The organism is Gordonia lacunae (genome assembly GCF_002149015.1).
Lineage (GTDB): Bacteria > Actinomycetota > Actinomycetes > Mycobacteriales > Mycobacteriaceae > Gordonia > Gordonia lacunae.
In genome coordinates this window covers 57,672-115,342 of record NZ_NGFO01000017.1, presented here as the reverse complement: position 1 = coordinate 115,342, position 57,671 = coordinate 57,672, and the positions used below count along the sequence as shown (strand labels likewise).

Here is a 57,671-nt window from a genome sequence, read left to right as displayed (position 1 = left end):
CGTCGCGCTTCTTGCTCGACACGCGCAGCTCGTCGCCCTGGATCTGTGCCTTGACGCCCTTGGGGCCCTCGTCACGGATCTTCTTGGAGATCTTCTTGGCGTGGTCGGAGTCGATGCCCTGCACGAGCGTGCCGGTGATCTTGAAGGTCTTGCCCGAGCCGACGACCTCGCCGGCGTCGAACGCCTTGAGGGAGATGTCGCGGCGGATCAGCTTCTCCTTGAACACCTCGAGGCCCGCCTGCGCGCGCTCCTCGGCGTCGGAGGTGATCACGATGTTCTCCTCGCCGGACCACTCGATGCCGGTGTTGGTGCCGCGGAAGTCGTACCGCTGCGACAACTCCTTGGCAGCCTGGTTGAGGGCGTTGTCGACCTCCTGGCGGTCGATCTTGCTCACCACGTCGAACGATGAATCAGCCATGTCCGACAGGGTATGTCATGGCCATGGGAGTCCGGTTGACCAGCCGGTTTGCGCGTGGACGTGGTGTTCGTTGTATTCTTCACGGCGTTGTTCGAACGGCTGTCGCGACGGCCTGGGAGAGCGGCACGGCAGGTTGCCCGAGCGGCCAAAGGGAGCGGATTGTAAATCCGTCGCGCAAGCTACATAGGTTCGAATCCTATACCTGCCACAGCGTGGTCCATCTTCGCGAAACTGCACGTCAGACGGTCTCCGACCAGCGATTTGTCTAGTGCAGACGCGAGTGTGTAACCTCGTTAAGGCTCTCGGGCTCAACAGCCCGGGGCACGCCCCCTTAGCTCAGTCGGCAGAGCGTTTCCATGGTAAGGAAAAGGTCGACGGTTCGATTCCGTCAGGGGGCTCGCTGGACGAGAAGTCCGCGGGGCGGTGTAGCTCAGCTGGTTAGAGCGCACGACTCATAATCGTGAGGTCGAGGGATCGAGTCCCTCCACCGCTACACATCGGGTCCGACCGGAACCGAGCGCAAGGGTCGCAAGCCCTGAGGGAACTTCCGAACCCGACCACGTACCACCCGAAAGAAGGCAATCAAGTGGCCTCCTCAACAGATGTTCGCCCCAAGATCACCTTGGCCTGCGAGGTGTGCAAGCACCGTAACTACATCACGAAGAAGAACCGCCGCAACGATCCCGATCGCCTCGAGATCAAGAAGTTCTGCCCGAACTGCGGCAAGCATCAGGCGCACAAGGAATCGCGCTGACGCTGTCGTCGGCCATTCCGAAGTACATCCAGCAGCGGGCTGCCTCTCTTCGAGGCGGCCCGTCTTGCTGTGGTGGGCCCGAAGGGAGTAGTGCTCAATGTCACAGGTAAGCGGAGCCGAGATCCGGGATCGTGCGGACGAGGCATCGAACGGTGGTGCGAAGCCGACCCCCGAGCAGATCGCCGCCCACACCCAGAGCCTCGTCGGCTTCCACTACACCGTCGACGACTACTACGAGATCGGCCGCGAGGAGATCCGTAAGCACGCGATGGCCGTGCAGGACGCGCACCCCACGCACTGGAGCGAGGAGGGCGCGCGGGCCTTCGGCCACGACCGCCTGATCGCCGCGCCCACCTACGTGTCCGTGCTCGGGATCATCGCCCAGCGCAAGCTCTTCGAAGACGTGATCACCGGCTACGACATGTGGCAGATCATGCAGACCGATCAGCGCCTGGTGTACCACCAGCCGATGAAGGTCGGCGACCGCTTGATCTGCGACGTCTCCCTCGAGTCGTTCCGTCACGTCAGCAGCCCCGAGATGATCGACCTGATGGTCACCAAGAATGTCATCTGGAACCAGCACGACGAGCCCGTCATGACCACCTGGACGTCGCTGGCCGCGCGTCCCGGCATGGATGTCGACCCGGAGCTCGAGGCCTCCCTCGATCACGTGATGATCAAGGTCGACGCCCTCGGCGAATCGGGACACACCGTCGAGCCGAAGGCGGGTCGCTATGCCCTGCCCGACCCGACGCAGTCGCCCGGTGCCTTCGGTGCCATCGACTTCGACACCCTCACCGTGGGTCAGGAACTGACGCCCAAGCGCTACCTGCTGACGCGCGGGAACCTCGCGAACTATGCGGGCGTCGCCGGCGACCCCAACCCGATCCACTTCTCCGACCATGTGGTGAACGCGGCCGGGATGGACGACGTGGTCGCCCATGGCATGCAGACGATGGGGCTCGGCGCGAGCTTCGTCTCCGAGTTCATCGGTGACCCGGCCGCCTTCTGCGAGTACAACGTGCGCTTCACCAGCCCGGTGTACGTTCCCGCCGACGACAGCGCGGCCGTCGACTTCACCGGCAAGGTGAAGTCGCTCGATCCCGCGACCCGCCGCGGCACCATCGCGATCACCGCCAAGCAGGGCGATCGCCGCATCTTCGGTCGCGCCCAGGCCGTCATCCAGTTCAATTGATCGGCTGCGATCGCGGTCGCCCGGTAGATGTCGCACAACGTTGCGCCCGGCGCTACGACGCACTACGTCTGGGAACCGACGGCGGTCGCGATGGGGGGCGAGCCGACGGACGACGTGTACGGTCGTCGGGGGAGCGGAGGCAAGCCCGTTTTGGGTCCACCGCCCCGGTGATCTACACTGAAGTGTCTGATTGATTCAGACTTGCGCGCTACCCATAGGGTGGCGCGTTGGTTTTGTCGGCGACGAATCGCCGGTGGGTCGCGAGACCGGATCGAGAAGGACGGCAACGCCGACCACCCCGGTGGGGGCGTCGCAAAGGGGCGTAGCTCAATTGGCAGAGCAGCGGTCTCCAAAACCGCAGGTTGCAGGTTCAAGTCCTGTCGCCCCTGCCCTGGTGAAGGGCACACGCTGACGAGAGGACCGCGAAGTTGAGCAAGCGAGACCGGGCCGCCCGCGCCAAAGACGCCGCAGAAGGTTCTGCGGCCGATTCGGCCGCGGCTGAGCTCGACGGTCGCGACGAGGCCACCGACGCGGGAACGGACGACACGACGTCGACCGGGAACGCCAAGGAGCTGCGTCCGTCCGGTAAACGCTCTGCTCGCGGGCGTCGCTCGTCGGCGGGTGCAACCGACGGTGACACCGACTCCGGATCGGGGTCGGTCGCCGTCAAGGAACGCAAGACCAAGAAGAAGGCGTCTGCCGGGGAGAGCCGGAATCCGATCGTCAAGATCTGGCTCTTCCTCACGCAGGTCGTCGCCGAGCTGAAGAAGGTCATCTGGCCTACGCGGCGCGAGATGATCGTCTACACGATCGTCGTGCTCGTGTTCGTCATCGTGATGACCGCATTCATCTCCGGCCTCGATCTCGCCTTCGCCAAGGGAGTCCTCTGGTTGTTCGGCTGACCCACGCGGTGGGCTCGGCCGGCGACGAGGAGTACGACCGCCAGATGAACCATAAGGAGCGTGGGCTGCTGTGAGCACCCCGGAGAACGAACTCGCCTCGACCGATTCCGTCGACGTGGCCGATGCCGCTGTCGACGCAGCCGATGTCGACGCGGACGTGACCGACGCGGTGGACACCGAGGGTGACGCGGCTGCCGACGACGCGATCGTCGAGGGTGACGAGGCCGCGGCCGAGGACACGGTCTCCGAGGACGCCGCCGACGCCGGTGAGGCGGCGGACGCCACCGAGGCCCCGGCCGAAGAGGTCGATCCGGTCGAGGAACTGCGCAAGCAGCTCCGGCGCGCACCCGGCGACTGGTACGTGATCCACAGCTACGCCGGTTACGAGAACAAGGTGAAGGCCAACCTCGAGACCCGCGTGCAGAACCTCGACGTCGGCGACTACATCTTCCAGGTCGAGGTGCCGACCGAAGAGGTCACCGAGATCAAGAACGGTCAGCCCAAGAAGGTCAACCGCAAGGTGCTGCCGGGCTACATCCTGGTCCGCATGGAACTCAACGACGAGTCGTGGGGAGCCGTGCGCAACACGCCGGGTGTCACCGGTTTCGTCGGGATGACCAGCAAGCCGTCGCCGCTCTCGCTCAACGAGGTGCTGCAGTTCCTGATGCCGCGCACCGAGGCCAAGAAGCCCGCCGCATCGCGCGGGTCCGCGGCCGACGGGGTCGAGGCCGCAGCGGCAGCAGCCTCGAACGTCATCGAGGTCGACTTCGAGGTCGGCGAGTCGGTCACCGTCATGGACGGCCCGTTCGCCACGCTTCCGGCGTCGATCAGCGAGGTCAACGCCGAGCAGCGCAAGGTCAAGGTGCTCGTGTCGATCTTCGGTCGCGAGACGCCGGTCGAGCTCGGGTTCAACCAGGTCGAGAAGATCTAGGTCGCTACTCCGAGGAGGAGCAGGCGACACACACACAGACTTTCACGTCTCCAGCGGGCGTGAATTCGCAAGGAAACAAGCAAGGAACAGAAGATGCCTCCCAAGAAGAAGAAGCTCGCCGGGATCATCAAGCTCCAGATCTCGGCAGGCCAGGCCAACCCGGCCCCGCCCGTGGGTCCGGCGCTCGGTCAGCACGGCGTGAACATCATGGAGTTCTGCAAGGCGTACAACGCGGCGACCGAGTCGCAGCGCGGCAACGTCATCCCGGTCGAGATCTTCGTGTACGAAGATCGCTCCTTCGACTTCAAGTTGAAGACCCCGCCGGCTGCGAAGCTCCTGCTCAAGGCCGCCGGCCTGCAGAAGGGCTCCGGCGAGCCCCACACCAACAAGGTCGGCAAGGTGAGCATGGACCAGGTCCGTGAGATCGCCAAGACCAAGGCCGAAGACCTCAATGCCAATGACATCGACCAGGCCGCGAAGATCATCGCCGGTACTGCTCGGTCCATGGGTATCACCGTCGAGGGCTGACCTCCACCAACGAACATCCCGTGGGAGGGCCGGCTCGGCCCGCACCACACACCCCGCTGACTGACGGCGGAGAAGGAACAGAGCAATGAGCAAGAAGAGCAAGGCCTACGCGGCCGCGGCCGAGAAGGTCGACAAGAGCAAGCTCTACAGCCCGCTGGAGGCTGTCGAGCTGGCCAAGGACACGTCGTCGAAGAACACCGACGCCACCGTCGAGGTCGCGATCCGCTTGGGCGTCGACCCCCGTAAGGCAGACCAGATGGTTCGAGGCACCGTCAATCTGCCGCACGGCACGGGTAAGACTGCCCGCGTGATCGTGTTCGCCGTCGGCGACAAGGCCGCCGAGGCCGTCGCCGCCGGTGCCGACGAGGTCGGCGCCGAGGATCTGATCGAGCGCATCCAGGGCGGTTGGCTGGACTTCGACGCCGCGATCGCCACCCCGGACCAGATGGCCAAGGTCGGCCGTATCGCGCGTGTCCTCGGACCCCGCGGCCTGATGCCGAACCCGAAGACGGGCACCGTGACCGCTGACGTCACCAAGGCCGTCAACGACATCAAGGGCGGCAAGATCAACTTCCGCGTCGACAAGGCTGCGAACCTGCACTTCGTCATCGGCAAGGCGTCGTTCGACCCGGCCAAGCTGGCCGAGAACTACGGCGCCGCGTTCGACGAGATCATGCGCGCCAAGCCGTCGGCTGCCAAGGGCCGCTACATCAAGAAGGTCACCGTCTCGACCACCACGGGCCCGGGCATCCCGGTCGACCCGGCGGTCACCCGCAACTTCGCGGAGGCACCGCAGGCCTGATCTCGCATCAGGCGCACTGACACCCACGAGGGGCCCGGCATTTCGATGCCGGGCCCCTCGTTTTGTGTGCAATCACATGTGGTCGGTGAGTATGCGTGCGAGTGCTGCCTCGACTGGGGTCAGGGATTGAATGGTGAAGTGCTCCGGCGGTGATAGCGGATGGACGAGTTCCCGGTAGGCGAGTTCGAGACGCCGGCCGCGGTCGCCGTAGCCGACGGCGTCTGGGCGTGACTGGTCGCCGGGCCCCTTGCTCCCTGAGGAGCGCCCGGAGCTTGCGGAGGGCGCGTCACGAAGGGTCCGGCGACCGAGCCTGCGAAACCCTCGGGTGGTCGGTCCGTGGATCTCGTCGCGCACGGTGTTCAGGTGTTGTGCGAGTCGCCGGGGTATGTCGGGTCGGCGGTTGAGGTGTTCGGGGTTGGGCGGTGCGCCGGGTTCGGCGTTCAATCGCCAGGCGCAGCGGCCTTCGTCGGGCCCGGAGCGTTCGATCCGGGTGCTGTACTGGCCGGGTTGGTCGCCGACCATCCGGTTGTGACGAGGGCAGGCAGGCGCGAGGTCGTCGATGTCGGTGAGTCCGCCCTGGGCCCAATCCTTGTGGGCGTGGTGGAGTTCGACGTGGGTGGCGGGCTGGTCGCAGCCGGGTGCCGAGCACACTTCGCCGTCGGGGCGCGCGAAGGAGACGAGACGTTGTTCGCGGGTCGCGAGCCGTTTGCCGCGCCCGAAATACAGCGGTACGGCGGTCGAGTCTTTGAAGATCGCCAGCCACGGCTGGATCTCGCCGGCCATCCCGATGAGGTCGGGGATGGGCAGCAGGGTTCCGGTCGCGGTGGTGGCGAGCCCGGCTTCACGGATCAGGTCACCGAGGTCGGCTTTGATGATCAGTTGCACGGGCAGCCCGCGGTGCGATGTCCCGAGAGTCCCGTCGGCGAAACCCGCGGCCAGTGCGGCGTCGAGCGCGTCGTGAGTGGTCTGGGCGGGGGTGCGTTGGTCGCGGTCGGCTGCGGCGGCCAGGGCGTCGGGGTCGGCGGTGCCGGCCGGACCCTGGGGTGAGGCGGGGTCGTCGGGGTTGTTGAGTCCGGGTTTGCCCCAGACGGCGGACATCATCGTGAGCCGGGCGACGAGTGCTGGAGTGAGGGTGCCGGAGATCTTGGCGGTGCCGTCGGCTCGTTGGCGTCCGATCCACAGGCCGCGGCGTCGTTTCCGGTCCGTGTCGTCGGACAGTGTGCCGTCGGGGTCGAGGTGGGCGAGCAGACGCGCACCCAGCTGGGTGATGTCGGCAGGCGTGTGGTCGACCGCGATTTCGGCCATCTGTCGTTCGGCGGCGACCTTGACATCGTGGTCGATGGTGCCGGGGATGCGGTCGAGGACATCCAAGGCGGCCTGGACGTGCGCGGTACCGACCGAGCCTTGCGCGAAAGCCTCGGCGAGGCAGGGGTGTTCGGGCGAGAGCACTTCGCCGCCGAGGCTGGTGCGGTGGGCGGTGGCGTCCATCTGCTTACGGCGACGCATCGGGTTCGACACCCGCAGCCGATGGGTCATGAATTGCGTGAGGGTTCGGCAGCCGGCCTTGCGGGGCAGGTCGCGGGCCTCGACCTGGTCGATCTGCCGGTCACCGGCGACGGTCAACCGTGCGATGGCACGTTCGGTATCGGCTGCCACGTCAGTCAACTCGGCGTCGGTACATGGCGACAGGTCCGCGGTCTGCAACTCGTCGACGATCGCGTGCAACTCGGCCATCAACTCGACGGCACGCGGTTGCGGCATGGCTTGTTCGTCAGACATGGCGACCCCCCCGGAGAACCGTTGCTGCGAATGTACGTTCGAGTGTACACCAACTCGGGCGCAGTGCAAGCGAAAACTGTTGTTGTGCAGAGCTATTCGACGTCGAAAACTTGTCGGTGCCTCGTGGTAGGGGTGTATTGAACTCTCCGTGGGGCGGCGGCACGGCAATCGCCGCCGCCCTACGTGCCCTACGGGACGTCCTGCGGCATCAGTCCAGCCAGTTGTTCCCGCCCAGATCCAGTTGCGCGACGTCGAGCGACGGGACGATTCCGGATTCCGGTGCCAGGCCGTGGTTCTCGAGGACGTTGCGCATGATCTCGGCGGCGTCGATGTTCAGCGGGCTCGACACCCACATCGCGTACGGCAGGTTCACGAACCGGTTCTCGCGCACCGCGGTGAGGTTGCGGCCGGCCGGGTTCGACCGCAGGGCGTCGATCTTCTCCTCGACCGACTGGCCGGGATAGTCCACGAAGACGATGACATCGGGGTCCGCGGTGGTGAGGCGTTCCCAGCTGACGGCGGTCCAGGTGTCCTCGATGTCCTCGGTCGCATTGCGGGCACCTGCGGCGTCGATGATGCCCTGCGGTCCGCCGTAGGACCCGGAGGAGAAGATGGTGTCGGAGACGCTGTCGAAGACGAACACCGTGGGCTTGTCGGTGGGTTGCGGAGCGGCACGGAGCTTCTCGAGGCGATCGGCCACCTCGTCGGCCGCGGCGGCGCCCTGGTCCGGGTTGCCGGTGATGGTGCCGATGTTGCGCAGGTCGGTGTCGAGCGCGACCCACGGATCCATGGTGCCGCGCTGCGCCTCACCCTCGACCTGCCGGCATGCCTCGGACAGCTGGTAGACGTCGATGCCGTGGGAGGCGAGGATCTCGGGTGTGATCCCGCGGGACTCGCTCATCCCGTAGTTGTATCCGGCATAGAGCACCTGGGGTTTCGCGGCGACGATGTTCTCGAGTGTGGGGCGCTCGGAGGCGACCTCGTTCAGCGAGTCCACCTGGGGTCCGTACTCGAGCCGGAGGACGTCCTTGTCCCGTGCGAGTGCACTGACCGCCACCATGGTGTCCCGGGCGCCCGCCGCCAGGGCGATCGCGATCATTCCGCCGTCGTTGACGAACAACCGGTCGAGGGGTTGGGGGAAGGAGACCTCGGCCCCGCAATTGGTCACGGTCACAGTGTTCTCCGACGCCCGGGTGCTGTCGGTTCCGCAGGCGGTGGCTGCGCCCAGCGTCATTGCGGCGACGATGATCGCGGCGCTCGGATGGACTCGGGAGGTGTGCGTACTCAAGGGATTTCCTCTCATGGGGTGTCTGTTGTCACAGCTCTGGGGGCAGCTGAGGTCGGGGTGTCGAGCAGCAGGTGTGGCCGGCCCGTCGCCGGGTGGGTGACAACGGTTCCGGACACCTCGAAGACGGTCGCCAGCAGATCCGGTGTCAGCACCTCGACGGGTCGGCCCTGGGCGACCACGCCGCCGTCGGACACCACTGCGACGCAATCGAAGTGACGCAGGACGAGGTCGAGGTCGTGCATCGCCGCCAGCACGGTGGCGTCGAGTTCGTCGAGGATCTCCATCAGCCGCAGGCGCCAGGCGGCGTCCAGATGATTGGTGGGCTCGTCGAGCACCAGGATCGGGGTCTGCTGTGCGAGTGCACGGGCGAGGACGACGCGGTGCCGCTCGCCACCGGACAGTTGGGTGCACGAGCGGGCACCCCAGCCGTCGAGGCCGACCTGCGCCAGCACCGCGCCGACCACCGTCGAGTCGTCGGAGCTCCCGGTGGACCAGGCCGACCGGTACGGGGTCCGGCCCAGGCCGACCGCCTCGGCGACGGTCAGTTCCGCCGAGGGCTGTTCCTCCTGGCCCACCATCGCTATCGAGCGGGCCCGCTGCCGCGACGGGAGTCGGTGCAGATCGTCACCGCCCACGTGGATCGTGCCGGCGGTCGGACGTTCGAGACCGCAGAGCGTGCGCAACAGGGTGGTCTTGCCGGAGCCGTTGGGGCCGACGATGGCCAGTCGGGTACCCGCCGGGACCTCGAGATCGACGTCGCGCACGATGACGCGGCCGCCTCGCCGGCACGCGAGTGCGTTCGCGCGCAACGCCATCGAGCGGGTTCGTGCGGGGTTCGTCATGAGCCGCCGCCGAACACATACTGGCGACGGCCCATGAGGAACAGGAAGATCGGCGCGCCGATCAACCCGGTCACGATGCCGAGCGGCATCTCGCGGGGCGCGGCGGCCACCCGCGAGATGACATCGACCCACACCAGGAACAGGGCGCCACCGCAGACCGCCACCGGCAGCATCGCACGGTGGGTGGCACCGACGAGGAGTCTGGCGGCGTGCGGGACGATCAGACCGACGAAGCCGATTCCGCCCGCCACCGCGACGAGGACGCCCACCAGGACGCCCTGGATTCCGAACAGCGCGTTGCGCATCGCGCGAACCGGCACGCCCAGCGATGTCGCGGTGTCCGTGCCGGCCGCGTAGGCGTCGAGCCAGGAGTGGATGGCGAGCATCGCCGCGACCGTGACCAGCACGACCACCCCGGCGATCTGCACCTTCGCCCAGGTGGCCCCGGCGACGCTGCCGAGCATCCAGAACATCACGTTGTCGGCGGCGTGGGGATCCGCGGCGGTGAACACGAGCAGCGACGACAACGCCATGAACGCCGACGACAACACGACCCCGGACAGGATGAGTCGCAGCGCGGTCAACCCGCCCTGGGCGCGAGCGACCAGGTACACCGTGACGGTCGCCGCGAGCGCGCCGAGGAGCGCTCCGCCGGAGAGTGCCCACACCCCGAGGCCGGCCAGTACGCCGAGCGTCATGACGGCGGTGGCCCCGACCGCCGCGCCGGCGGACACGCCCAGCAGGTACGGCTCGGCGAGGGGATTGCGGACCAGTGCCTGCATGAGTGCGCCGGCCAGGGCGAGCCCGGCGCCGACGAGGGCGGCCAGGACCGACCGCGGCAACCGGAGGTCCCAGATGATCACCGCGTGCGCGGAATCGGTCTCGGCGCCGGTCAGGCGGCCGGCGACGGTGTGCCAGACGTCGCCGACGGGGATGGTCTCGGCGCCGAAGGCGGTGGCCAGGGCGATGCTGAGGAGGGTGAGGACGAACAGGACAGCGGCTAGCGGCGTCGACGGGAGTCGCCGGACCGGCGGAGCGGTGGCGATCTCGGTCGTGCCGTCGGTACGACGGGACACGGACTGTACTGCCTTACGGTCTGGGTATCTGTGCGCGAGATACACGGTGGACTCGAGCGAGAGCGGCCGGTATTCGGACTCGGGTTCGTCCGGAGCCGGCGCCTTCCCGGGTCGCCCCAGTGGCTGTGTGCCGGTTCCGTCCCCCATACCGCTGCGCGCCAGTCCCGGATTCGCACCGGGTTCCCTGACACCCACGTGTGCGGGTGTGACCGTTCTCGCCGCTGAGGCTATCAACACGGTTCCCCGGATCGATGGGCGGTCGGCCGGCGGTGCCCGGACAGCGAACCGGAGAACACCTAGGCTGGGTGCCGACGATCGATGAACCCGACGCGGAAACGGTGAACCGATGGACGTACGAGACACGAAGCTGGCCATCATCGGGGCGGGTGCGGTGGGCACCGCGATCGCCTACTCATCACTCATCCGGGGCGTCGCGCGGACCATCGCGCTCCTCGACATCGACGCCGCCAAGGTGACCGCCGAGGTGCTCGACATGTCCCACGGGCTCGAGTTCGTCCCGCGTGCCGACATCACCGGGTCCGACGACGTGTCGGTGTGCGCGGATGCCGACGTCGTCGTCTTCACCGCCGGTGCCAAGCAGAAGCCCGGTCAGTCGCGACTCGAATTGGCAGAGGCCACAATCGGTCTGACACGCGCCATTCTCCCGGGGGTCCTGGAGGTCGCCCCGAATGCGATCTACCTGATGGTCACCAATCCGGTCGACATCGTCACCTACGCCGCCCAGCAGATCAGCGGACTGTCGCCCAGCCGGGTCTTCGGCTCGGGCACGGTGCTCGACTCGTCCCGGCTTCGGTTCCTGATCGCGCACCATTGCGGCGTCGCGGTGCAGAGCGTGCACTCCTACATCGCCGGCGAGCACGGCGACACCGAGATCCCGCTGTGGAGTTCGGCGACGATCGGTGGGGTGCCGCTGACCTCGTGGACACCGCTGCCCGGCCGGCCGGCGCTGGATGCCGTTGCGCGCGAACGTATCCATCACGAGGTCGTGCATGCCGCCTACACCATCATCGAGGGCAAGGGGGCCACGAACTATGCGATCGGTCTGGCGTCGACGCGCATCGTCGAGGCGATCCTGACCAACGAGCACCGGGTGTTGCCGGTGTCGACGCGGGCCGACGGCATCGAGGGCCTCGACGGAGTGTGTCTCTCACTGCCGACCGTCGTCGACCGCGGCGGCGCGCAGACCCGACTCGACGTCCCGCTGTCGGACTCGGAGCGAGCGGGCCTGGTCGCGTCGGCGACGACCCTGCGGGGGATGCAGGCGCGGTTCGGGCTGTGACTCGGTCGCGAGGCTATGCGGGGACGGTTGCGCGTAAGAAGTCGAGCTGATCGGCGACCACCCGCTCGAAGTCGGCGCCGACGTAGATGTCGAAATGCCCGGCGGGATACCGGATCACCCGTGCCGCCGGTGCCCGGCGGGCATGGCGGGCGGTCGGTCCGGCCGGTGCCACCGAGTCCTCGTCGCAGATGCACACGAGTGTCGGACTGGCCAGTTTTCGCAACGCCCGTCCCGGAGTGTGCAACGGGATGGCGAGACCGACCCGGGCGGCGACCTCGTTGACGAACTCCAGGTCATCGGGCACCAGCGGCAGGTATCCCGACACCGCGTCGGACGCCGTCATCAGGGCGGCCGAGCCGGGCGCGCCGGCGAGGCCGACCGTGACCGGCGGACGGCCCAGTGCCGATCCCGCCAGATCCGCGAGGGCCCGAGCCGTCACCTTCGCGCCGGACACCACCCCCAGGGCGGCGGTGGACGCGATTCCGCTGGTGAACGGGCACTGCGAGATCACTGCGGCCACCCGGCCGTCGCGTTCGCCCGCGACGAGGACGTGTCCGCCGCCGAAGGAGGTGCCCCACAGCACTATTCGTGCGGTGTCGACGCCGCGTAGGGTTCGCGCGAAGGCGATCGCCGCGGCCCAGTCGTCGAGCTGGCGGCGGATGGACAGCAGCTGTCGCGGTTCGCCGTCGCTGTCACCGAAGTGGCGGTAGTCGAACACCAGGCACGAGTATCCCGCGGCGGTGAAGCGCTCGGCGAACGCGTCCAGACGCATCCGCCGGACCGCTCCGAGACCGTGCGCCATGACGATGACCGGGGCCGGTGTGGTTCCCTCGGGCCGGTACCACCACGCCCGGCACGTCGTGCCGGACGAATCGAACTCGACGTCGCTCCTGATCATCGTTCCCCCGCTGGTCGATGTGTGGCCTGGGCGGACTGTACCAACACCCGTTGTCGGATGACAGGGTTGCGCGGCCACGCGGTGCACTCACGTCCGGTGGCCGGCCGTGTCCGTCGGCCGGACCAATCTTCGCGATGCGGGCACTGTTCGACGACCCGACCCCGTACTGTCAGCTCGTCACGATGAGGTGTCGGGGGACACACAGAAGAAGGTCAAGCACCATGCGTTGCTCGCGAAAGATGGTCCTCGGGTTCCTGGCCGCGGCGTCCCTGACGGTCGCCCCGCTGATGGTGTCGGCGCCCGCCTCGGCGGCCACCGACTACGCCAACTGCTCGGAACTCAACGCCGATTATCCGCATGGTGTCGGCCGGACGGGCGCCGTCGACTCGACGTCGGGTACCCCGGTCACCACGTTCACCGTCGACGACGACCTGTACAACGCGAACTCCGAATCCGATCGCGACAAGGACGGCATCGCCTGCGAGAAGCGCTGAGCGCGACCAGCGGCTGACGACGTCACAGTCGTCGTGCGCAGGCCAGGGGGCAGTCAGGCGTTAGATTCGTGCCCATGGCGGCCCGACTCGACAGGTATCTGAGCAGCACACACCCGGACATCGCGATCGCGGCCGCGCTGCTGTTCGTGGCCGGACTGATCGACGCCATCGCGTTCTTCGTGCTCAAGGGCAGCTTCGTCGCCTTCATGTCGGGCAACTCCACCATCATGGGTGCCTCGGTGGCGGCGGGCCGGTGGTCGACGATCGCGCTCGTCGCCGGACTCGTCGTCGCGTTCTTCGGGGGTGCCGTGAGCGGAGCGGCGATCAGTCGCTGGGGCGGCACGCGCTCGCCGGTCTGGATTCTGGTCGCGGTGACCGTCGCGCTTCTCGCCGGCACCGTCGTCGCTCTCACCGCGTCGCCCACCGCCGGGATGATCGTCGTCGCGGTGGCCACCGGTGCGATCAACTCGGCGCTGTCGCACACGTCGACGGTGCAGGGCGGACTGACCTATGTCACCGGGACGCTGGTGCGATCCGCGCACGAACTGGTCGCGTCGCTGGGCACCGAGCGGCCGTGGGCGTGGGTCGCGGTGTTCTGGATGTGGCCGGTGTTCGTACTCGGCGCGGTGTGCGGTGGATTCGCCGAACAGCACTGGGGCGTCGCCGGGTTGTGGGTCGGCGTCCTGCTCGCCGCCTGCGCCCTGCTCCTGCGCCTCGCCGAGACGTCGTCTCGAGGCAATTCGCGCTCGAATGGAACCGAACGGGCCGCTGGATAGTCTGAGACATATGCGCGACGACAAGCTGCTCACCCGGATCTCGGCCCTTCTGCGTCAAGCGGAGAACACCGACAACGAGCACGAGGCCGAGACCTTCATGCAGGCCGCCCAGCGGCTCGCGACGGCATCGTCGATCGACCTGGCCGTGGCCCGCGCCCATGATCCCGCTGCGCGCAAGAAGGTCACCCCGATCAGCCGGCAGATCGCGATCGGCGAACCCGGCAAGCGTGGCCTGCGCACCTACGTGCAACTCTTCGTCGCCATCACCGCTGCCAACGACGTGACCGTCGACGTGGCGAGCAACTCGACCTTCGTCCTCGCCTACGGCTACGAAGCCGACATCGACGCCTGCGAAGCCCTCTACACGTCGCTGATCGTGCAGATGGTCGCGGCCAGCGACGCCTATCTGCGGTCCGGGGCCTACAAGGGCGAGACCTTCGCGCGGGTCGTCACCCGGGGGAGCGGGTGGCGTGCCCGGCGGGTGATCGAGGAGAAACCGCTGTCACCGATCACCGCGCGGCTCAACTTCCAGTCGGCGTTCGCCGAACGCATCGGCACACGTCTCACCGAGGCCCGCGATGCGGCGCGCGAGGAGGCCATCGCCGCCGAACGGGACTCCGGTGAGTCGACCCGTTCGACGGCGGTCGCGTTGCGCAACAAGGAGATCGAGGTGACCGATTTCTACCGGACGGAGTCGAGCGCCCGCGGTACCTGGCGTCCGTCGAGCGCGTCCGCCGGGTACTCGGAGGCCGCCCGCCGGGCCGGCGACCACGCGGGACGCCGGGCGAAGATCGGTGCCGACCGCGAATTCGGCGGCGCCCGAGGCGCTCTGGAAGGTTAGGGCTCGATGCGTGCGGGCGGGTCCTCGGCCGGCCCCCCGGCGGGCCGGTCGTACCAGGCCGCGGACGCGTGCGGGACGAACGGCGTCGGCGTGCCCGCCCACCGGCGCACCCAGCGTCCGACGCGGCCCTCGTCTGTCGCCACGGCGTGCACGACGATGGCGGTGACCACCAGGATCAGCGCGAAGACGAACAGCCAGCTGATGGCGACGAAGACGATGCCGAGGGTTCCGTAGCTGCGGATCGTGCCCGCGGCGAGTGTCGGCAGGGCGATCCGGCTCCCGGCGAGCAGCACGGTGATGAGAAGGCCGGTGCCGACGCCGTTGAGGACGAGCAGCTTCATCGGAACCTGCGACGAGACGAGGAGTCGCGGGATCGCGGTGAACGTGGCCGACCAGATCAGCAGGGTCACGGCGACGATGAGCCCCACCCCCAGGACGCCCCGGTCGCCGATGTGCATGCCGAACAGCGAGGTGGCCTCCACTCCGGTCGACAGGCCCTGCAGGGTGACCGCGGCGGGGATCAGGAAGACGACGACGACCCATCGCCAGTACTTGCGCCACGGCAGTTTGGCGACGTCCCAGATCGACACATACATTCGGCCGAGGGCACGTGACAGGGAGGTGGCGCCGGCGATGGTCATCAGCGCACCGACGATGCCGAAGGTCGTGGCCGATGTCGGGTCGTCGATCGTGGGCGCGTCGAGACTGCTGACCGGGATGCCGAGTTCGGTGAGCGCGTCGTCGACGACGTCGGTGCCCGGCAGGGTGAGCACGAGGATCACGACCGGGAGGATCGAGGTGAAGGCCTGCGCGGCCAGGGTCATCGACCGGTCGGTGAGGTTCCCGCGTGCGATGTCGATGACGATGCGGAGAACCAGGGAGGCGCCGGGCAGCCGCATCACGCGCTCGCGAGCTGCATCGAGATCAGGACGGCGCATGAACTCTCCCATCGGCACCGGGTTGAGCTTCGGCCCGCTCGCTTCGCTCCCGGCGCCGGGTCTCTCATCATCGGCGATGCCGTGAGTGAACGAGACACCGGGCGCGCAAGATTCTACGAGGCCGAACACCTCGTACACCGCCTCTTCGACAATGTGTCCTCGTCGCGGACCGTGCAGCTCGCCGGTACCGAGGTGACCCTGCCCGCCGAGGTGAGGTTCGCCTCGATCGATGCCGTCGACGACTACGTGCGCAGGGTGCTCGCGTTACCCGGGGTGCGGTCGAGCTTCGAACGTGCGCAGCAACCGGTCTCGGTTCGCGAGCGGCGCGGTCAGCGGTCCGCGCACTACGCGGCCCGGGTGCGCAGATCCGACGGTGTGCCGGTCGCTGCCGAGATCGCCATCCCGTCCGCGGCCGAGGGGCGCTGGGCGCTGCGCGAACTGGTGGTACTGCACGAACTCGCCCATCACCTGGACGGCACGACGGGTCCGGCGCACGGACGCGGATTCGTGCTGACGCTGATCGAACTCGTCGGACTGGTGCTGGGTCCCGAAGCCGCGTTCGTCTATCGCGTCGTCCTGTCGGATTCCGGGGTGGGGTGAGACCATCGGCGCCGTCGACGACACCTCCTCGGCATCCGGCACCGCAGACCCACCACGCATGGACGAATCCACCCCCAGCTTGTGGTGGATTCGTCCAACGGTGGTGGGTTTGCGGAACTAGCGCCCGGCAGCCTCCTTGTCGGCGGCTCGCTGGAACTCGAGGTCGTCGGATGCGCAGGCCAGACAGATAGGCGCATGGCCTGCGGACGGGTCGCGGTCCATCTCATAGGCGATGTAGCTGTCTTCGCAGCGATGGCATCGGATGCGTGCCTCCCACATGTCGTCGACCTCGTCGCGGGGGTCGTGGGGGCGCACCATGGTGAACCAGCCCTCGCGGCGGAACGCCAGGGCCACCGCGTAGATCAGACCGGCCACGACGAAGGCGATGGGTGACGCCCACACGGTGCCGAAAGTGCCGCCGAAGAGGACGAGTGCGATGCCGATCACGGACGCGACCGCCCACGCGCCCACTCCTGCCGGGTTCACCGCCGGGACGCGACCCGGACGGAACTCCAGCGAATCGGCCGGGATCCTGCGCAGCCGCATCCAGCCGATGTGTGTCAGCGCGATGGCGACCCACCCCACGATGAGGACACCCTGGTACTGCAGCGAGGTGGTGATCCAGGACAGCACGTTGGTCAGCATCATCAGGTAGACGATCACGGCGACGACGCCGACCCAGAAGGTCCGGGGCATCGAGAACTTGACGGTCCGGGCGAAGAAGTTCTGGAAATTGGTGGACGCCAGGTAGAAATTGCCGCTGTTGACCCGTGTCTGGCTGACGACCACCCACAGCAGACCCCAGATCCCCATCATGCCGACGATCCCGAGGATCGCCGACTCCTCCGAGAGCGGTCCGGCGATGGTGATGGTCTGTGCGAGGAACATCCCGACAGCCGCATTGACCAGGAGCGTGACGACATAGAACGGGGTGCCGAAGGACACGCGGGCGTTGAAGGTGGCATCCTGCGGGCGGCCGAATCGGGCGTAGTCCCACGCCATCATGGTGACGACCCAGACGCCCATGTAGATCACGAAAGCATACCACCAGCCGGGCACCCCGAGATCGGCCGCGGCCGCCGGCTCATAGGTGAGCCAGTCGTTGCTGTAACCGTATTCGGCGATCGCCCACACCACCGAGCCGACCAGTCCGACGACGTAGAGCGGCAGCAGAACCCCGTTGAGCCGGTCGAGCCAGGTGGCGACACCGCGCCACGCCAGCGGCGCCTGGTAGGCGACCACCACGAACGCCCAGAACGCGATCGGGAGACCGCCGAAGTAGGCATGCAGGGCCGATGCGACGATCGCACCCTCGGCCACCACGTAGTACGCGATGGTGATCCCGAACAGGGCTGCGGCGAAGGCGGATCCGGCGCGGCCGAACACGACCCGGGAGAACAGCGAGACGCTGGTCCCGGTCTGGTTGGCGAACTTGGCGGCGACCGAGTTGATGGCGCCATAGGCCACCACCGAGAGCCCGATGCCGATGAGGGCGTCGGTGGCGCCCACCGAGAGGGAGACGGTGGCGCCGACGACGACGAAGAACATCGCGCTCATCAGTCCGAACCAGGCCATCGACACCGACGAACGCGACGTCCGCCACGAGTTGGGCACGATGTGCATGGAGTAGTCCTCGGCGGCGGCGCGTGCCAGGACCTGGGGATCGTCGGTGTAGGTGACGTCCAGGGGCGGAACTCCGCCCGCCCTGGAGGACGAGATGTCGAGAGTCATTGGTTTCCTTGAATTTTCGAGAGTGGTCAGATGCGAAGCAGCGGCGGGTGGATGGCGTCGATGCCATCACCCGCCGCTGGGTGTCGTACGAAAGATCGGTTCCCCGGATGGCGGGGAGTCTCAGACGGTCGCCGGCTCCGACACCGTCAGCGTGCCCGGGACGAAATCGATGGTCGGGTCGTCGGTCCAGTGGATGACGGTGCGTCGCTGCAACATCTGCCGGAACTGGAGCGTCGTGTTGGTCAGCACCGCACCGCTGCCCCAGTCGAGGATCACGCCGTACTGACGGACACAGTCCATCTCGTTGATCAGCCCGGACCGGTACTCCTCGGACACCGCTTCCGGGTCGCGCTCCATCCACGCGTGCCGATTGCTCCGGATGTATTCGCGCGCACCGATGGTGGCTTCGAGGTCGACCTCGTAGGCGAAGATCTCGGGGTCGATCTCCTTGATGACGACGCCGTAGTCCTTCTCCGCGCGGGCGATCGAGACGTAACCGTCGATGACGTCCTCCAGCACGGCGTCGACGTCGCGCTGAAGCGGGTCGCCGAGGCCGCCACCACCGGCCGACGGCCGGGTGAACTCGTCTCCCGACTTGACGGGGACCGCCGCGAAGATCGAGCCGAGGTACTCCTCGTTCTCGGTGCCCTTGTTGAGCCAGACGCCGTGGGGGATCGACGGGAGACCGCCCCACAGTCCCCAGGTGACCGACCGTTCCCGATCGCAGCAGTAGGACATGACGGTGTTGTCACTGGCCCAGAGCTTTCCGCCCTTCTCCGCCCCCAAGCCGCCCCGGAACTTGCCGGGTCCACCGGAGTCGGGTACCAGGTCGTGGCAGGACGTGAGAACCGGCGCCAGGCGCTCCTGCCCCTCGAAAGGCTGTGTGCCGTACTGGACTCCGAAAACGGCGGCGGACGCGTTGTAACCGTCGGCACCGTTGCGGGCGCCCCAGCCGCCCATCATCCAGTCGTACCACATGAAGTTCGGATTGCCTTCTCCGCGTTGATCGCGGCCACCGACCAGGAGGTACTCCAGGTTGAACGTGCACGCCATCGCGCGCTCGGGCTGGATGTCCGACCAGATCTCGAAGACCGAGCTCATGATCTTCTCGAACGGGCCGGAGCAGAAGCCGGCGCACGGTGACGGCCAGTCGGCGTTGACCACCGAACCGAGCGGCCCGAGGTCAGCTGTCACGACCCGGTAGAACCCGGAATTCAGTGGGATGTCGGGGAATTGCATCTTCGTGCCGGCGACGATGCCGGCGAACGAACCACCGAATCCGGCGTTGAGCATCGACGAGATCGATGCATGCGACTCGCTGAGATCGTAGTGGACGGTGTCTCCGGAGATGGTCATCCGCGTCTTGATCGGGATGAGTCCCTCACCGCGGGCCGGGTCTTGATCGATGTAATCCTCGGTGTACCAGACACCGTCGGGGAGTTCGGCGATCTTGGCGCGCGTGAGATCCTCGACGTAGTCCTGCACCTCGGCCATCGCCGTCTTGATCGTCTCGACTCCGTACTTGTCGCAGAGACGCTGGATCTCGCGCTCGGCGACCCGGGTCGCCTCGGCCTGTGCCTGCATGTCGCCGATGATGTCGCGCGGGTTGCGGGTGTTCTTCGCGATGAGATAGGCGACGTCCTCGAGGAACTGGTCCTTGCTCCACAGGCGCGTCGGCGGGATTCGCAATCCCTCACCCATGTGATCGAGTGCTTTGACGTTGAACGAGCCGGGTGTGGCACCGCCGACGTCGGCCCAGTGTCCGTTGGCCTGTGCGTAACCCAGGAGTTCGCCCTGGTAGTAGATGGGTCGGATGATGCGGGTGTCGTTGAAATGGCTTCCGCCCTCGTAGACGTCGTTGATCACGAAGACGTCGCCGGGATGGATGTCGCCCTCGAACTGCCGGATGACCGCCTTGGCGGTGTAGTGCAGGGTTCCGACGTGGGCGGCGATGTCGCCGGTGCCCTGCATGACGGTGTTGCCCTCGGTGTCGCAGAGGGCCGAGGAGAAGTCCCGCGAGTAGATGACGAACGAGTAGCAGGTGCGCAGGATCTGTTCGGCCATCTGGTCGACGGTGTTGATGAAGGCGTTCTTCAGCACCTCGAAGGTGACCGGATCGAGTGTTGTTGCCATGGTGTGGTTTTCCTGTTCTGTCAGAGTCGATGGGGGATCACTCGGCGGCGGTGAGCAGGAGGTTGCCCCACTCGTCGACCCGCGCGGAGGTCCGTGGCGGGACGACGGTCGTCGAATCGAGCTGGTCGACGATGCACGGTCCGGTCAGCACGGCTCCGGGCGGCAGTCCGGCGCGGTCGTAGACCGGCGTGGCCAGCCGGGCGACTTCGTCGGGGAACAGCACGTCCCGCACCTCGAGGGGTTCCGGTGCGAAGGTCGCCGGATCGATCAGGTCGGCGGGGGCCGCGTCCATCCGCGGCGTGAGCCCGATGGCGCGCAACGAGATCCGGTAGATCTCGACACCGGTGTCCTCCGCGGCGAAGTTGTGCTCCTTGAGATGCGTCGCGTGGAAGGTCGCGACGACCTCGTCCAGGCTCGTCAGCGGCATCGAGACCGGCACCGCGATCGCCCGCCACTGTCCCTCGTAGCGCATGTCGAGGTAGTACTCGAAGAGCATGTCGTCGGGGTCCACGTGCTCGGCCGTCAGACGCGCCCGTCCCTCCTCCTGCAACTCGGCGAAGGTGGCGGTCAGATGGTCGAGGTCGGCGCCCGCGGCGTCGGCGAGATACATCCGGGTGATGTCGTGCTGGATGTCGACCAGCATGCAGCCCATCGCCGAGGTGACCCCCGGGTGCGGCGGGATGATGACGGTCGGGATGCCCAGATCCTTGGCGAGATAGGCGGCGTGCAGCGGTCCGGCTCCACCGAAACCGACCAGCGCGAAGTCCCGCGGGTCGTGGCCCTTGCGGATGGAGATCAGACGGATCGCGTCGGCCATGTTGGCGTTGGCGACCTTGATGATCGACTGGGCCGCCGTCTCGACGTCGAGACCCAGTGGTGCCGCGACCTTCTCCAGGGCGACCCGTGCCATCGACTCGTCGAGCTCCTTCACGCCGCCGGCCAGCTTCTTGCCGACGGTGCCCAGGATCAGGTTGGCGTCGGTGTTGGTGGCGAGATCCCCGGACGCGCCGTAGCAGGCCGGTCCGGGGTCGGACCCCGCGGATTGCGGACCGTTGCGAAGCGAACCGGCATCGTCCAGCCAGGCGATCGAACCGCCGCCCGCGCCGATGGTCAGCACTTCGATGCTGGGGAAGCAGATCGGATGGCCGAATGCGACGCTCCACATGTTCGTCGTCGCCAGCACGCCGTTGTCGGTGAGCGAGACGTCGGTGGAGGTCCCGCCCATGTCGAACCCGATCGAGTTCTCGAACCCGCACGTGCGGGCGATGTGCCGGCTCGCGATGGCCCCTGCCGCGATGCCGGAGGCGGCCAGGCGGGCGCCGTACTTCTCGGCCATGGTCGGCGTCATGACCCCGCCGCCCGAATGGAGCAGCAGGACGTCGTTGTCGTAACCGGCATCGGCGAGTCGGCCCTCGAGCGTCCGGGCGTAGGGGCCGATGATCGGGACCAGGGCGGCGTTGGCGACCGTCGTCGAGAACCGCTCGTATTCGAAGATCTCCGGGAGGACATCGCTCGAGGTGGTGATCGACACACCCGGGAGTTCCTCGGCGAGGATCTCGGCCATCCGGTTCTCGTGTGCGGGGTTGGTGAACGAGTTCACGAAACACACTGCCACCGTCTCGATCTCGCGTCGGCGCAGGACCCGGGCGACCTCGCGTGCGGAGGCCTCGTCGAGCGGCTCCAGGACGGTGCCGTCGTAACCGATCCGTTCGGGAACGGTCAGGCGGTGACGGCGCGGGACCACCGGCGGGGCCACCTCCTGGTACGGGTCCCAGGACTCACGGTCGCCGCGCCGGATCTCGATCACGTCCCGGAACCCCTCGGTCGTCACCAGCGCGACCTTCGGGAACTTCCTCGTGATGAGCGCGTTGGTCGCGATTGTCGTTCCGTGCGAGAAGAATTCGACATTCTCCCACGCGACGCCGGCCTGCTCCATACCGGCCAGCACGCCCTCGATGGGATTGCTCTGGGTCGGATACTTGGCCGTGACGATCGTGCCGTCGGACTGCTGGATGAAGACGTCGGTGAACGTCCCACCGATGTCGACGGCGGTGCGGACCTTGTCGGTCCGGCTGATGGCTTTCGTCATGGGTACTTCCTCGTGGCTCAGCGGTCTCGGGACGCTCATCACGAAACCCGGCGCGGCGCCGTCGAACAATTGGCTCAGCAGCCAGTGGTGCGGTGCGCAGGGCTGGACGTTCGCACGCGGCGAGCCGGCCGGGAGCGTCCGACCTGCACAAACCGTTGATCCCGCCGCGTAACGCGGATGTGTCCGACATGGACCGGAAACGCGATGTCACACAACGGAAACAACAACGATGGTGCCCGGTCGGGTGGTGAGAACGACTGCGAGCACCGATAATCGACGAGTACCGGTGACGGCGAGGAGGCGATGGGATGGCGACCGTGGGCGACGTCGTCATCGGCGTGGGGCTGCTGTCGGTCACCCCGGGGGCCGCCGGGCGGACGCGACACATGGAGGTGTCCGGCACCTGCGAGGTCGGCCGGATCGAACCCGCGGACGTCGGCGCGGGCGACATCGTGCACATGGGGTCCACGGGATGGCCGGCGGCGGGAGCGCCGGAGGTGTTCGCGGCGGCCCTGCGGCAGTGCGCTGCGGCCGCCGTGGTGGTGGACACGGACGACGACAATCTGTCCGCCGAGTTCGTGTCGGCGTGCGTGAGCCACGGTGTGCCGATCTACATGCTCCCCAGGACGAAGACGTTCCGCGACGTCGAGATGATCGTCGCGCCGCATGCCGTCGTCGACGACACCGTCGGCGAATCCGGCCCGGTAGCCTCGATTCTTGCGTCCCTCGGAGCGTTCCATCGCACCTCGGGCATCAGCGGGGCGGTACTCCTCGACGGCGCGGTCCTCACGGCATCGTCGGCGGCCGTCGACGCCGATCTCCTGCGGAAGGCCACCGCGTTGACGCCCGCCGTCCTGCATGCGATCGGCGGAACCGCGGCGGCCCTGCACATCACCCTGCCGAGGTCCGGTGCGGCGCTGGTGCTCTCGAACCCGCGCCGTCGCCCTCTCGAATCGACCCGGGTCCGCAAACTCGCGAACGATGCCGACGCCGACGCTCACCTGTTGCGGGTGAACCGCACGATGCGCAGGCCGTTGGAGGGAGCCCTCGTCCGCGAGCTGATCGAGGCGCGGATCCCGTCGTCGGCGATGGACTCGTGGGTGGGGTCCTTCGGTTACGGGCCAGGCGATCGCGTCCACTCGGTGGCGGTGATCATCGGTCCGCACAGCGACACCTCGTCGGCGCGGGTCGTCGACGCCCTCCACGACCTGGGTGCCTGCGCCGGGCTGGCAGCCGTTGCGGCAGCACACGACTCGGTGGCCTACGCGCTGATCAAGACCGGCACGGAGAAGGACTCGGTGCCACCGGCGGGACGCGACTTCGACGCACACCTGCAGGTGTTCACCGACGTCTTCGTCGCCCGGCATGCCGAGCTCGCCGTCGGCGGCAGCTCGTACGTCATCCGGAGCAGCGACGACCTGACCAGGGGGCTCATCAACGCGCGGCAGATGGCCGAGCGCAACTCCCGTGCCGACGACGAGTCGCCGGCCGCGATCGCTCTTCCGGTGCCGCTCGCCGCGACGTTGCTGGCCGGTGATCCGGAACGGTCGGCGGAGCTGCGCCGTTCGTTGCTCGACCCCGTCCTCGCCTATGACCGGGAGAAGGACACGAGCTACGTGTCGACCCTCAGCACGTTCTTCGCGCTCGACTGCCATTCCGGCGCGACGGCCAACGAACTGGGCATCCACATCAACACGCTGCGATATCGCCTGTCGCGCATCGAGAAGCTGACCGGACGCGGATTGCAGTCGATGGTCGATCGCACCGACTACTACCTGGCCCTATGCGTCGGCGAGACGTCCCGCGGACGGGGGGACCGGAGCCGGCGGCCGACTCCCTGACCACCACGGATCGGGCTGGCGTGCGGCGAAGTCGGCGATCACCTCGTACCTGCCACCCGCGGCGCGACCGACATAGGACGGATGCGAGCTGTAGTGGTTGGCGCGGAAGTAGAACGGCGCGCCCTCGGGATTGTCCTCGAAGCGGATGCCGATCAGGGCGCGGGACAGGGCGTCGACGTCGAGGGACCGGGCCTGCTCGGCGGCCAGCGCGAGCGCGTGCACCGCATTGAACGCCCCGACCTGGGCGGCGTGACTCCAGCGCTGGCCCCGCACGTCGGCCAGCTCACGCCGGAACGTGTCGTTCACCGGCGACGACAGCTCGGCGAAGTAGGTCGCGACCATGTAGTGACCGTCGCTGACCGCGGTCGGCATGTGGGCCAGGTCCAGCTCGGTGGTGACGGTCGCCGCGATCGGCATCGTGTCCGGGGTCAATCCGCCGAGGTGGTACTGGGTGTAGAAGGCCGCCGTCGAGTCGGCGCCGACGAGATTGCAGACCACCACGTCGGGTCGCACGCGTCCGATGTCGTCGACGATCGATTCGAACCTGGTCTCGCCGAGGGGTGCATAACGGTCGCCGACGATCTCGATCCCGAGGCTCCCGGCGAGTCGGCGGATGGCCTCGGCCAGGACCCGCGGATAGATGTAGTCCGAGCCGACGACGTACACGCGCCGGCCGAGAGTGTTGGCGACCCAGGCGAGATAGTCGGCGACGTACTGGTTGGGCGCGGCCCCGCAGTAGAAGATCCGCGAGTCGGTCTCCTCACCCTCGAAGTAGGTGGGGTACATCAGCAACGAGGCGTTCGCGTGGATGGCCGGGGTCAGCGCGAGGCGGGCCGCCGAGGTGTACCCACCGACGATGGCGTCGACGTTCTCGGTGGTGCACAGATGATCCACCCCGCGGGCGGTCGACGACACCTCGGAGTGGTCGTCGTAGATCGCGACCTGCACGTGCGAGCCCAGAACGCCACCGCGCGAGTTGATCTGGTGGACCGCGAGCATCGCCCCGTCCAGGATCGACTGCTCCATCTCCGCCTGGGTGCCCGACAGCGAATAGAGCATGCCGAGTCTCACGTCGGTCCCCGGTCCGCGCGATCCGTGTGCATGGCAGCCACTATGCCAGCTGGGGCGCCCCTCGGCTTGTCCGGCGAACGACCTCAGCGCAGCCCGTCGCCGGCCAGCAGCGTCAGGTGGCTCGGGTGGTCGGGGTCGAGGACCAGGCGCTGATGACGGCGCCCGCGCGCCTTGATGAGGTCGGGCACCAGGGTCAGGTAGCGCGGCAGGCTCGCCGCGTAGACATCGACCCGAAGCCGATGGCCCGGCTGGAGGACCGCGTCGGTGGGGACGAGATCGACGTCGATGCGGAGCGCCTCGTCGGCGGGTACGGGCAGCTTGCGCTTGCGGGACAGGTAGTGGTGCGCCGAGAGCAGGCTGCCGTCCTCGGCGTACGTCGACTTCGACTGGTCCAGTGCGCGATTCGACGCCGACAGCGCACCGTTGGTCAGGACGACCGACGTGCCGTCGGGTGCGACGTCGTTCACGGTCACCGCCCAGACGGCTTCGTGTGCCGTGGTGGCGACGTTGAGACGCAGGTTCATCGCGCCGCTGATGGGGGTGGCCTCGCCGACCGGCTCCGTGGTGAACGACAATGCGCCGCGCTCCTGATATCGCGCGTCCCGGGCGAAGTCCGCGCCGAGGGCCAGCGTCGCCCCCGCGGTCACCTGGGTCATGTCGCGGGAGCGGAGACCGCGGCTGTCCGGGCGCACGTGCAAGGACGAAACACCCTGTGCGGGAGTGCTGCTCAGTGATCCGTCGTGGACGCAATGGTCGGCGGTCGACGACGATTCGGCGGTCAGATAGAGACGCGTCGGCGCCACCCCCGCGCGGGGGAAGCTCTGGCCCGCCGTCCACGCACCGCCCTGCTGCAGCATGGTGACCGGCCCGTAATACTCGATCCCGTTGCGGTGGCCCTTGAGCCAGCGGTCGAACCACGCGCGTTCCAGGACGTCCAGGCGAGGCGGGGCGAACTGCCCGCCGTACCCCGAACCGACGTCGAGGTGGTAGCCGTCGCCGACGATCATCTGCTTGCGTCCCGGCTCCATCTGCAGGCGCTCGTACACCCCGGTTGCACTGCGGCCGAACAGATCATGCCACGCTCCGACGGTGAAGGTGGGTGCCTCGATGCGGTCGACGACCGGATCGCGGTCGTCGAAGTACGGGTCGTCGAAGATGCGCGGATCGCGTGCGGTGAGGAATCCCCACAGCAGCGAGGGGATCTCGGTGGCCGGGGACTTCACCCGGTCGATGGCCCAGCGCACCGCGTCACCGCGCACGAGGTCACGGATCACGTTGGCGGGGTTGGGAACCCACTTGAGCATGTTGACCGCGGAGAGCCACACCGGGATGAAGGCCGACGGCATGCCGCCCGTGATGTAGATGTCGCGCACCAGGTCATCGCAGCCCTCGACGGCGAAAACGGCCTTGAGGGCAGCGGGCCGCTTGTCGGCAGCCTGCAGCGAGTTGATGGCCGAGTACGACCAGCCGGCCATCCCGACGGTCCCGTCGCACCACTCCTGCTCGGTCACCCAGTCGATGACCTCCACCGAGTCCTGCTGCTCTCGAGGGCCGAGGATCTGCCACTTGCCCAGGCTCGCTCCGGTTCCGCGGACGTCGACGACGACCTGCACGTACCCGCTGCGTACCAGGTTGCGGTTGATGCCGAAGACGTCGAAGACGCCACCCGACAGCGTCTGCGTCAGCGTCGTGAGGCCCTCGAGCGCGGTGCCCGTCGCGTCGAGCGACCGGGACGCCGTGTGCAGCGCCTTGCCGAGGACCGGGGCGTGCAGCGTCTGGTCGATGAAGTCGATGGCCGCGCGGTTGTACGGGTTGATGTTGATGACCGCGGGGTAGGGCGTGAGGATCGTCTGCCCGAACCGGTTGGCGGGACGGATGACGGTGGCACGCAGGACCACGCCGTCACTCATGGTGATGGAGACGTTGCGATCGATGACGACGCGCGGGTAGAGCTGCTTGCCGTCGACCTGCTCGCGCCAGCGGATGCCGTCGGCGCCGCCGGTGGGATCGCCGAGGGGGAGGGTGCCGAAATGCGGCGCACCGGTGGTTCGGGTCCGCGTCGACGGAACGACGCGTGCACGCGACTGTGTGGGATCCAGCTGGTACGTCATGGTGCATCACCCTGCCTGGGATGAGGTGACGCACCCGCGGGTTGTTGCACGGATCGAGACGGCCGGGTGGACACCGACACCCCGTCGTGTCGGTCGCTTGCTTCCCGGCCCGTCCGCTGGCTGCGGATTACAGTGTGGTCCAGGTCACTTCACGCTTTTGCTGAAGGATAACTCAGCGCCGGTATCGGATGGCTAACGAGGTGGCGTCTTTTGGTCATGGGCGAGTGTGTTCCTGGTCACATTCCGGTAAACCCAGGTCGATGGCGGCGGCCGCCTCGAGCACCATCCACGCCGACAGCTGGACCGACAGGTCTCGCTCCGGGATCTCCGAGGGGTTGACCGCACCTGCCACGAACTGGGCCTTTGCGCCTGCGTCGGTGGGGATCACGGCCTGTCGGCGCCAGTCGCTGGAGAAGACCGTGTGACCGGCGACCTCGCGGCGATGGGCCCACGCGGCGTCGGCGCTCCGGGTCACGATCCGTGCGGCGCGCTCCCGCAGGGCATCCGAACCGTCGACGTCGGGCAGGTCGGTGGCGACGAGTGCCAGGTAACGGGCCAGCACGCCGTGGAAGAGGCCGCCGTCGCCACCACCCCCGCCGTTGATCACCCCGTCGGTGCAGGAGTGGCGTTCGACAGCGCCGAGGAGGCGGGTCAACCGGTCGAGATGCCGGTGGTCTCCGGTGACGCGTAATGCCTCCAGTTCGGCGCCGAGCACGACGCCCTGACAGTAGGTATAGGTGCCGGTCTCGGGCTTCAGCGAACCGTCGGGGAGCTTCTTGAGGCCGTCGATGACCAGGTGGGTGTCGGGATCGATGAGGTTGGCGTCCATCCAGTCGCACATCGCCACGGCGCGTTCGACGTGGCCGGTGCGGGCCAGCAGGATCGCGGCCGGCCCGTTGGCCGGCGCGTTGAAGAACTGATCCGCCTTCCGCCAGGGGATCCCACCGCCGTCGGCGGGTACCCAGGCGTCGAGCATCTGACCGGCGAGGGTGCGGAGTCCGCCCGCATGGTCGAGGTGCAGGTGGCGGTCGGCGCGTTCGATGGCCAGTCCGAGCCACGCCATGTCGTCGTAGTAGTTGTTGGTCCAGCGGCCGCCGTTGCGGATCCGGATGCCGCGCAGCAGCCGATTGACGTCGTCGGCGACGTCGGGGTCGAAGGAACGGTCGGCGCCCACTCGGTGGATCGCGGCGTCGACCAGCAGGTCGACGAGATGCGCCTGCCACCAGTAATGCCAGGATCCGAACTGGGCCTGGACGCGACCGATGGGCCAGGCGACTGCTCCGGCACGTGTGCCCGGCAGCCAGAAGGCCCGCTGGAGATGCCGGTCGCAGATGGCGCTCGCGGCGACCGCCGCGCGGCCGTTCGGGTCGCGCGGGTCCGGCGATTTGGATTGTTCGTCCACGTCCGCGTAGCCTAGTCGTCGATGTGATGCACACCCGTGTGTCGTATCGGTTCAACCAGAGACCGTTGGTCGTCGGGATCTCCCGGACGAAGGCGCGACGAGGTCGCCGGCCCACGCAGGATGAACGAGGAATGTCGCTCCACACGAACAGTGTGTGCGTTCACGCCCCGTGCCTGTGTGCCGGGGCGTTTGTCATCTCCGCCCTCGATCGCCTCCCGATGCCCGTCGCTCTCTTGTTGGACTCGACCAACTCATAGTGACGAGGAGAGGAGGCGAAGTATGGCCAAGTCCGAAAAGGTCGCCGCAGTTGCGGAGATCGCGGAGCAGTTCAAGAGCTCCACGGCGACGGTTGTCACGGAATACCGTGGCCTGTCCGTCACCCAGATCAGCACGTTGCGACGTTCCCTCGGTGAGGGTGCAACCTACTCCGTCGCCAAGAACACCCTGGTGAAGCGTGCCGCTGCTGAGGCGGGCGTGGAAGGGCTCGACGAGCTGTTCACCGGTCCGACCGCCATCGCCTTCATCGAGGGTGAGCCGGTCGTGGCCGCGAAGGCGATCAAGACTTTCGCCAAGGACAACAAGGCGCTGGTCATCAAGGGCGGGTACATGGACGGCCGCGCGCTGTCCATTGCCGAGATCGAGCAGATCGCCGACCTTGAGACCCGTGAGGTCTTGCTGGCCAAGCTCGCCGGTGCCATGAAGGGCAACTTGGCAAAGGCTGCCGGTCTGTTCAACCAGCCGGCTTCGCAGGTGGCGCGCCTGGCCGCGGCCCTGCAGGAGAAGAAGAACGAAGCCGGCGAGACCGAATAGGTCGCCCGCCGCACCACCGCAGTCCCCGAACCGTACGGGGATGAACACCAAGCCCCGTACGGGGACATACAGGAAGGACGCCACTCATGGCGAAGCTCACCGCTGACGAGCTCATCGATCAGTTCAAGGAACTGACCCTGCTGGAGCTCAGCGATTTCGTGAAGAAGTTCGAAGAGGTCTTCGAGGTCACCGCTGCGGCTCCGGTCGCCGTCGCCGCTGCCGGTGCCCCGGCTGCCGGTGGCGCCGAGGCCGCTGCCGAGCAGGACGAGTTCGACGTCATCCTCGAGGGTGCCGGCGACAAGAAGATCCAGGTCATCAAGGTCGTCCGCGAGGTCGTCTCGGGCCTGGGCCTGAAGGAAGCCAAGGACCTCGTCGAGAGCGCTCCGAAGGCTCTGCTGGAGAAGGTCGACAAGGAGGCCGCCGAGGCCGCCAAGGCCAAGCTCGAAGAGGCCGGCGCCAAGGTCTCGGTCAAGTAAGACCGACTCTCGCGCAAGCGTTCGACGAGCCCGGGACAGCAATGCTGTCCCGGGCTCGTTGCTGTCTGGACAGCCCTCGGTCCCGGACGGCCGTAACGCGGGGTTCGGTTCGTTCGAATCAGTAACAGACATCACCTCGACACCGCACCCGCCGCGCATCGCTCGGCGGGTGTCAGACCGTCGATCCGATGTTCCGCAGGTGGAGCCCAGGTCTGCGGTGGCCGTCACATCGAGGGTCCTGACCCGACTTCCCTCACCGCGAACCATCGGATATTGTCATCGTCGCGGAGGCAGTTACCCGGCGGTAGCTTTCCCCGCAGCCAATGCTGAGAACCATGCAGGTGGCGTTGTGGGGCGGGTCGGGTCGGTTAGAGTGACCCCAACCACAAATGCCACCGGTTGGTGCGCGGTCACACCGTGGCCGCCTCGGGGGCAGCGATCGTCTGGAGGAATTGTGGGTGTTGAGGTCAGTGTCGAAGGACTCACCAAGTCGTTCGGTTCGCAGAACATTTGGCGTGATGTCTCTCTGACCCTGCCGGAGGGGGAGGTCTCGGCACTTCTCGGTCCGTCGGGTACCGGTAAGTCGGTGTTCCTGAAGACCTTGATCGGTCTGCTGCATCCCGAGCAGGGGTCGGTGATCATCGATGGCACCGATATCACGCAGTGTTCGGCCAAGGAGCTCTACGAGATCCGCAAGCTGTTCGGCGTGCTGTTCCAGGATGGTGCGTTGTTCGGGTCGATGAGTTTGTTCGACAACATCGCGTTCCCGCTTCGTGAGCACACGAAGAAGAAGGAGAACGAGGTCCGCGACATCGTGATGGAGAAGATCGACCTGGTCGGTCTGACCGGTGCCGAGGACAAGCTGCCGGGGGAGATCTCCGGTGGTATGCGCAAGCGTGCCGGGTTGGCGCGGGCGTTGGTGCTGGATCCGCAGATCATCCTGTGTGACGAGCCGGACTCGGGTCTGGATCCGGTGCGTACGGCGTACATCTCGCAGTTGTTGATCGACATCAATGCCCARATCGACGCGACGATCCTGATCGTGACGCACAACATCAACATCGCRCGGACGATCCCGGACAACATCGGCATGTTGTTCCGCAAGGAGTTGGTGATGTTCGGTCCGCGTGAGCAGTTGTTGACCTCGGAGCAGCCGGTGGTCAAGCAGTTCCTCTCCGGTGACCGGTTCGGTCCGATCGGTATGTCCGAGGAGAAGGACGAGGCGGTGCAGAAGCAGGAAGAGGCGATGCAGGCCGCGGGTATCTCCGGTGGTGGTACGAAGGAGGACTTCACCGAGATCATCCCGCAGGTGCAGCCCAATCCCGGGATGCCCGAGCGCAAGGCGATCGCGCGGCACCGCGAGCGGGTGCACGCGATGCTGCCCGAGTTGCCGGAGAACGCCCAGGAGGCGATCCGGCGCAGCCAGGAACAAGAAGACCAGATCCGCGAGGAGAGCCGCGCCCACGCCGACAACATGGCGAACGGCGACAACCGCTCCGGCGGCAACGCGTCCGGCAACGAGTGGACCCCCGCGCAGGGAAACGTCGCGGTCGCGGATTCCAAGACCGACGTCATCGACTATGGCGGCAGCGATGCCCCGACCGAGCAGTGGCACACACCCGGTGATGCACTGACCAAGCCCAGCCATCGTGCTGATGGGAACGAAGGGCGGACTCCCTAAGGATGAGCAGTGCCACCACGCGTGGCGTCGACCGAATCGCGCAAGCCGGGACAGGTGCCCTGTCGCAGACCGGCAATATCGTTCAGCTCTTCGTCGATGTTGCACGCCAGACCTTTGTGCGCCCGTTTCAGTGGCGGGAGTTCATCCAGCAGGCCTGGTTCATCGCCAGTGTGACTATCCTGCCGACCGCTCTGATCGCGATCCCGTTCGGCGCGATCGTCTCCCTGCAGACGGGTTCGCTCATCAAGCAGCTCGGTGCCGAGTCCTACACCGGCGCGGCGAGCGTGCTCGTCGTCATCCAGCAGGGTTCGCCCCTGGTGACGTCGTTGCTGATCGCCGGCGCGGCCGGTTCGGCCGTCGCCGCCGACCTCGGGTCGCGCACCATCCGCGAGGAGATCGACGCGATGGAGGTCCTCGGCATCAACCCGATCCAGCGGCTCGTCGTACCGCGTGTGCTGGCCATGGTGCTGGTGGCGATGCTCCTCAACGGCCTGGTCGCCGTCATCGGGATCGGCGGAGGGTACTTCTTCAACGTCGTCGTCCAGGGCGGTACACCGGGTGCCTATCTCGCCTCGTTCGGCGCGCTGGCGCAGCTGCCCGACCTCTGGGTCTCGACGCTGAAGGCAGCGATCTTCGGTGTCCTCGCCGGAGTCGTGGCGTCGTACAAGGGCCTCAATCCCAAGGGTGGGCCCAAGGGCGTGGGTGACGCGGTCAACCAGAGCGTCGTCATCACGTTCCTGCTGCTGTTCCTGGCGAACCTGATCATCACTGCGGTCTACCTGCAGGTCGTCCCACCGAAGGGGAGCTAGAAGTGACCGAAGGTGGGGGCGGTGTGACCATCGCCAAGAGCCGGCCCGAGTACTACATGTACGAGGCCCGCAAGCAGCTGGGCAAGCCGCTGAAGGTGCTCGACGGCGCGGGCGAGCAGATGTCGTTCTACGGCCGGACGCTCGCGTGGATTCCGAAGACACTCGTGCACTACACCCGCGAGGTCCTCCGCCTGCTCGCCGAAGTCGCGTTCGGTTCGGGTGGACTCGCGGTCATCGGCGGCACCATCGGCGTGATGGTGCTGATGTCGGGCTTCACCGGCGTCGTCGTCGGTCTGCAGGGTTACGCGGCGCTCGATCAGATCGGCTCGCAGGCCCTGACCGGCTTCCTGTCCGCCTACGTCAACACCCGCGAGGTCGCGCCGCTGGTGGCGGGCCTCGCGCTCTCGGCGACCGTGGGCTGCGGCTTCACCGCCCAGCTCGGCGCCATGCGCATCTCGGAGGAGATCGACGCACTGGAGACGATGGCGGTGCCGTCGATCCCGTTCCTCGTGTCCACCCGCGTGATCGCCGGCTTCATCGCGGTCATCCCGCTCTACGTGCTCGGCCTGCTGTCGGCGTACCTCGCCTCGCGGGTGGTGACGACGGTCTTCAACGGCCAGTCCGGCGGTTCCTACGACCACTACTTCAACCTGTTCCTGCCACCGGCCGACGTCCTGTGGTCGTTCGGCAAGGTGCTGGTCTTCGCGTTCGTGATCATCCTCGTGCACTGCTACTACGGCTACTACGCCTCGGGCGGTCCCGCGGGTGTGGGCGTGGCCGTCGGTCACGCGGTACGAGCGGCACTGGTGCTCATCGCTGTCCTGGACTTCTTCCTGGGCTTGGCGATCTGGGGCACCACGACAACCGTGCGAGTGGGAGGTTAGCGTGACGCTGCTGCGTAAACGGTTGCTCGGACTGGTCTTCTTCCTCGTGGTCGCGTTGTTCCTCACCTTGACGATCACGAAGTTCAACAAGACGTTCACCGAGTTCACCGACGTCACGTTGCTGACCGATTCGACGGGCAACGCTCTGCCGGCGAACGCCGACGTCAAGGCCCGCGGCATGACCGTCGGCGAGGTGCGCGAGGTCAAGCCCGGACCCGACGGTTCCGTCGAAGTGGTGCTGGGACTCAACCCCGAGCAGGCCTCGACGCTGTCGGACGAGACCACCGCACGCATCCTGCCGAAGACCCTGTTCGGCGAGCGCTACGTCGCCCTGCAGGTGCCGGAGGACAACTCGGGGCCGACGCTGAGCAACGGTGCGACGATCCAGACCGACCGCAGCGGCAACGCGCTGGAGATCCAGCAGTTGTTCGACAAGTTGCTCCCGGTCCTCGAGGCGATCCCGCCGCAGGATCTGAACGCGACCCTGACCTCCCTGTCGTCGGCGCTGTCCGGCCGCGGCGAGCAATTGGGTACCACGCTGGAAGAACTCGATCAGATCTTCGGCGAGATCAACGAGAACCTGCCCGAACTGGAGGGCACCCTCGAAGGACTGGCCACCTTCTCGCAGACGTATTCACAGGCGCTGCCCGACGTGGTCGACGCGCTCGACTCGTTGCGCACGACGACGAACACCATCGTCGAACGCCAGGACGACCTGCGGACGCTCATCGCCACCCTGGGTGTCGCCTCCGACGATCTCACCGGCTGGCTGCGCGCCAACCGGACCGACCTGATCGACCTCGCCGTCGACTCCGAGGAACTGCTGGTCGGGCTGGCCAAGCAGTCGCCGACCTTCGTGTGCACGTTCCGCAACTTCGCGGGCCTGATCCCGGAGTCACGCAAGATCGTCGGCCAGGGCACCAAGAACCCGGGTGTACGCGTGAACCTGCAGTTCACCAACCCCCGTGGCCGCTACCTACCGAACCAGGACGAACCCCGCTTCATGGACCTCGATCCGCCCGCCGTGTGTTACGACCCCAAGATGGGTGGCAACCGCCCGTTCCCGCAGTACCCGGGTGGTTCGCTCGGCGACGGCAGCTACCAGCCGCCGTCGCGCAACGCCGGACCGCGCAACGTCCGGCAACTGCCGCAGCCGCAGTTCAGCGGCGTGCCCGCGGGCTCGGTCTCGGCCACCCCGGCCGGTGCGAAACCCGTCGCGGTGGAGTCCAACCCGTTCGACGACCCGGACTACCGCAAGCAGCTGCAGGTCATCTACGGCGCGACGTCGGGTAAGTCGCCGGAAGAGGTGCCCACCTGGGTGACCATGATCGGCGGCGGTGCGCTGCAGGGTGCGAAGGTCGACATCAAATGAAGTCGATCGTCGGACCGCTGATCAAGCTGGTCGTCTTCGGCGTGGTCACCGTGGTGACCACGAGTCTGCTCGCCGTGACCATCGCCAACGCGGGCGGTGACGGTGATGCCAAGTTCGACGCCGTCTTCACCGACGCCACGCTGCTCAACCCGGGCGACGACGTCCGGATCGCGGGCGTGCGCGTCGGGCAGGTGGAGAGCGTCGAGGTCTACGACCGCAACAAGGCGAAGGTCGCGTTCAACGTCGACCGTGACCGTCTGCCGGACGGCACCCAGCTCTTCATCCGCTACCGCAACCTGACCGGACTGCGGTACCTCGCCCTCGAGCGCGGGGCGGGCGACCCGTCGCAGACGGTCCCGCAGGGTCACACCTTCGGCCTGACCCCGGGCGTCAAGGACACCCACCCGCCGGTGAACCTCACCGAACTGTTCAACGGGTTCCGGCCGCTGTTCCAGCAGCTGTCGGCCGCCGATGTGAACAAGCTGACCGAGCAGATCATCGCGATCTTCGACGGGCAGGGTGGTTCGATCACCCGCCTGGTCAGCGACACGGCCGACCTGACCAACGCGATCGCCGACAAGGACAAGGTCATCGGTGAGCTGATCACCAACCTCACCAAGGTCCTCGACACCGTCAACCGCAACGACGAGCAGTTCACCAGTCTGCTCGACAACACCGAGAAGCTCGTGACCGGCCTTGCGGCGCAACGCGGCTCGGTGGGTTCGGCGATCACCTCGGTGTCCAACCTGACCTCGGTCACGGCCAACATCCTCGGTGCGACGCGCCCGTCCATCCAGGGCGACATCGCCGGACTGAAGTCGCTGGCCGACCAGATCAACAAGCGCGACGAGGACATCGAGGAGACGCTGACCAATCTGCCGATCAAGCTCCAGAAGATCGGTCGCGCAGCGACATTCGGTTCCTGGTTCCAGTTCTATCTGTGCGGTATCGACGTGGTGGCGGGCAACGGCAAGTCGCCGGTGCTGACGCAACCGCTGGTCCCGTTGCCCGATATCAACCATGTGCTCTACACCAGCGCGGCGACGCGCTGCTGGGCAGACGACCGGCCAGGGGGGTGACCACGATGGCAGACAACAACGATCCGAACCCGCGCGACCCGAACGTGAACGACACCGATCGCGATGAGGCCGGTCCCGACGGTTCCGGGGCCCCGGCACGGCATCCGCACCGTCGATTCGGCGGCCGACGCAGTCCTGTCAGCATCGGTGCCATCGGCATCCTGATCCTGCTGATGCTCGGACTCAGCTCGTTCTATCTGGCCGAACTGCCGCTGCTCGGCGCGGGTGCGCGCTACACGGCGAAGTTCACCGAGGCCGCCGGCCTGAAGCCGGGCAACGAGGTGCGCGTCGCGGGTGTCAAGGTGGGCGAGGTCGATGACGTGACCCTCGACGGGGACCGCGTCAACGTGACCTTCCGGGTGGAGAACACCTGGATCGGCGACCAGACGCAGGCGACCATCCAGATCAAGACGATCCTCGGTCAGAAGTTCCTGTCGCTGAACCCGCGCGGCAGCGAGCCCGCCGATCCCGACGTTCCGCTGACGGACACGGTGGCCCCCTACGACGTCATCGAGGCGTTCTCCGGGGCGGCCGAGCAGATCGGCGAACTCGACAACGATCAGCTGGCGCAGTCGATGCGCGTCCTGTCGGACACCTTCTCGGGCACCGCCGGCACGACCGGGCCGGCACTGGAGGGCATCGCGCGTCTGTCGCAGACGATCTCCAGCCGAGACCAGGAGGTCCAGCGGTTGCTCGCCGCGACGAAGGACACCTCGAAGATCCTCGCCGATCGCAATGAGGAGTTCGTGCGCCTCATCGGCGGCGCCGGACAGTTGCTCGACGAGCTGAACAACCGTCAGCGCAACATCTCGGCGCTGCTGGCGAGCACGACGAGCCTCGGCGATTCGCTCACCGGTATCGTGCGCGACAACGAGGAACAGATCGGACCGGCACTCGACGCGCTCAAGGGCGTGAACGAGCTGCTGCAGCGGCAGAACCAGAACATCCGCGACTCGATCAAGTACATGGCGCCGTTCTATCGCCTGTACGCGAACGTGCTCGGCAACGGCCGCTGGTTCGAGTCGTCCGTGGTGAACCTGCTGCCGCCGGCCCTGCCGCAGCAGAACACGACGCGACCGCCGAACAAGCAGGTCATGGAGAACAACGGCGGAACGGGGGCGGGCTGATGACCTCACCTGACCTGACCCGGCACTCGGGTCCAGGCCGCTGGTTCACGCCGCGGCACATCGTGGTGATCGTGATCGGACTGATCATCGCGCTCATCCTCGCGGGGGCACTCTGGTGGGTGTTCACCTCGACCGGCACCACCAAGATCACCGCGACCTTCAAGCGCTCGGTCGGCATCTACGAGGGTTCCGACGTCCGCGTGCTCGGCGTGGCGGTCGGCAAGGTCGACTCGGTCACGCCGCAGGGCGAGACCGTGAAGGTGACCATGACCGTCGACCGCGGTGTCGAGCTGCCCGCGGATGTCCGTGCGGTGCAGATCATCCCGTCGGTCGTCGCGGACCGCTACGTGCAGCTGGCCCCCGCCTACACGGGCGGGGAGAAGGCGCCGCGCGACATCACCCTCTCCGTCGACCAGACGATGATCCCGGTGGAGGTCGACCAGATCTACGCCAGCGTCAAGGAACTGTCCGACGCACTCGGACCCGACGGCGCCAACAAGACCGACGGCACCGGCCGGCAGGGCGCCGTGAGCGAGCTGGTCACGACCGGCGCGGAGAACCTCGAGGGCAACGGGGAGAAGCTCGGTGCAGCCATCGAGGGACTGTCCAAGGCGTCGACGACGCTGAGCGATTCGCGCGGCAACCTGTTCGACACCGTCAAGAACCTGAACACCTTCGTCGGCGCGCTCCGCGAGAACGACGCGCAGGTGCGGCAGTTCAACACGCAGATGGCCTCGTTCAACCAGTTCCTCGCCGGTGAGCGCGAGCAACTCGCCGCCGCGCTGAACAAGCTGTCGATCGCGCTCGGCGACGTGGCGACCTTCCTCGCCGACAACCGTGAGCAGATCGGGGAGACGGTGAAGGACCTCCAGCCGACGACCCAGGCCCTGCTCGATCAGAAGAACAACCTCAAAGAGGTCCTGACCGTGCTGCCGATCACGGTGAACAACCTGATCAACGCCTACGACGCCGAGTCGGGCACCCTTTCGATGCGCCTGACGATCCCGGATCTGCAGGACCTGATCGGGGCCCAGTGCCGCCTGCTCGACCTCGGTGCGCTGCTCCCGGGCAACCCGGCCGCCGATCAGTTCAGCAACACCTTGCGGCCGCTGATCAGCCAGTGCGAGGAGATCGGTGACCAGATCCAGAGTGGCGTGCTCGAGCCGCTGTTGCCGGTGCTGCCCTTCGGCATCATGAGCAACAACAAGCTGCAGCGGGCACCGGTGCCGGGCACCGTGCCGGGCAACCCCGACCCGGAGATCGGCAACCCCTCGTCCTCGCGCGCGCCGTCGGCGACCCGGTCGACCCCGCGGGCCCCGGCGAGCTCGTCGACCACCCCGCGACCCCGGGGAGGCAACTGATGAACCGTACGTCGATGCGCACCGCGATGGCCGGCGCCGCACTGTCGCTGACCCTGCTGGTGTCCGGCTGCATGTCCAACGGCATCCAGTCGATCCCGTTGCCCGGCGGCGTGAACACCGGCGACAACGCGCGCACCTACAAGATCCAGTTCGACGACGTGCTCGATCTCGTGCCGCAGTCGATGGTCAAGCGCGACGGCATCCCGGTCGGTCGCGTGACCAAGGTCGAGGTGCCGACCGATCAGTGGTTCGCCCAGGTCACCGTCGAGGTACAGAACAACGTCGACCTCTCCGACGAAGCCGAGGCGAGCGTGCAGCAGACCTCGCTGCTCGGGGAGAAGTTCGTGTCGCTGACCGAACCCGACGGCAGTGCCGACGCGCCGCGCCAGAACCCCGATCAGCCGATCCCGGTGTCGCGGACGCGGACCGCGACCGACATCGAGCAGGTTCTCGGTGCACTGGCCCTCCTGCTCAACGGCGGTGGCCTGAATCAGCTGCAGCCGATCGTCACCGAGCTGAACAAGGCGCTCGACGGCCGGACCGACAAGGTCCGCAACCTGATCGGCGAGACCGAGGACCTGATCGCCGGCCTCAACCGTCAGCGCGACGACATCGTCACCGCGATCGACGGGCTGGCCGAGCTGTCGACCAGGACCGCGGCGCAGACGGCCCAGATCGACCGCATCCTCAAGCAGTTGCCCGCGGGCGTCGAGGTGCTGGAGGAGCAGCGGCCGCAGTTCGTCGAACTACTGACCAAGCTCGATCAGCTCGGTCAGGTCGGCACCGACGTGCTGGGCAAGTCGCGCACGGCGCTGATCAACGACCTGAAGGCGTTGCGGCCGGTGCTGACCCAGCTCGCCGCGGCGGCCCCGGATCTGATCACCGCGGCCCCGTTGATGCTGACGCACCCGTTCCCGGACTGGTTGCTGCCGGGTGTGCGCGGTGACTCGACCAACCTGTTCATGACGCTCGACCTCCGCGTGCTCAACCAGCTCGAGGCGCTCGGCGTCGGCCAGGGGACCCCGAAGTACTCGCCGCCCGCACGGGTGAGCGTGCCGGTCGATCGCCGCAACCCGTACTACCGCGGGAACGGACCGCGCTACGGCTGGCCGACGATCACCCTGCTCCCGCCGGCCCCGAACTCGCGTCCGGGACCGAACACGCCGCCGTCGGGTGGGCGCTATCCCGCGTCCTTCTCACGGTCGGCGGACGGCGCCGGTCCGATGCCCACACCCGCGACCCCGGGACAGGGCATCCTCGACGGCCCGCTGGCCGCCTTGGGAATCGCCCCGGCGGCGCCCGCCCAGAACCCGTCAGGAGCAGGACGATGATCGGCAAGCTCGTCAAGATCCAGCTGATCGTGTTCGTCATCGTCGGCCTGGTGGCGTTGGTGTACGTGGGTGCGAAGTATGCGCGCCTGGACAAGCTCGCCGGTGTCGGCATGTACACGGTCACCGCGAAGCTGCCCGATTCCGGCGGCATCTTCACCAACGCCGAGGTCACCTATCAGGGTGTGCCCGTGGGCCGCGTCGGCGGCCTGAAGCTCACCCCCGACGGTGTCGACGTCGCCCTCGACATCGACTCGGGCGGGCCGGAGATCCCGGCGTCGGCGACCGCGGTCGTCGCGAACCGGTCCGCGATCGGTGAGCAGTTCGTCGACCTGCAGCCGACGTCGTCGGAGGGGCCGTACCTCAAGGGCGGCGACACGATCACCAAGTACGCGCTCCCCGAGCCGCTCGAGGATGTCGTCGCCTCGGCGATCAACTTCACCGACTCGATCCCGGTCGACGACCTGAACACGGTCATCACCGAACTCGGGCACGCGTTCAACGGTCAGGGCGAGAACCTCACCCGCCTCGTCGACTCGCTCGGCAAGCTCTCGCGGGCCGGCGTCGACAATCTCCCCGAGACGGTCGCGCTCATCCAGAACTCCAATGTCGTGCTCGACACCCAGGCCGATCAATCCGATGCGATCCTCACGTGGTCGCGCAACCTGAACCTGGTCACGGCGACGCTGGCCTCGGCCGATCCGGATCTGCGCCGGCTGCTGACGACAGGCACGTTGTCGGCGACGCAGATCTCGGAGCTGATCCAGAAGAACGGCAACGACCTCTCCAAGGTCGTGAAGGACCTCGCCGAGGTGGCCCGCACCATCGAACCGGCGACCTACACGACGTCGACGACGTTCGCGATGCTGTCCGCGCTCTCGGCGGGCAGCCATGCGCCCGCGCCGGGCGACGGCCAGATCCACTTCGGTGTCGTCCTCGAGACCAACAACCCCGCAGCCTGTACGCGCGGCTACGAGGGCACCGATGCGGTGCTCGCCGAAGCCCGTCGGAAGAACCCGAACTTCGACGTCCACTACGACGACTTCGCCTTCAACACCGACGCGAAGTGCACCGTGCCGTTCGGCAACCCGACCGGCGTCCGCAGTGCCGAGCGGGCCCAGTACGCCAATCCGGCGTACCCGCAGCCGTGGGACAACACCCCCAAGAAGGATCCCGACAAGCTCAACCTCAACCCGCTCGCCCAGCAGCTCGCAGCGCTGCTCGGTGTCCGACCGCGGTAGACCCGACCACCTGACGAGCGTCGCCGTCGCGATCGGACCCTCTGGGGTCCGGCTCTCGGCCTTGGCTTGCGCTCAGGAGCGATATATACAGTGTGTTCCCGATGACTGGCACCTCAGAACCGACAGAGAAGAAGCCCAGCGGCATTCGCCCCGCCCTGCGGCGGGCGGTGAAGTTCGCGCCCGGCGCCCTGGCCGCCGCGGCGGTCCTGGTCGGCGTGGTACTCGTCGCCGTGTTCGGTGTGCGTGCCTACAACGTCTACTTCGACGAATATCCCGCACAGGAGACCCGCGACGCGGCGACGCAGGCGGCCGAACAGGCCGTCCTGAACATCACCACGATCAACCCGGCGGACGTCGACGGCTTCCGGAAGCGCGCCGAGGCCTCGCTCACCGGTAAGGCCAGAGAAGAGGTGCTGGGCGGCAAGGACGGCAGCGTCCTCGACATGCTCGGCACGGCCGGCCCCAACACCGCCACCCTGAGTGCGCGCCTGTTGCGCAGCGCGCCGAGCGAGGTCGACGCCGACGAGGACAAGGCCAAGGTGCTCGTCTATGTGGTGACGACCCTCCAGCGTCCCGGCCAGGCCGGCATCGACGAGACGCGCGGCTTCGACGTCAGCATGACCAAGGACGGCGACGTCTGGAAGGCCGAGAACGTCCTCGGTCTCGAGGGCATCGCCTACGCCGACGGTGGCGGCGCTGCGCCGGCCCCGGCGGCCCCGGCCCCGGAGGGGGGTAACTGATGGCCAACGATCGGGGCAAGAAGAAGCCCACCCCGAAGCGTCGCCCGACCCCGAAGGTCGCCGGTCGGACCCAGCAGACTCCGCTGCCCACCGAGGTGTCGGACGAGGCTTCGACCTCCCCGTCCCCTGAGGTGCGAGGAGCGAAAGCCGCCGGGCCCAGCGAGCGAAGCGAGTCGAGGTCGACGAGCCTCGAAGGGCCTGGTGACGACACCACCAAGGCCGACTCCACGGAAGCCGACTCCACGGAAGCCGACTCCACGGAAGCCGACTCGACGAAGACCGACGCCGTCGACCTGGAGAAGCCCACCTCGGCAGAGCCGGCCGAGCCCGACCTCACCAAGCCCGACGTCACCAAGCCGAGGACCAAGCCGGTCGCGCGGGTCTCGACCCTTCGCCGGGGCGACGCGTCGGCAGCGGGTGCCCCGACCACGGGCCCGGGCGACCGGCCGATGGGTCGGCGTCCCGGCAGGCGGTCGGACCGTCGGGGGAGGCGTGCACCGAACAATCTCCTGGGCATCCGCACGGGAGTTCTCGCCGCCGTCGCGGCGGTGCTGTTCGTCATCGCCGCGGTCCTGGCGTTCCATCCCGGTGCCGAGATCGGGCCGAACAAGGCGTTCGTCGACCAGGAGTCGACGTCGCAGCTGACCTCGCAGGCCCAGGAGCGGATCTGCGCGGTGTTCGGATACGACCACACCGAGCTCGACGAATGGCAGAAGCGGGCGCAGGACGCCCTGACCGGTCAGGCGCGTACCGAGTTCGACGACACGCTCAAGGCGCAGCGTGAGCTGATCACGCAGACCAAGACGGGTGCCGAGTGCCGGGTCGACGCGATCGGCGTGCGCGACCTCTCCGGGGGCGGCGACGGCGCGACGGCGACCGTCATCGCGAATCTCGTCGTGAGCGAGACGCAGAACAGCATGGCCACCAACAGCGGTGCACCGCGCGCCCAATTCGCGATGGTGCGTGAGGGTGATCAGTGGCGGATCCGCGCGGTCGAGCCCTTCTGATCGGCCTGCGTCCCACCCTGATCACCAGGTCGGACGCCGAGTTCGACACCGACTTCGCGAATTTCGCGCGTAGCGCTTGACGTGGCGGCGTTGTCGGGCCAGGCTGTGACCAGCGATCGACGTGCAGGCAGCCACCCGCGCGAACTCGCTTTCCAGACGGCTTGACAAAGTGCGTCTATTTTCTGCTACAGTTGGACGTTGCGCTGGCTGCCTCCTGTCCATCTATCGATCCTTCTTCGGCCACTCCTTAGACGTGTGTGCTGCGGTGATCGCCGATCCCAGGGTGTCACCAGCGAACGGCCCATCAAGCCACGTACTGCACATCTAGGTTGTGAATAACGTCGTGTTGGAAGGACGCATCTTGGCAGTCAACCGCCAGTCCACCTCAACAATCCCCGGCGCGCCGCATCGCGCGTCGTTTGCAAAGATCAGCGAGCCGCTGGAGGTTCCGGGCCTCCTCGACCTCCAACTCGATTCGTTCGAATGGCTCGTCGGTTCACCGGAGTGGCGCGCGAAGGCGATCGCCCGCGGTGACGAGAACCCGACGGGTGGCCTCGAGGACATCCTCCACGAGCTGTCCCCGATCGAGGACTTCTCCGGGTCGATGTCCCTGTCGTTCTCCGAGCCGCACTTCGACGAGGTCAAGGCCTCCGTCGAGGAGTGCAAGGACAAGGACATGACCTACGCGGCGCCGCTGTTCGTCACCGCGGAGTTCATCAACAACAACACCGGCGAGATCAAGTCGCAGACCGTCTTCATGGGCGACTTCCCGATCATGACCGAGAAGGGCAGCTTCATCATCAACGGCACCGAGCGTGTCGTGGTGAGCCAGCTGGTCCGTAGCCCGGGCGTGTATTTCGACGCCTCGATCGACAAGACCACCGAGAAGACCCTGCACACCGTCAAGGTGATCCCGGGTCGCGGCGCGTGGCTGGAGTTCGACGTCGACAAGCGCGACACCGTCGGTGTGCGTATCGACCGCAAGCGCCGTCAGCCGGTCACCGTACTGCTCAAGGCGCTGGGCTTCACCGCCGAGGAGATCACCGAGCGTTTCGGTTTCTCCGAGATCATGATGTCGACGCTGGAGAAGGACAACACCGGAAACCAGGACGAGGCGCTGCTCGAGGTCTACCGCAAGCTGCGCCCGGGTGAGCCGCCGACCAAGGAGTCCGCGGAGAACCTCCTGGAGAACCTGTTCTTCAAGGACAAGCGCTACGACCTCGCCCGCGTGGGCCGTTACAAGGTCAACAAGAAGCTGGGTCTGACCGGCAACCCGATGGTGGGCGAGTCGACCCTGACCCGCGAGGACATCATCGCGACCGTCGAGTACCTCGTGCGTCTGCACGAGGCCGACCCGCACACCACCACCTACATGACCGTCCCCGGTGGCGTCGAGGTGCCCGTCGAGGTCGACGACATCGACCACTTCGGCAACCGTCGTCTGCGTACCGTCGGCGAGCTGATCCAGAACCAGATCCGCGTGGGCCTCTCGCGTATGGAGCGCGTCGTGCGTGAGCGCATGACCACCCAGGACGTCGAGGCGATCACCCCGCAGACCCTGATCAACATCCGTCCCGTCGTGGCGGCGATCAAGGAGTTCTTCGGAACCAGCCAGCTGTCGCAGTTCATGGACCAGAACAACCCGCTGTCGGGTCTGACCCACAAGCGTCGTCTCTCGGCGCTGGGCCCGGGCGGTCTGAGCCGTGAGCGTGCCGGCCTCGAGGTGCGCGACGTTCACCCGTCGCACTACGGCCGCATGTGTCCGATCGAGACCCCTGAGGGTCCGAACATCGGTCTGATCGGTTCGCTCTCGGTGTACGCGCGGGTCAACCCGTTCGGCTTCATCGAGACCCCGTACCGCAAGGTCGTCGACGGTGTCGTCACCGACGAGATCGAGTACATGACCGCCGACGAGGAGGACCGCTTCCTCATCGGTCAGGCGAACACCAACTTCGACGGCAACGGACGCATCACCGACGAGCGAGTCCTGGTGCGAAAGAAGGGCTCCGAGGTGGAGTTCGTCGGCGCGACCGATGTCGAGTACCTCGACGTCTCGCCGCGTCAGATGGTGTCCGTCGCGACCGCGATGATCCCGTTCCTCGAGCACGACGACGCGAACCGCGCCCTGATGGGTGCGAACATGCAGCGTCAGGCCGTGCCCCTGGTGCGCAACGAGTCGCCGCTGGTCGGTACCGGCATGGAGCTGCGTGCCGCGGTCGACGCCGGTGACGTCATCGTCTCGACCAAGACCGGTGTGGTGGAAGAGGTCTCGGCCGACTACATCACCGTCATGTCCGACGACGGCACCCGCGACACCTACCGGATGCGCAAGTTCGCGCGGTCCAATCACGGCACCTGCGCCAACCAGCGTCCGATCGTGGACGAGGGTCAGCGCGTGGAGTCCGGCCAGGTCCTCGCCGACGGCCCCTGCACCGAGAACGGTGAGATGGCGCTCGGCAAGAACCTGCTCGTGGCGATCATGCCGTGGGAGGGTCACAACTACGAGGACGCGATCATCCTGAGCCAGCGTCTCGTCGAAGAGGACGTGCTCACCTCGATCCACATCGAGGAGCACGAGATCGACGCCCGCGACACCAAGCTCGGTGCCGAGGAGATCACCCGGGACATCCCGAACGTCTCCGACGAGGTCCTCGCCGACCTCGACGAGCGCGGCATCGTGCGCATCGGTGCCGAGGTCCGCGACGGCGACATCCTGGTCGGCAAGGTCACCCCGAAGGGCGAGACCGAGCTGACCCCGGAAGAGCGCCTGCTGCGTGCCATCTTCGGTGAGAAGGCCCGTGAGGTCCGCGACACCTCGCTGAAGGTGCCGCACGGCGAGACCGGCAAGGTCATCGGCGTGCGCGTGTTCAGCCGCGAGGACGACGACGATCTGGCTCCCGGCGTCAACGAGCTGGTCCGCGTGTACGTGGCCCAGAAGCGCAAGATCCAGGACGGCGACAAGCTCGCCGGTCGGCACGGCAACAAGGGCGTCATCGGCAAGATCCTCCCGCAGGAGGACATGCCGTTCCTGCCCGACGGGACCCCGGTCGACATCATCCTGAACACCCACGGTGTGCCGCGTCGTATGAACATCGGCCAGATCCTGGAGACCCACCTCGGGTGGGTCGCCAAGGCCGGCTGGAACATCAACGTCGCCGAGGGCGTGCCGGAGTGGGCGTCGAGGCTGCCCGAGGACATGTACTCGGCCGAGCCCGACACCAACACCGCCACCCCGGTGTTCGACGGTGCTCGCGAGGAGGAGCTGACCGGACTGCTGTCCTCGACGCTGCCGAACCGCGACGGCGAGGTGATGGTCAACGGCGACGGCAAGGCGACGCTGTTCGACGGTCGTTCCGGCGAGCCGTTCCCGTACCCGGTGTCGGTCGGCTACATGTACATCATCAAGCTGCACCACCTGGTCGACGACAAGATCCACGCGCGTTCGACCGGTCCGTACTCGATGATCACCCAGCAGCCGCTCGGTGGTAAGGCGCAGTTCGGTGGTCAGCGTTTCGGTGAGATGGAGTGTTGGGCCATGCAGGCCTACGGCGCCGCGTACACGCTGCAGGAGCTGCTGACCATCAAGTCGGACGACGTGGTGGGCCGCGTCAAGGTCTACGAGGCGATCGTCAAGGGCGAGAACATCCCGGAGCCGGGTATCCCCGAGTCGTTCAAGGTGCTGCTGAAGGAGCTTCAGTCGCTGTGCCTGAACGTCGAGGTGCTGAGCTCCGACGGTGCGGCCATCGAGATGCACGACACCGACGACGAGGACCTGGAGCGCGCTGCTGCCAACCTCGGCATCAACCTGTCGCGCAACGAGTCGGCCACCGTCGACGATCTCGCCAACTGACCTGACCCTCACCCGGCCGGGCTCGCCCCGGCCACTGACAACAGAGCTCTGGAAAGGTAACAAGTGCTCGACGTCAACTTTTTCGACGAACTGAAGATCGGTCTGGCGACAGCCGACGACATCCACAACTGGTCATACGGTGAGGTCAAGAAGCCGGAGACGATCAACTACCGCACGCTCAAGCCGGAGAAGGACGGCCTGTTCTGCGAGAAGATCTTCGGCCCGACCCGCGACTGGGAGTGCTACTGCGGTAAGTACAAGCGCGTCCGCTTCAAGGGCATCATCTGTGAGCGCTGCGGCGTCGAGGTGACCAAGGCCAAGGTGCGCCGTGAGCGCATGGGTCACATCGAGCTGGCCGCCCCGGTCACGCACATCTGGTACTTCAAGGGTGTGCCGAGCCGGCTGGGCTACCTGCTCGACCTGGCGCCGAAGGATCTCGAGAAGATCATCTACTTCGCCGCCTACGTCATCACCGCGGTCGACGACGAGCTCCGCCACAACGAGCTCTCGACGCTCGAGGCGGAGATGGAGGTCGAGAAGAAGGCTGTCGCCGATCAGCGCGACGCCGACCTGAACGAGCGGCAGCAGAAGCTCGAGCAGGATCTCGCTGAGCTGGAGGCCGAGGGCGCCAAGGCCGACGTGCGCCGCAAGGTGCGCGACGGTGCCGAGCGTGAGATGCGTCGTATGCGCGACGCCGCTCAGCGCGAGCTCGACGGTCTCGAGGAGATCTGGGACAAGTTCGTCAAGCTCAGCCTGGGCGATCTCATCATCGACGAGAAGCTCTACCGTCAGCTCGAAGAGCGCTACGGCGAGTACTTCCAGGGTTCGATGGGTGCCGAGGCGATCAAGAAGCTCCTGGAGACCTTCGACATCGACGCCGAGGCCGATTCGCTGCGCGAGACGATCCGTAGCGGCAAGGGCCAGAAGAAGCTGCGTGCGCTCAAGCGACTCAAGGTCGTCGCGGCGTTCCAGCAGTCGGGCAACTCGCCGCTGGGCATGGTCCTCGACGCCGTGCCGGTGATCCCGCCGGAGCTGCGTCCGATGGTCCAGCTCGACGGTGGCCGCTTCGCGACCTCCGACCTGAACGACCTGTACCGCCGTGTGATCAACCGCAACAACCGCCTCAAGCGACTGATCGATCTGGGTGCTCCCGAGATCATCGTCAACAACGAGAAGCGGATGCTGCAGGAGTCGGTCGACGCACTCTTCGACAACGGCCGTCGCGGCCGTCCGGTCACCGGGCCGGGCAACCGTCCGCTGAAGTCGCTGAGTGATCTGCTCAAGGGCAAGCAGGGTCGTTTCCGTCAGAACCTGCTCGGCAAGCGCGTCGACTACTCGGGCCGTTCGGTCATCGTCGTCGGCCCGCAGCTCAAGCTGCACCAGTGCGGTCTGCCGAAGCTGATGGCTCTCGAGCTGTTCAAGCCGTTCGTGATGAAGCGACTGGTCGATCTGAACCAGGCGCAGAACATCAAGTCGGCCAAGCGCATGGTCGAGCGTCAGCGTCCCGCGGTGTGGGATGTCCTCGAAGAGGTCATCGCCGAGCACCCGGTGCTGCTGAACCGTGCACCGACGCTGCACCGCCTCGGCATCCAGGCCTTCGAGCCGCAGCTGGTGGAGGGCAAGGCGATCCAGCTCCACCCGCTGGTGTGTGAGGCCTTCAACGCCGACTTCGACGGTGACCAGATGGCCGTGCACCTCCCGCTGTCGGCGGAGGCGCAGGCCGAGGCGCGCATCCTGATGCTGTCGTCGAACAACATCCTGTCGCCGGCGTCGGGCCGTCCGCTCGCCATGCCGCGTCTGGACATGGTGACCGGTCTGTACTACCTGACCACCCTCAAGGAGGGTGCGGAGGGCGAGTACAGCCCGGCGACCGCCGACGACGTCGAGCGCGGTGTCTACTCGACCCCGTCCGAGGCCATCATGGCCGTCGACCGTGGTGCGCTGACCGTGCGTTCGCGCATCAAGGTGCGCCTGACCGATCAGCGTCCGCCGGCCGAGATCGAGGCCGAGCAGTTCCCGGACGGCTGGAAGTTCGGCCAGCCGTGGGAGATCGAGACCACCCTGGGTCGCGTGCTGTTCAACGAGTTGCTGCCGGTGCAGTACCCGTTCGTCAACGAGCAGATGCCGAAGAAGCGTCAGGCCGTGATCATCAACGATCTCGCCGAGCGCTACCCGATGATCGTGGTCGCACAGACCGTCGACAAGCTCAAGGACGTCGGTTTCCACTGGGCGACCCGTTCGGGCGTGACCATCTCGATGGCCGACGTGCTCGTACCGCCGCAGAAGGCGGAGATCCTCGACAAGTACGAGGAGCGGGCCGACGGCCTGGAGCGCAAGTTCCAGCGTGGTGCCCTCACCCCGGACGAGCGTCGTGACTCCCTCGTGGAGATCTGGAAGCAGGCGACCGAAGAGGTCGGTACTGCGATGGAGGCGCACTACCCGGATGACAACCCGATCCCGATGATCGTGAAGTCGGGTGCGGCGGGCAACATGACCCAGATCCGCTCGCTGGCGGGCATGAAGGGTCTGGTGACCAACCCGAAGGGTGAGTTCATCCCGCGTCCGATCAAGTCCTCGTTCCGCGAGGGCCTGACCGTGGCCGAGTACTTCATCAACACCCACGGTGCCCGTAAGGGTCTGGCCGACACCGCGCTCCGTACCGCCGACTCGGGTTACCTGACCCGTCGTCTGGTGGACGTGTCGCAGGACGTCATCGTGCGCGAGACCGACTGTGGCACCGAGCGTGGCATCACCACGACGATCGCCGAGAAGCAGGCCGACGGCACGCTCATCCGCGATGCGCACGTCGAGACCTCGACCTACGCCCGCACGCTGGCACAGGACGCGGTCGACGCCGACGGCAACGTCATCGTCGAGCGCGGTCACGACCTGGGCGACCCGGCCATCGAGGCACTGCTGGCCGCCGGCATCACGCAGGTCAAGGTCCGTTCGGTCCTGACCTGTGGGACCGGCACCGGTGTGTGTGCGATGTGCTACGGCCGTTCGATGGCCACCGGCAAGCTCGTCGACATCGGCGAGGCCGTCGGTATCATCGCGGCCCAGTCGATCGGTGAGCCCGGTACCCAGCTGACGATGCGTACGTTCCACCAGGGTGGCGTCGGCGACGACATCACCGGTGGTCTGCCGCGTGTCCAGGAGCTCTTCGAGGCTCGCGTCCCCAAGGGCGTCGCGCCGATCGCGGAGGTCTCCGGCCGGGTGCGTCTCGAGGACGACGACCGCTTCTACAAGATCACCCTCATCCCGGACGATGGTTCGGAAGAGGTTGTCATCGACAAGATCTCGAAGCGTCAGCGTCTGCGCGTGTTCAAGCACGACGACGGCTCCGAGCGGCTTCTGTCCGACGGCGACCACGTCGAGGTCGGCCAGCAGCTCATGGAGGGCTCGGCCAACCCGCACGAGGTGCTCCGCGTCATGGGTCCCCGTCAGGTGCAGATCCACCTGGTCAACGAGGTCCAGGAGGTCTACCGCAGCCAGGGTGTGTCGATCCACGACAAGCACATCGAGACCATCGTGCGTCAGATGCTGCGTCGCGTGACGATCATCGACCACGGTTCGACCGAGTTCCTGCCCGGTTCGCTCGTCGAGCGCGCCGAGTTCGAGGCGGCCAACCGTCAGGTCGTGACCGAGGGTGGCGAGCCCGCTGCCGGACGTCCGGTGCTGATGGGTATCACCAAGGCCTCGCTGGCGACCGAGTCGTGGCTGTCGGCGGCGTCGTTCCAGGAGACCACGCGTGTCCTGACCGACGCGGCGATCAACAGCCGCAGCGACAAGCTGATCGGTCTGAAGGAGAACGTGATCATCGGTAAGTTGATCCCGGCCGGTACCGGTATCAACCGTTACCGCAACATCCAGGTTCAGCCGACCGAAGAGGCGCGTGCCGCGGCGTACGCGGTGCCGTCCTACGACGACACCTACTACAGCCCGGACGGCACCTTCGGTGCTCCGGCCGGCGCTGCGGTGCCGCTGGACGACTACGGGTTCTCCAACGATTACCGGTAGCTGACACCGAACACGACGACGGCCCCGCACTCGATGAGTGCGGGGCCGTCGTCGTTGTCAGCGAGCGTCGGAGGCGGGGCTATCCGCGTCGAGCCGTAGTCCCGCGAGCAGCAGCTCCAGTCCTGCGCGGAACTGCTCGATGTCCTCGTGGCCGTCGAACTCGTCGACGATGTAGTGCATGAACGGATAGTCCGCGGGGTCGAGGGCACGCCACTGGTCGGCGATCGAACGCAAATGGTCGCCGGCGGCCACCATCCCTTCGACGACCTCCGGAGGTGGGTCCTGACCGAGGTCCGCGGCGACGCCGATGACGTAGCCGAGGATCGCAGACACGGCATGGAAGCAGCGCCGGGGCGACAGATCCAGACGCATCACCTGTTGGCCGAGACGCTCGTAGAAGAGCAGGGCGTTCGACTGGATCGTCGTGTTACGCATGAAATACGCAGCGAGCCAAGGGCGCTCGGCGATCGCTGCGAACAACGTCTCGGCCATCGTCCGGATGTTGTCGATCGGGTCGGCGTCGGCGCCGATCCCGTCGAGCGCGGTGAGTACTCCCTCGAGCACGTGGTCGGTGGCACGGTCGAGCAGTTCGTCCTTGTTCGACACGTACCAGTAGACGCTCCCGACACCGCCGCCGAGTCGTGCGGCCAGGGCCCGGAACGTGAGGGCGGCCTCGCCGGACTCATCCAGGAGTTGGACAGCCGCGTCGACGACAGCCTCGAGTGAATGCGCAACGCGCCGCCGGTTGCCGCGCCGTTCGGATGCCATGACGTCTATCCCATCACACCCCGGAGATCGCTCTGGCGCAGGCTCGAACAACGTTCTAGTATCGAACCATGTTCGAAAGTCGAACAACGTTCGATATAAGGAGGTGCCGCGATGAACTCGATGATCCAGTCGTCACCGGCCCGGACCTATCCGTCCCTGCGAGCCGCGTGGATACCCCTCGCCGCGCTGTGTCTGGCCTTCTTCGTGGAGATGGTCGACAACACCTTGCTCACGATCGCTCTGCCGACGATCGGCCGTGATCTCGGCAGCGGTACGACCGCCCTGCAGTGGGTCACCGGCGCCTACTCGCTGACCTTCGGCGGGCTTCTCCTCACCGCCGGATCGGCCGCCGACCGGCTGGGCCGACGCCGAGTCCTGCTCGTCGGGCTCGCCGCGTTCGGGCTGCTGAGCCTGCTGGCGATCGCCGTCCATTCCGCGGGCGAGCTGATCGCCCTGCGCGCCGCACTCGGTGTCTGCGCCGCGGCCATGGCGCCGATCACCAACTCCCTGGTGTTCCGCCTCTTCGACGCCGAAGAACTGCGGATGCGCGCGATGACGTTGATGATCATCGTCGGGATGAGCGGCTTCATCCTGGGTCCGGTGCTCGGCGGTACCGCTCTCGCCCATGTGGGTTGGGAGTGGCTGCTGGTCGTCAATGCCCCGATCGCGCTCATCGCGTGGATCGGGGTGCGGTTGGGCGTCGCGGCCGACCGACCCGAGGATCTGACCGGTGACGCCCTCGACCTGCCGGGCGCGGTCCTGAGCATCACGACAATCGGTCTGGCCTGCTACTCGCTGACCAGCGGCGTCGAGCACGGATGGGCATCGATCGTCACGGTGGGATGTGCGCTCGGTGCCGTCCTCGCGCTCGTCGCCTTCGTCTGGCACGAACGTCGCACCGCACAACCGATGCTCGACCTCATGATCTTCCGGTCCGGAACGGTGCGGGGCGCCGCGATCGCCCAGATCGGAACCTCGATCGCGATGGCCGGGGTGATGTTCGGACTGATCCTGCATTTCCAGTACGCGTACGGCTGGAGCCCGATGAAGGCCGGGCTCGCGAACCTCCCGATGATCGTCACCATGATCCTGGCGACACCGATCTCGGAGGGCCTGGCGAAGAAGTTCGGCCATCGGGTCGCGTGTCTCGTCGGCGCGGTGCTGCTCGCCGGCTCCCTGGCCGGGCTGGCCTGGGGCGTCGAACACGGCTACCTCGCCATCGCCCTGTTCATGGTCACCCTGACGATCGGTCTGCGCACGGTCATGACGATCTGCGCGGTCGCCCTCGTCGCCGCCATGCCCGAGAACCGGACCTCGATCGGCGCCGCTCTGAACGACACCGCCCAGGAGGTGGGGACGAGCGTGGGAACCGCCGTCGTCGGAACCCTCATCGCTGTGCTGGTGACGGTCGCGCTGCCCGCCGGCGTGTGGAGCAGTGATCTGGTCGCCTCGTTCTTCACCGGGGAACGGATCACCTACGCCGCCCTCGCGGTGGTCGTCGGTCTGATCGCCGGGTGGGGTGCACTGACGCTGACCGACTCGCGGACGGCGGAAGAACCCCACTAGGCGTCAGCGCACGGGAAGTGTGGTGATTGTCCGGGTGTCGAGCAACAGATCGTAGTAGCGGCCACCCGGGTAGTAGGTCGCGGTAACCGTGTCGGCCACCATGTCCGACGACCATCCGGTGGCCAGCGCCCGGAGCGCCCGGCCGTTGCGGGGGCGGGGCGCGGCGAGTCCGGACAACTCGCCGATCAGGTCGGTCGACTCGCCTTCGGCGTCGATGTGGATTCCGGTCACCAGTCGCGAGCCGAGAAACCTCTGCCGCGTTGTCTCTTGGAGGACGGATACGCCTTGCCCGAAGTTGTCGGACACCGACGGCTGCGACGCGATCACCCGGATCGGGAGCCGGCTGGCGCCGAGAGCTGCTGCGGCGGATGCGAAGTTGCGCCCGAAGAACGAGTTCACGGGATCGAACAGCATCAGTCCGGCCAGGCGTCGATAGGCGACCGGGTCGGCTCGGCGCAGCGCATCGGCCGCCACGACGACGAACTCGCCGCCCGCCGAGTGTCCGGCGAAGACCATCCGGTACGGCATCGTCACGTCGGGGCGCCCGGCGGCGGCTCGGGCGCGGAGCAGGCTCGCCCCGAGCGGGCTGTCGGTGTCGCGACCCGACCCGAACACCCCGCCGATGGTCCGGGCGAACGCGGCATTGTCGGCGATGTTGTAGGCGACCGCGCACCCGCCGAGGTTGACCGAGTCCAGCGTCGGGCTCACGACGAGGAAGCCGGCGTTCGCATACGAACGGGCCAGGATGTCGAGATTGGCTGCCGTCCGGGAGAAGCCGTGCTGCAGCCAGACGAGGGCAGTCGGACGACCGGGAGGGAAGTACCAGCGGGCCGCGACCCGGACGGGTTTGCCCGCGCATTCGGTGGCGATGAACGACGGTTCGACGACGACGCCCGGTTGCCGGCCGGTCGGCGCGGCGAGTGACGTCGGTGGAGTCGCACCGATCAACATGGTCATCACCGCGAGGGCCGCGATCACGGCCCAGCGGAACGATCTCCCGGACATCCGGCCAGTTTAGGACCGGCCGGATGCCACGGTGCGCGGTTTCCGGGAGCGCGACCCCCACCGCTCCCTGAGGAGCGCCCGGAGCGTGCGGAGGGCGCGTCCCCCACCGGTCCCTGAGGAGCGCCCGGAGCGTGCGGAGGGCGCGTCACCCACCGGTCCCTGAGGAGCGTCCGGAGCGTGCGGAGGGCGCGTCACCCACCGCTCCCTGAGGAGCGTCCGGAGCGTGCGGAGGGCGCGTCACGAAGGGTCAGAGGTTGCGCTTGACCAGTTTCCCGGTCGGCGTGCGCGGCAACGTGTCCCGGAAGATCACCTCGCGCGGCAACTTGAACTTCGCGATCCGCGGGCGCAGGTGCTCCAGCAGCGCGTCGGCGAGGTCGGCGTCCCCGCTCTGCCCCTCGACGGGCTGGACGACCGCCGTCACCCGTTCGCCGAGATCGGGGTCGGGCAGGCCGATGACCGCGGCGTCGAGCACCGACGGGTGGGCGAGCAGCGCGTCCTCGATCTCCCGCGGATAGATGTTCACCCCGCCCGAGATGATCAGGAACGAATCCCGATCGGTGAGGAACAGGTGGCCCTCGTCGTCGACATAGCCGACATCGCCGGTCGTCGTCCATGTCGGATGATCGGGATGTTGTGCGGCACGGGTCTTCTCGGGGTCGTTGTGATACTCGAAGGGAAGCGTGTCCCGTTCGAAGTAGATCGTGCCGATGGTGCCGGTGGGCACTTCGGCGCCCGCGGGATCACAGACCTGGATCGTCCCCAGCACCGCCCGCCCCACCGTCCCCGGATGTTCCAGCCACTCCGGGGTGTCGACGATGGTGAGACCGTTGAGCTCGGTGGACGAGTAGTACTCGGAGAGGATGGGTCCCCACCAGTCGATCATGGCCCGTTTGACGTCGACCGGGCACGGTGCCGCGGCGTGCACCGCGACCTTCAGGCTGGAGGTGTCGTACCGGGCACGCACCTCCTCGGGCAGGCGCAGCATGCGGACGAACATGGTCGGCACCCACTGGCTGTAGGTGATGCGGTGTTCCTCGATGAGGGCCAGCGCGCGTTCCGCATCGAATCGCTCCATCACGACGACCGTGCCGCCGAGTGCCTGCACCGAGGCGCAGGTCCGGAGGGGCGCGGCGTGATACAGCGGTGCCGGCGACAGATACACGGTGTCGGGGCCGACGCCCCACACCGAGGAGTTCATCGCCGTCATGGTGTCACCGGGCTCGCCGATCTGCCGGTTCGGCAGCTCGGGCTTGATGCCCTTGGGGCGGCCGGTGGTGCCGGACGAGTAGAGCATGTCGGCACCGCGCGGCTGGTCGGTGGGCGGCTCGGTCGGCTGGACCGCGGCGGCGGCGTCGAGGTCCTCGTGACCCTCGATCGGCCCGGAGTAGGCGAACCGGGTCTCGACGCCGGGGGTGAGCGGGATCAGCTCGGCCCCGACGTCGGCGAGAGCGGCGTCGACGATCAGGGCCTTGGCGCCGCAATCGGTCACGATATAGGCGCTCTCCGCAGCGGTGAGATGCCAGTTCACCATGGTCAGGTAGAGCCCTGATCGCATTGCCGCCCAGTAGATGTCGAAGACGCGCGCGGTGTTCGTGGCGAGCACCGCGAGGTGATCGCCCGGCCGCAGGCCGCGTTCGGCCAGGGCTCGGGCGATCTGGACGGACCGGGTCTCCAGCTGCGTGAACGTGACCGTTTCACCAGAGTCGGCCATGATGACCGCGGGATCGTGCGGGCGGGTGGAGAGGTGGGCTCCGGGGTACATCGGGAAACTCCTAGCGGGTCGAACCGGCCGATCAGTACAGGTAGTCCTCGCCGCTGGCGCGCACCGTGACGTCGGAAAGACTGATGCCCCACGGCTGGTCGATGACGTGCACGACGGCGTCGGCGAGGTCGTCGGGCTTGATCAGCCAGTACTTGATGGAGTCGACGTCGGTGAGTTCGGCGGGCAGGTCGTCGTTCATGAGGGCGGTCACGTGCTCGCCATAGGAGGCCGCGCGCTGGCCGACGAGGCCCATGATCGCGGTGTCGTTGACGATCCAGCTGGCGAGATTGGTCCCGGTGATACCGGTCGGCTTGACGGTCGTGACCTTGATCTTGCCCTTGGCCTCGATGCGCAGCGAGTCCGAGATGGTGGTGACCGCGGCCTTGGTCGCGCTGTACACACCCGAGCCCTCGATGCCGGCGTTGCCGTAGATCGAGGAGATGTTCACGACCTGGCCGCGGCCCTGGGCGATCATCTGGTCGTAGACCGCCGAGATGCCGTTGACGACGCCCTTGATGTTGATGTCGATGGCGGCGTGCCACTTCTGCCACGCCCGGGCGTGATCGGCGAAGTACGCCAGCGGCATGACGCCGGCGTTGTTGACGAGGACGTCGATGGCGCCGAACTGCTCGACGGCGGCCGCTGCCGCCGCGGCGACCTGCTCCATGTCGGTGACGTCGGCGACCTGGGCGAGGGCCGAACCTCCGGCCGCGCGGATGCCCTCGACCACGGTGGTGACGTTCTCGGCGTTGACGTCCACACCGACCACGTGCGCGCCGGCGGCCGCGGTCTTCTCCGCGATGAGCTTGCCGAAGCCGCTACCGGCACCGGTGATGATGATGACCTTGTCCTTCAGGTACTCGGACATGGGTGTACTCCGTTCTGGTGGAATCGATTCGAGGTGAGCGAGGTCAGACGACGTCGACGGCGTCGAGGACGGCGGCGAGGTGTCGGCGGTCACCGCTGATGGTGACCGCCGACCGCCATGCGCTGCGGGTGGTGCCCCAGCGCAGGAAATCGGTGGCCGAGGAGGTGGCGACATCTGCCGGCAGGTCGGCGGTCTCGCGCACGGTGACGATGGTGCCGGCGGTGTCCCGGTCGAGCACGAACGACCGGTCCGTGGCGCCGGTGAGATGCAGGCCGATGGGTTGCCCGAGCGTGGGATACAGTGCGGCGCCGTTCATCTGCGGCAGGCCGGCGATCATCCAGTCGATGGCGGGGTCGATGGCCGCGCTCACCGACACCTCGGCGGAATCCACCGGCCCGAACGGTTGGAGCAGATCGCTGGTCAGATGCACCAGATGGTCGAAGGCGACGGCGTCGCTGAGCTGGCTCAGCCGGTAGGTGCCCAGGTCGAGCATGTCCAGTGGCTGGTCCCGCAGGTCCTCGCCCTGCAGCGCCGCCAGGGTGGCGAGGCCGGCGTCGGACTGCGCGCGGTAGTACTCGACGGCTTGCTCCGACGTCCAGTCGGCACGCTCGCGCACCGCGGCGTCGTTGAGCCGCTCGGACTTTCCGCTCGGATTGTCGGGGAAGACCAGGTTGGGGTCGGCGATGAAGTTGAAGAAGAAACCCATGTGGGTGACGACATCGTGAACGCGCCATCCGTGGCACGCGCTGTCGGCCGCCCAGTCCTCGGGCGTGAGCCGGTCGAGCAGGGCGAGAGTGTCGTTCACCAGTGCCTTGGCAGCGGTGACTCCGGCATCGGACATGGCCGATCGCCTCCTTGGGATAATGTGGGAGATGCGTTGGGCGAGAGAGTGTGTGGGGAGCCGACCGCTCAGGCGGGCAGGAAGATCGACTTGAGGTTCTGGTATGCGGCCAGGCCCTCGGGGCCGAGCTCGCGGCCGATGCCGCTGGCCTTGACGCCGCCGAAGGGCGAGCCCCAGTCGAGGTTGAAGTAGTTGACGCCGAACGATCCGGTCTCGACGCGGCGGGCGACGTCGACGCCGCGATCGGGGTCGGAGGTCCACACCGTTCCGCCCAGCCCGTACGACGAATCGTTGGCGAGCGCGATGGCATCGTCGACGTCGTCGTAGCGCAGCACG

General features: G+C 67.2%; 47 protein-coding genes, 4 tRNA genes and 1 riboswitch (2 of these 52 cut by a window edge). Of the genes, 32 read left to right on the top strand and 19 right to left on the bottom strand.

What is annotated here, in order from left to right; all coding sequences use genetic code 11:
- Nucleotides 1–418, bottom strand: the 5' portion of a protein-coding gene (locus CA982_RS15690) for a YajQ family cyclic di-GMP-binding protein (protein ID WP_086536203.1). Its footprint begins 74 nt before the window's first position; only the first 418 of its 492 coding nucleotides appear in the window; it begins with the start codon at nt 416–418; its stop codon lies beyond the left edge, outside the window.
- 127 nt (nt 419–545) lie between these two features.
- Between CA982_RS15690 and CA982_RS15685 the strand changes: the two genes are divergently transcribed.
- From CA982_RS15685 to rplA, 10 genes are all read left to right on the top strand, one after another.
- A tRNA-Tyr gene (locus CA982_RS15685) sits at nt 546–626 on the top strand.
- A 117-nt stretch (nt 627–743) separates the two neighbouring features.
- Nucleotides 744–816 (top strand) — tRNA-Thr (locus tag CA982_RS15680).
- Between the two features lie 21 nt (nt 817–837).
- Nucleotides 838–911: transfer RNA gene (locus CA982_RS15675), tRNA-Met, on the top strand.
- 93 nt (nt 912–1,004) lie between these two features.
- A complete protein-coding gene (gene rpmG, locus CA982_RS15670; RefSeq protein ID WP_003929651.1) occupies nt 1,005–1,172 on the top strand; it encodes a 50S ribosomal protein L33 in 168 nt (55 codons plus the stop codon).
- 97 nt (nt 1,173–1,269) lie between these two features.
- Nucleotides 1,270–2,367 carry a fused (3R)-hydroxyacyl-ACP dehydratase subunits HadA/HadB gene (locus CA982_RS15665; RefSeq protein WP_086536202.1) on the top strand — a complete coding sequence of 366 codons (1,098 nt, stop codon included), beginning with the start codon at nt 1,270–1,272 and terminating at the stop codon, nt 2,365–2,367.
- Nucleotides 2,368–2,683: 316 nt separating this feature from the next.
- Nucleotides 2,684–2,756: transfer RNA gene (locus tag CA982_RS15660), tRNA-Trp, on the top strand.
- A gap of 39 nt (nt 2,757–2,795) precedes the next feature.
- Entirely contained in the window at nt 2,796–3,269 is a 474-nt protein-coding gene (secE, locus tag CA982_RS15655) for a preprotein translocase subunit SecE (protein ID WP_086536201.1), read from the top strand.
- A gap of 70 nt (nt 3,270–3,339) precedes the next feature.
- The gene (gene nusG, locus CA982_RS15650; RefSeq protein WP_086536200.1) at nt 3,340–4,200 is read left to right on the top strand and encodes a transcription termination/antitermination protein NusG; all 861 of its coding nucleotides are present in this window, start codon (nt 3,340–3,342) and stop codon (nt 4,198–4,200) included.
- Nucleotides 4,201–4,293: 93 nt separating this feature from the next.
- Nucleotides 4,294–4,728, top strand: coding sequence for a 50S ribosomal protein L11 (rplK, locus tag CA982_RS15645; protein ID WP_004021736.1), 435 nt, complete (start codon nt 4,294–4,296; stop codon nt 4,726–4,728).
- A gap of 85 nt (nt 4,729–4,813) precedes the next feature.
- Nucleotides 4,814–5,530 carry a 50S ribosomal protein L1 gene (rplA, locus tag CA982_RS15640; RefSeq protein WP_086536199.1) on the top strand — a complete coding sequence of 239 codons (717 nt, stop codon included), beginning with the start codon at nt 4,814–4,816 and terminating at the stop codon, nt 5,528–5,530.
- Nucleotides 5,531–5,602: 72 nt separating this feature from the next.
- On the opposite strand, the gene CA982_RS15635 is transcribed toward rplA, so the two are convergent.
- The 4 genes from CA982_RS15635 to CA982_RS15620 all read right to left on the bottom strand — a co-directional run bounded on the left by CA982_RS15635 (nt 5,603) and on the right by CA982_RS15620 (nt 10,515).
- Nucleotides 5,603–7,309 carry an HNH endonuclease signature motif containing protein gene (locus tag CA982_RS15635; RefSeq protein ID WP_086536198.1) on the bottom strand — a complete coding sequence of 569 codons (1,707 nt, stop codon included), beginning with the start codon at nt 7,307–7,309 and terminating at the stop codon, nt 5,603–5,605.
- A gap of 208 nt (nt 7,310–7,517) precedes the next feature.
- Complete coding sequence (locus CA982_RS15630) at nt 7,518–8,543, bottom strand: ABC transporter substrate-binding protein (protein ID WP_086536197.1); 1,026 nt, start codon at nt 8,541–8,543, stop codon at nt 7,518–7,520.
- Between the two features lie 65 nt (nt 8,544–8,608).
- Nucleotides 8,609–9,439, bottom strand: a complete 831-nt coding sequence (locus tag CA982_RS15625) for an ABC transporter ATP-binding protein (RefSeq protein ID WP_086536196.1) — start codon at nt 9,437–9,439, stop codon at nt 8,609–8,611.
- Nucleotides 9,436–10,515, bottom strand: coding sequence for a FecCD family ABC transporter permease (locus tag CA982_RS15620; RefSeq protein WP_086536195.1), 1,080 nt, complete (start codon nt 10,513–10,515; stop codon nt 9,436–9,438). Before CA982_RS15620 ends, CA982_RS15625 begins: the two co-directional genes overlap by 4 nt.
- A gap of 47 nt (nt 10,516–10,562) precedes the next feature.
- Nucleotides 10,563–10,744: riboswitch (cobalamin riboswitch) on the bottom strand.
- Nucleotides 10,745–10,861: 117 nt separating this feature from the next.
- Between CA982_RS15620 and CA982_RS15615 the strand changes: the two genes are divergently transcribed.
- Nucleotides 10,862–11,815: an L-lactate dehydrogenase gene (locus tag CA982_RS15615; RefSeq protein ID WP_086536194.1), complete on the top strand. Its 954-nt coding sequence runs from the start codon at nt 10,862–10,864 to the stop codon at nt 11,813–11,815.
- A gap of 13 nt (nt 11,816–11,828) precedes the next feature.
- Here CA982_RS15615 and CA982_RS15610 read toward each other — a convergent pair whose 3' ends face one another.
- Nucleotides 11,829–12,713 carry an alpha/beta fold hydrolase gene (locus CA982_RS15610; RefSeq protein ID WP_086536193.1) on the bottom strand — a complete coding sequence of 295 codons (885 nt, stop codon included), beginning with the start codon at nt 12,711–12,713 and terminating at the stop codon, nt 11,829–11,831.
- A 221-nt stretch (nt 12,714–12,934) separates the two neighbouring features.
- Here CA982_RS15610 and CA982_RS15605 point away from each other — a divergent pair, with 221 nt between their 5' ends.
- The 3 genes from CA982_RS15605 (at nt 12,935) to CA982_RS15595 (ending at nt 14,824) form a co-directional block, all read left to right on the top strand.
- Entirely contained in the window at nt 12,935–13,207 is a 273-nt protein-coding gene (locus tag CA982_RS15605; RefSeq protein WP_086536192.1) for an excalibur calcium-binding domain-containing protein, read from the top strand.
- Nucleotides 13,208–13,281: 74 nt separating this feature from the next.
- On the top strand, nt 13,282–13,983 hold the full coding sequence (locus CA982_RS15600; protein ID WP_244176303.1) for a YoaK family protein: 702 nt from the start codon (nt 13,282–13,284) through the stop codon (nt 13,981–13,983).
- 10 nt (nt 13,984–13,993) lie between these two features.
- Nucleotides 13,994–14,824, top strand: coding sequence for a DUF2786 domain-containing protein (locus CA982_RS15595; protein ID WP_086536190.1), 831 nt, complete (start codon nt 13,994–13,996; stop codon nt 14,822–14,824).
- Here CA982_RS15595 and CA982_RS15590 read toward each other — a convergent pair.
- Nucleotides 14,821–15,762 carry a YihY/virulence factor BrkB family protein gene (locus CA982_RS15590; RefSeq protein ID WP_086536223.1) on the bottom strand — a complete coding sequence of 314 codons (942 nt, stop codon included), beginning with the start codon at nt 15,760–15,762 and terminating at the stop codon, nt 14,821–14,823. The genes CA982_RS15595 and CA982_RS15590 overlap by 4 nt on opposite strands.
- 81 nt (nt 15,763–15,843) lie before the next feature.
- Between CA982_RS15590 and CA982_RS15585 the strand changes: the two genes are divergently transcribed.
- Nucleotides 15,844–16,362 (top strand): TIGR04338 family metallohydrolase, encoded by a 519-nt coding sequence (locus tag CA982_RS15585; protein WP_086536189.1) that lies wholly within the window; start codon nt 15,844–15,846, stop codon nt 16,360–16,362.
- Nucleotides 16,363–16,479: 117 nt separating this feature from the next.
- On the opposite strand, the gene CA982_RS15580 is transcribed toward CA982_RS15585, so the two are convergent.
- The 3 genes from CA982_RS15580 to CA982_RS15570 all read right to left on the bottom strand — a co-directional run bounded on the left by CA982_RS15580 (nt 16,480) and on the right by CA982_RS15570 (nt 22,315).
- Complete coding sequence (locus CA982_RS15580) at nt 16,480–18,093, bottom strand: purine-cytosine permease family protein (RefSeq protein WP_086536188.1); 1,614 nt, start codon at nt 18,091–18,093, stop codon at nt 16,480–16,482.
- Between the two features lie 120 nt (nt 18,094–18,213).
- The gene (locus CA982_RS15575; RefSeq protein WP_086536187.1) at nt 18,214–20,226 is read right to left on the bottom strand and encodes a hydantoinase B/oxoprolinase family protein; all 2,013 of its coding nucleotides are present in this window, start codon (nt 20,224–20,226) and stop codon (nt 18,214–18,216) included.
- 37 nt (nt 20,227–20,263) lie between these two features.
- On the bottom strand, nt 20,264–22,315 hold the full coding sequence (locus CA982_RS15570) for a hydantoinase/oxoprolinase family protein (protein WP_086536186.1): 2,052 nt from the start codon (nt 22,313–22,315) through the stop codon (nt 20,264–20,266).
- A 308-nt stretch (nt 22,316–22,623) separates the two neighbouring features.
- Between CA982_RS15570 and CA982_RS15565 the strand changes: the two genes are divergently transcribed.
- Complete coding sequence (locus tag CA982_RS15565; RefSeq protein ID WP_086536185.1) at nt 22,624–24,156, top strand: PucR family transcriptional regulator; 1,533 nt, start codon at nt 22,624–22,626, stop codon at nt 24,154–24,156.
- Here CA982_RS15565 and CA982_RS15560 read toward each other — a convergent pair.
- The 3 genes from CA982_RS15560 to CA982_RS15550 form a co-directional block, all read right to left on the bottom strand.
- Nucleotides 24,097–25,215 (bottom strand): transporter substrate-binding protein, encoded by a 1,119-nt coding sequence (locus CA982_RS15560; RefSeq protein WP_086536184.1) that lies wholly within the window; start codon nt 25,213–25,215, stop codon nt 24,097–24,099. The two genes, CA982_RS15565 and CA982_RS15560, sit on opposite strands and share 60 nt — an antisense overlap.
- 95 nt (nt 25,216–25,310) lie before the next feature.
- On the bottom strand, nt 25,311–27,338 hold the full coding sequence (locus tag CA982_RS15555; RefSeq protein ID WP_086536183.1) for a CocE/NonD family hydrolase: 2,028 nt from the start codon (nt 27,336–27,338) through the stop codon (nt 25,311–25,313).
- A gap of 214 nt (nt 27,339–27,552) precedes the next feature.
- The gene (locus tag CA982_RS15550) at nt 27,553–28,740 is read right to left on the bottom strand and encodes a glycoside hydrolase family 76 protein (RefSeq protein ID WP_086536182.1); all 1,188 of its coding nucleotides are present in this window, start codon (nt 28,738–28,740) and stop codon (nt 27,553–27,555) included.
- Nucleotides 28,741–29,019: 279 nt separating this feature from the next.
- On the opposite strand from CA982_RS15550, the gene rplJ reads away from it, so the two are divergent.
- The 15 genes from rplJ to CA982_RS15475 all read left to right on the top strand — a co-directional run bounded on the left by rplJ (nt 29,020) and on the right by CA982_RS15475 (nt 50,525).
- On the top strand, nt 29,020–29,550 hold the full coding sequence (rplJ, locus tag CA982_RS15545; protein ID WP_004019499.1) for a 50S ribosomal protein L10: 531 nt from the start codon (nt 29,020–29,022) through the stop codon (nt 29,548–29,550).
- A gap of 86 nt (nt 29,551–29,636) precedes the next feature.
- The gene (rplL, locus tag CA982_RS15540; RefSeq protein WP_004019500.1) at nt 29,637–30,026 is read left to right on the top strand and encodes a 50S ribosomal protein L7/L12; all 390 of its coding nucleotides are present in this window, start codon (nt 29,637–29,639) and stop codon (nt 30,024–30,026) included.
- A 454-nt stretch (nt 30,027–30,480) separates the two neighbouring features.
- Nucleotides 30,481–31,707, top strand: coding sequence for an ABC transporter ATP-binding protein (locus CA982_RS15535; protein WP_086536181.1), 1,227 nt, complete (start codon nt 30,481–30,483; stop codon nt 31,705–31,707).
- Between the two features lie 2 nt (nt 31,708–31,709).
- On the top strand, nt 31,710–32,516 hold the full coding sequence (locus tag CA982_RS15530; protein ID WP_004023366.1) for an MlaE family ABC transporter permease: 807 nt from the start codon (nt 31,710–31,712) through the stop codon (nt 32,514–32,516).
- A gap of 2 nt (nt 32,517–32,518) precedes the next feature.
- Nucleotides 32,519–33,400 (top strand): MlaE family ABC transporter permease, encoded by an 882-nt coding sequence (locus tag CA982_RS15525; protein ID WP_086536180.1) that lies wholly within the window; start codon nt 32,519–32,521, stop codon nt 33,398–33,400.
- A gap of 1 nt (nt 33,401) precedes the next feature.
- Nucleotides 33,402–34,772, top strand: coding sequence for an MCE family protein (locus CA982_RS15520; protein WP_086536179.1), 1,371 nt, complete (start codon nt 33,402–33,404; stop codon nt 34,770–34,772).
- A complete protein-coding gene (locus CA982_RS15515; RefSeq protein ID WP_086536178.1) occupies nt 34,769–35,851 on the top strand; it encodes an MCE family protein in 1,083 nt (360 codons plus the stop codon). The genes CA982_RS15520 and CA982_RS15515 overlap by 4 nt, the downstream gene beginning before the upstream one ends.
- 5 nt (nt 35,852–35,856) lie before the next feature.
- On the top strand, nt 35,857–36,978 hold the full coding sequence (locus tag CA982_RS15510; protein WP_167383363.1) for an MCE family protein: 1,122 nt from the start codon (nt 35,857–35,859) through the stop codon (nt 36,976–36,978).
- Nucleotides 36,978–38,339: an MCE family protein gene (locus CA982_RS15505; RefSeq protein ID WP_086536177.1), complete on the top strand. Its 1,362-nt coding sequence runs from the start codon at nt 36,978–36,980 to the stop codon at nt 38,337–38,339. Before CA982_RS15510 ends, CA982_RS15505 begins: the two co-directional genes overlap by 1 nt.
- On the top strand, nt 38,339–39,670 hold the full coding sequence (locus CA982_RS15500; protein ID WP_086536176.1) for an MCE family protein: 1,332 nt from the start codon (nt 38,339–38,341) through the stop codon (nt 39,668–39,670). The genes CA982_RS15505 and CA982_RS15500 overlap by 1 nt, the downstream gene beginning before the upstream one ends.
- On the top strand, nt 39,667–40,908 hold the full coding sequence (locus tag CA982_RS15495) for an MCE family protein (RefSeq protein ID WP_086536175.1): 1,242 nt from the start codon (nt 39,667–39,669) through the stop codon (nt 40,906–40,908). Before CA982_RS15500 ends, CA982_RS15495 begins: the two co-directional genes overlap by 4 nt.
- Before the next feature lie 101 nt (nt 40,909–41,009).
- The gene (locus CA982_RS15490; RefSeq protein WP_086536221.1) at nt 41,010–41,648 is read left to right on the top strand and encodes a hypothetical protein; all 639 of its coding nucleotides are present in this window, start codon (nt 41,010–41,012) and stop codon (nt 41,646–41,648) included.
- Entirely contained in the window at nt 41,648–42,655 is a 1,008-nt protein-coding gene (locus tag CA982_RS15485; protein WP_086536174.1) for a hypothetical protein, read from the top strand. The genes CA982_RS15490 and CA982_RS15485 overlap by 1 nt, the downstream gene beginning before the upstream one ends.
- Nucleotides 42,656–43,016: 361 nt before the next feature.
- Nucleotides 43,017–46,505, top strand: coding sequence for a DNA-directed RNA polymerase subunit beta (rpoB, locus tag CA982_RS15480; protein WP_086536220.1), 3,489 nt, complete (start codon nt 43,017–43,019; stop codon nt 46,503–46,505).
- Between the two features lie 63 nt (nt 46,506–46,568).
- Nucleotides 46,569–50,525 carry a DNA-directed RNA polymerase subunit beta' gene (locus CA982_RS15475; RefSeq protein ID WP_086536173.1) on the top strand — a complete coding sequence of 1,319 codons (3,957 nt, stop codon included), beginning with the start codon at nt 46,569–46,571 and terminating at the stop codon, nt 50,523–50,525.
- A 57-nt stretch (nt 50,526–50,582) separates the two neighbouring features.
- On the opposite strand, the gene CA982_RS15470 is transcribed toward CA982_RS15475, so the two are convergent.
- A complete protein-coding gene (locus CA982_RS15470; protein ID WP_086536172.1) occupies nt 50,583–51,293 on the bottom strand; it encodes a TetR/AcrR family transcriptional regulator in 711 nt (236 codons plus the stop codon).
- 111 nt (nt 51,294–51,404) lie between these two features.
- Here CA982_RS15470 and CA982_RS15465 point away from each other — a divergent pair, with 111 nt between their 5' ends.
- A complete protein-coding gene (locus tag CA982_RS15465) occupies nt 51,405–52,859 on the top strand; it encodes an MFS transporter (RefSeq protein WP_086536171.1) in 1,455 nt (484 codons plus the stop codon).
- 3 nt (nt 52,860–52,862) lie between these two features.
- On the opposite strand, the gene CA982_RS15460 is transcribed toward CA982_RS15465, so the two are convergent.
- From CA982_RS15460 to CA982_RS15440, 5 genes are all read right to left on the bottom strand, one after another.
- Nucleotides 52,863–53,864 carry an alpha/beta fold hydrolase gene (locus CA982_RS15460; protein WP_086536170.1) on the bottom strand — a complete coding sequence of 334 codons (1,002 nt, stop codon included), beginning with the start codon at nt 53,862–53,864 and terminating at the stop codon, nt 52,863–52,865.
- Between the two features lie 247 nt (nt 53,865–54,111).
- Complete coding sequence (locus CA982_RS15455) at nt 54,112–55,626, bottom strand: acyl-CoA synthetase (protein ID WP_086536169.1); 1,515 nt, start codon at nt 55,624–55,626, stop codon at nt 54,112–54,114.
- Nucleotides 55,627–55,657: 31 nt separating this feature from the next.
- Entirely contained in the window at nt 55,658–56,494 is an 837-nt protein-coding gene (locus CA982_RS15450; protein WP_086536168.1) for an SDR family oxidoreductase, read from the bottom strand.
- Between the two features lie 43 nt (nt 56,495–56,537).
- Nucleotides 56,538–57,335 (bottom strand): maleylpyruvate isomerase family mycothiol-dependent enzyme, encoded by a 798-nt coding sequence (locus CA982_RS15445; protein WP_086536167.1) that lies wholly within the window; start codon nt 57,333–57,335, stop codon nt 56,538–56,540.
- 68 nt (nt 57,336–57,403) lie between these two features.
- On the bottom strand, nt 57,404–57,671 hold the 3' end of the coding sequence (locus tag CA982_RS15440) for an aldehyde dehydrogenase (RefSeq protein WP_086536166.1). The gene runs 1,187 nt beyond the window's last position; only the last 268 of its 1,455 coding nucleotides appear in the window; its start codon lies beyond the right edge, outside the window; the stop codon is at nt 57,404–57,406.

Excerpts from the sequence above, each read along its gene's own strand:
- CA982_RS15665 (WP_086536202.1), top strand. The coding sequence starts at position 1,270 with ATGTCACAGGTAAGCGGAGCCGAGATCCGGGATCGTGCGGACGAGGCA.
- rplK (WP_004021736.1), top strand. The coding sequence starts at position 4,294 with ATGCCTCCCAAGAAGAAGAAGCTCGCCGGGATCATCAAGCTCCAGATC.
- rplA (WP_086536199.1), top strand. The coding sequence starts at position 4,814 with ATGAGCAAGAAGAGCAAGGCCTACGCGGCCGCGGCCGAGAAGGTCGAC.
- CA982_RS15635 (WP_086536198.1), bottom strand. The coding sequence starts at position 7,309 with ATGTCTGACGAACAAGCCATGCCGCAACCGCGTGCCGTCGAGTTGATG.
- CA982_RS15630 (WP_086536197.1), bottom strand. The coding sequence starts at position 8,543 with ATGACGCTGGGCGCAGCCACCGCCTGCGGAACCGACAGCACCCGGGCG.
- CA982_RS15625 (WP_086536196.1), bottom strand. The coding sequence starts at position 9,439 with ATGACGAACCCCGCACGAACCCGCTCGATGGCGTTGCGCGCGAACGCA.
- CA982_RS15615 (WP_086536194.1), top strand. The coding sequence starts at position 10,862 with ATGGACGTACGAGACACGAAGCTGGCCATCATCGGGGCGGGTGCGGTG.
- CA982_RS15610 (WP_086536193.1), bottom strand. The coding sequence starts at position 12,713 with ATGATCAGGAGCGACGTCGAGTTCGATTCGTCCGGCACGACGTGCCGG.
- CA982_RS15605 (WP_086536192.1), top strand. The coding sequence starts at position 12,935 with ATGCGTTGCTCGCGAAAGATGGTCCTCGGGTTCCTGGCCGCGGCGTCC.
- CA982_RS15600 (WP_244176303.1), top strand. The coding sequence starts at position 13,282 with ATGGCGGCCCGACTCGACAGGTATCTGAGCAGCACACACCCGGACATC.
- CA982_RS15595 (WP_086536190.1), top strand. The coding sequence starts at position 13,994 with ATGCGCGACGACAAGCTGCTCACCCGGATCTCGGCCCTTCTGCGTCAA.
- CA982_RS15590 (WP_086536223.1), bottom strand. The coding sequence starts at position 15,762 with ATGCGCCGTCCTGATCTCGATGCAGCTCGCGAGCGCGTGATGCGGCTG.
- CA982_RS15580 (WP_086536188.1), bottom strand. The coding sequence starts at position 18,093 with ATGACTCTCGACATCTCGTCCTCCAGGGCGGGCGGAGTTCCGCCCCTG.
- CA982_RS15575 (WP_086536187.1), bottom strand. The coding sequence starts at position 20,226 with ATGGCAACAACACTCGATCCGGTCACCTTCGAGGTGCTGAAGAACGCC.
- CA982_RS15570 (WP_086536186.1), bottom strand. The coding sequence starts at position 22,315 with ATGACGAAAGCCATCAGCCGGACCGACAAGGTCCGCACCGCCGTCGAC.
- CA982_RS15565 (WP_086536185.1), top strand. The coding sequence starts at position 22,624 with ATGGCGACCGTGGGCGACGTCGTCATCGGCGTGGGGCTGCTGTCGGTC.
- CA982_RS15560 (WP_086536184.1), bottom strand. The coding sequence starts at position 25,215 with ATGCTCTATTCGCTGTCGGGCACCCAGGCGGAGATGGAGCAGTCGATC.
- CA982_RS15555 (WP_086536183.1), bottom strand. The coding sequence starts at position 27,338 with ATGACGTACCAGCTGGATCCCACACAGTCGCGTGCACGCGTCGTTCCG.
- rplJ (WP_004019499.1), top strand. The coding sequence starts at position 29,020 with ATGGCCAAGTCCGAAAAGGTCGCCGCAGTTGCGGAGATCGCGGAGCAG.
- rplL (WP_004019500.1), top strand. The coding sequence starts at position 29,637 with ATGGCGAAGCTCACCGCTGACGAGCTCATCGATCAGTTCAAGGAACTG.
- CA982_RS15530 (WP_004023366.1), top strand. The coding sequence starts at position 31,710 with ATGAGCAGTGCCACCACGCGTGGCGTCGACCGAATCGCGCAAGCCGGG.
- CA982_RS15515 (WP_086536178.1), top strand. The coding sequence starts at position 34,769 with ATGAAGTCGATCGTCGGACCGCTGATCAAGCTGGTCGTCTTCGGCGTG.
- CA982_RS15510 (WP_167383363.1), top strand. The coding sequence starts at position 35,857 with ATGGCAGACAACAACGATCCGAACCCGCGCGACCCGAACGTGAACGAC.
- CA982_RS15505 (WP_086536177.1), top strand. The coding sequence starts at position 36,978 with ATGACCTCACCTGACCTGACCCGGCACTCGGGTCCAGGCCGCTGGTTC.
- CA982_RS15500 (WP_086536176.1), top strand. The coding sequence starts at position 38,339 with ATGAACCGTACGTCGATGCGCACCGCGATGGCCGGCGCCGCACTGTCG.
- CA982_RS15495 (WP_086536175.1), top strand. The coding sequence starts at position 39,667 with ATGATCGGCAAGCTCGTCAAGATCCAGCTGATCGTGTTCGTCATCGTC.
- CA982_RS15490 (WP_086536221.1), top strand. The coding sequence starts at position 41,010 with ATGACTGGCACCTCAGAACCGACAGAGAAGAAGCCCAGCGGCATTCGC.
- CA982_RS15485 (WP_086536174.1), top strand. The coding sequence starts at position 41,648 with ATGGCCAACGATCGGGGCAAGAAGAAGCCCACCCCGAAGCGTCGCCCG.
- CA982_RS15470 (WP_086536172.1), bottom strand. The coding sequence starts at position 51,293 with ATGGCATCCGAACGGCGCGGCAACCGGCGGCGCGTTGCGCATTCACTC.
- CA982_RS15465 (WP_086536171.1), top strand. The coding sequence starts at position 51,405 with ATGAACTCGATGATCCAGTCGTCACCGGCCCGGACCTATCCGTCCCTG.
- CA982_RS15460 (WP_086536170.1), bottom strand. The coding sequence starts at position 53,864 with ATGTCCGGGAGATCGTTCCGCTGGGCCGTGATCGCGGCCCTCGCGGTG.
- CA982_RS15455 (WP_086536169.1), bottom strand. The coding sequence starts at position 55,626 with ATGTACCCCGGAGCCCACCTCTCCACCCGCCCGCACGATCCCGCGGTC.
- CA982_RS15450 (WP_086536168.1), bottom strand. The coding sequence starts at position 56,494 with ATGTCCGAGTACCTGAAGGACAAGGTCATCATCATCACCGGTGCCGGT.
- CA982_RS15445 (WP_086536167.1), bottom strand. The coding sequence starts at position 57,335 with ATGTCCGATGCCGGAGTCACCGCTGCCAAGGCACTGGTGAACGACACT.